Annotated in this window: 44 protein-coding genes, 1 tRNA gene, 2 rRNA genes and 1 pseudogene (1 of these 48 cut by a window edge); 17 read left to right on the top strand and 31 right to left on the bottom strand. The window is 60.8% G+C overall.

Going from position 1 to position 57,671, the window contains the following annotated elements:
* The 11 genes from HMPREF9463_RS03350 to recJ all read right to left on the bottom strand — a co-directional run.
* Window positions 1–1,127 (bottom strand): 23S ribosomal RNA (locus HMPREF9463_RS03350); it reaches 1,848 nt to the left of the window's first position.
* Window positions 1,128–1,525: 398 nt separating this feature from the next.
* A 16S ribosomal RNA gene (locus HMPREF9463_RS03345) occupies window positions 1,526–3,031 on the bottom strand.
* The 16S and 23S rRNA genes sit together here, the layout of an rRNA operon.
* A 539-nt stretch (window positions 3,032–3,570) precedes the next feature.
* Window positions 3,571–3,930: a 50S ribosomal protein L20 gene (rplT, locus tag HMPREF9463_RS03335; protein WP_006234421.1), complete on the bottom strand. Its 360-nt coding sequence runs from the start codon at window positions 3,928–3,930 to the stop codon at window positions 3,571–3,573.
* Window positions 3,931–3,976: 46 nt separating this feature from the next.
* Window positions 3,977–4,168, bottom strand: coding sequence for a 50S ribosomal protein L35 (gene rpmI / locus HMPREF9463_RS03330; protein WP_006234422.1), 192 nt, complete (start codon window positions 4,166–4,168; stop codon window positions 3,977–3,979).
* A gap of 32 nt (window positions 4,169–4,200) precedes the next feature.
* Window positions 4,201–4,770, bottom strand: coding sequence for a translation initiation factor IF-3 (gene infC / locus HMPREF9463_RS03325; protein WP_006234423.1), 570 nt, complete (start codon window positions 4,768–4,770; stop codon window positions 4,201–4,203).
* A 431-nt stretch (window positions 4,771–5,201) separates the two neighbouring features.
* A tRNA-Leu gene (locus tag HMPREF9463_RS03320) sits at window positions 5,202–5,288 on the bottom strand.
* Between the two features lie 39 nt (window positions 5,289–5,327).
* The gene (locus HMPREF9463_RS03315; protein WP_035137224.1) at window positions 5,328–6,761 is read right to left on the bottom strand and encodes a transglutaminase-like domain-containing protein; all 1,434 of its coding nucleotides are present in this window, start codon (window positions 6,759–6,761) and stop codon (window positions 5,328–5,330) included.
* A gap of 351 nt (window positions 6,762–7,112) precedes the next feature.
* Window positions 7,113–7,979, bottom strand: a complete 867-nt coding sequence (gene fba, locus HMPREF9463_RS03310) for a class II fructose-1,6-bisphosphate aldolase (RefSeq protein WP_035137086.1) — start codon at window positions 7,977–7,979, stop codon at window positions 7,113–7,115.
* Between the two features lie 194 nt (window positions 7,980–8,173).
* Window positions 8,174–8,863, bottom strand: coding sequence for an MBL fold metallo-hydrolase (locus HMPREF9463_RS03305; RefSeq protein ID WP_084591759.1), 690 nt, complete (start codon window positions 8,861–8,863; stop codon window positions 8,174–8,176).
* A gap of 82 nt (window positions 8,864–8,945) precedes the next feature.
* A complete protein-coding gene (locus tag HMPREF9463_RS03300) occupies window positions 8,946–11,306 on the bottom strand; it encodes a RelA/SpoT family protein (protein WP_035137085.1) in 2,361 nt (786 codons plus the stop codon).
* A 15-nt stretch (window positions 11,307–11,321) separates the two neighbouring features.
* Entirely contained in the window at window positions 11,322–14,609 is a 3,288-nt protein-coding gene (gene recJ / locus HMPREF9463_RS03295; RefSeq protein WP_035137084.1) for a single-stranded-DNA-specific exonuclease RecJ, read from the bottom strand.
* Between the two features lie 274 nt (window positions 14,610–14,883).
* Here recJ and HMPREF9463_RS03290 point away from each other — a divergent pair, with 274 nt between their 5' ends.
* A complete protein-coding gene (locus HMPREF9463_RS03290; protein ID WP_035137082.1) occupies window positions 14,884–15,882 on the top strand; it encodes a bile acid:sodium symporter family protein in 999 nt (332 codons plus the stop codon).
* Window positions 15,883–15,909: 27 nt separating this feature from the next.
* On the opposite strand, the gene HMPREF9463_RS03285 is transcribed toward HMPREF9463_RS03290, so the two are convergent.
* The 7 genes from HMPREF9463_RS03285 to HMPREF9463_RS03255 all read right to left on the bottom strand — a co-directional run bounded on the left by HMPREF9463_RS03285 (window position 15,910) and on the right by HMPREF9463_RS03255 (window position 22,428).
* Entirely contained in the window at window positions 15,910–16,710 is an 801-nt protein-coding gene (locus HMPREF9463_RS03285; RefSeq protein ID WP_035137081.1) for a DUF4931 domain-containing protein, read from the bottom strand.
* A 3-nt stretch (window positions 16,711–16,713) separates the two neighbouring features.
* Window positions 16,714–17,391: a copper homeostasis protein CutC gene (locus HMPREF9463_RS03280; RefSeq protein ID WP_035137078.1), complete on the bottom strand. Its 678-nt coding sequence runs from the start codon at window positions 17,389–17,391 to the stop codon at window positions 16,714–16,716.
* A gap of 175 nt (window positions 17,392–17,566) precedes the next feature.
* The gene (locus tag HMPREF9463_RS03275; protein ID WP_035137222.1) at window positions 17,567–18,268 is read right to left on the bottom strand and encodes an ABC transporter ATP-binding protein; all 702 of its coding nucleotides are present in this window, start codon (window positions 18,266–18,268) and stop codon (window positions 17,567–17,569) included.
* A gap of 12 nt (window positions 18,269–18,280) precedes the next feature.
* Window positions 18,281–19,141 (bottom strand): ABC transporter ATP-binding protein, encoded by an 861-nt coding sequence (locus HMPREF9463_RS03270; protein WP_035137076.1) that lies wholly within the window; start codon window positions 19,139–19,141, stop codon window positions 18,281–18,283.
* Window positions 19,131–20,210 carry a branched-chain amino acid ABC transporter permease gene (locus HMPREF9463_RS03265; RefSeq protein ID WP_035137221.1) on the bottom strand — a complete coding sequence of 360 codons (1,080 nt, stop codon included), beginning with the start codon at window positions 20,208–20,210 and terminating at the stop codon, window positions 19,131–19,133. Before HMPREF9463_RS03265 ends, HMPREF9463_RS03270 begins: the two co-directional genes overlap by 11 nt.
* Window positions 20,211–20,219: 9 nt before the next feature.
* Window positions 20,220–21,101, bottom strand: a complete 882-nt coding sequence (locus HMPREF9463_RS03260; RefSeq protein WP_035137220.1) for a branched-chain amino acid ABC transporter permease — start codon at window positions 21,099–21,101, stop codon at window positions 20,220–20,222.
* A gap of 139 nt (window positions 21,102–21,240) precedes the next feature.
* The gene (locus HMPREF9463_RS03255) at window positions 21,241–22,428 is read right to left on the bottom strand and encodes an ABC transporter substrate-binding protein (RefSeq protein ID WP_035137075.1); all 1,188 of its coding nucleotides are present in this window, start codon (window positions 22,426–22,428) and stop codon (window positions 21,241–21,243) included.
* Between the two features lie 476 nt (window positions 22,429–22,904).
* Between HMPREF9463_RS03255 and HMPREF9463_RS03250 the strand changes: the two genes are divergently transcribed.
* Complete coding sequence (locus HMPREF9463_RS03250) at window positions 22,905–24,248, top strand: homoserine dehydrogenase (protein ID WP_035137072.1); 1,344 nt, start codon at window positions 22,905–22,907, stop codon at window positions 24,246–24,248.
* Between the two features lie 214 nt (window positions 24,249–24,462).
* Window positions 24,463–25,212, top strand: coding sequence for an SDR family NAD(P)-dependent oxidoreductase (locus tag HMPREF9463_RS03245; RefSeq protein WP_035137070.1), 750 nt, complete (start codon window positions 24,463–24,465; stop codon window positions 25,210–25,212).
* Window positions 25,213–25,555: 343 nt separating this feature from the next.
* Here the strand turns inward: HMPREF9463_RS03245 and HMPREF9463_RS03240 are convergent, their stop codons facing one another.
* A complete protein-coding gene (locus HMPREF9463_RS03240; RefSeq protein ID WP_035137068.1) occupies window positions 25,556–27,118 on the bottom strand; it encodes a cation:proton antiporter domain-containing protein in 1,563 nt (520 codons plus the stop codon).
* 184 nt (window positions 27,119–27,302) lie between these two features.
* Between HMPREF9463_RS03240 and HMPREF9463_RS03235 the strand changes: the two genes are divergently transcribed.
* Both HMPREF9463_RS03235 and HMPREF9463_RS03230 read left to right on the top strand, forming a co-directional pair.
* The gene (locus tag HMPREF9463_RS03235) at window positions 27,303–31,049 is read left to right on the top strand and encodes a phosphoribosylformylglycinamidine synthase (protein ID WP_035137067.1); all 3,747 of its coding nucleotides are present in this window, start codon (window positions 27,303–27,305) and stop codon (window positions 31,047–31,049) included.
* 100 nt (window positions 31,050–31,149) lie between these two features.
* Window positions 31,150–32,085: a DMT family transporter gene (locus HMPREF9463_RS03230; RefSeq protein WP_035137066.1), complete on the top strand. Its 936-nt coding sequence runs from the start codon at window positions 31,150–31,152 to the stop codon at window positions 32,083–32,085.
* 190 nt (window positions 32,086–32,275) lie between these two features.
* On the opposite strand, the gene HMPREF9463_RS03225 is transcribed toward HMPREF9463_RS03230, so the two are convergent.
* The 4 genes from HMPREF9463_RS03225 to HMPREF9463_RS03210 form a co-directional block, all read right to left on the bottom strand.
* A complete protein-coding gene (locus HMPREF9463_RS03225; RefSeq protein WP_035137065.1) occupies window positions 32,276–33,418 on the bottom strand; it encodes a GGDEF domain-containing protein in 1,143 nt (380 codons plus the stop codon).
* Window positions 33,419–33,607: 189 nt separating this feature from the next.
* Complete coding sequence (locus HMPREF9463_RS03220; protein WP_035137064.1) at window positions 33,608–34,630, bottom strand: 2-keto-3-deoxygluconate permease; 1,023 nt, start codon at window positions 34,628–34,630, stop codon at window positions 33,608–33,610.
* A 150-nt stretch (window positions 34,631–34,780) separates the two neighbouring features.
* Window positions 34,781–35,104: an AzlD domain-containing protein gene (locus HMPREF9463_RS03215; protein ID WP_035137063.1), complete on the bottom strand. Its 324-nt coding sequence runs from the start codon at window positions 35,102–35,104 to the stop codon at window positions 34,781–34,783.
* Window positions 35,094–35,750, bottom strand: coding sequence for an AzlC family ABC transporter permease (locus tag HMPREF9463_RS03210; RefSeq protein WP_255360337.1), 657 nt, complete (start codon window positions 35,748–35,750; stop codon window positions 35,094–35,096). The genes HMPREF9463_RS03215 and HMPREF9463_RS03210 overlap by 11 nt, the downstream gene beginning before the upstream one ends.
* Window positions 35,751–35,912: 162 nt before the next feature.
* On the opposite strand from HMPREF9463_RS03210, the gene HMPREF9463_RS03205 reads away from it, so the two are divergent.
* Window positions 35,913–36,725 carry an HD domain-containing protein gene (locus tag HMPREF9463_RS03205; RefSeq protein WP_035137060.1) on the top strand — a complete coding sequence of 271 codons (813 nt, stop codon included), beginning with the start codon at window positions 35,913–35,915 and terminating at the stop codon, window positions 36,723–36,725.
* Here HMPREF9463_RS03205 and HMPREF9463_RS03200 read toward each other — a convergent pair.
* The 3 genes from HMPREF9463_RS03200 to HMPREF9463_RS03190 are packed head-to-tail and all read right to left on the bottom strand — an operon-like array spanning window position 36,722 to window position 40,347.
* Window positions 36,722–37,927: an electron transfer flavoprotein subunit alpha gene (locus HMPREF9463_RS03200; protein ID WP_035137059.1), complete on the bottom strand. Its 1,206-nt coding sequence runs from the start codon at window positions 37,925–37,927 to the stop codon at window positions 36,722–36,724. The two genes, HMPREF9463_RS03205 and HMPREF9463_RS03200, sit on opposite strands and share 4 nt — an antisense overlap.
* A complete protein-coding gene (locus HMPREF9463_RS03195; protein ID WP_035137218.1) occupies window positions 37,928–38,743 on the bottom strand; it encodes an electron transfer flavoprotein subunit beta/FixA family protein in 816 nt (271 codons plus the stop codon). It lies immediately after the preceding gene.
* Between the two features lie 2 nt (window positions 38,744–38,745).
* A complete protein-coding gene (locus HMPREF9463_RS03190) occupies window positions 38,746–40,347 on the bottom strand; it encodes an FAD-binding oxidoreductase (protein WP_052044045.1) in 1,602 nt (533 codons plus the stop codon).
* 345 nt (window positions 40,348–40,692) lie between these two features.
* On the opposite strand from HMPREF9463_RS03190, the gene HMPREF9463_RS03185 reads away from it, so the two are divergent.
* The 9 genes from HMPREF9463_RS03185 to HMPREF9463_RS03145 all read left to right on the top strand — a co-directional run bounded on the left by HMPREF9463_RS03185 (window position 40,693) and on the right by HMPREF9463_RS03145 (window position 50,440).
* The gene (locus HMPREF9463_RS03185) at window positions 40,693–40,989 is read left to right on the top strand and encodes a hypothetical protein (RefSeq protein WP_035137058.1); all 297 of its coding nucleotides are present in this window, start codon (window positions 40,693–40,695) and stop codon (window positions 40,987–40,989) included.
* Window positions 40,986–41,495: a hypothetical protein gene (locus tag HMPREF9463_RS03180; protein WP_035137057.1), complete on the top strand. Its 510-nt coding sequence runs from the start codon at window positions 40,986–40,988 to the stop codon at window positions 41,493–41,495. The genes HMPREF9463_RS03185 and HMPREF9463_RS03180 overlap by 4 nt, the downstream gene beginning before the upstream one ends.
* 89 nt (window positions 41,496–41,584) lie before the next feature.
* Window positions 41,585–42,184 (top strand): hypothetical protein, encoded by a 600-nt coding sequence (locus HMPREF9463_RS03175; RefSeq protein WP_035137056.1) that lies wholly within the window; start codon window positions 41,585–41,587, stop codon window positions 42,182–42,184.
* Window positions 42,185–42,233: 49 nt separating this feature from the next.
* Window positions 42,234–42,449 (top strand): hypothetical protein, encoded by a 216-nt coding sequence (locus tag HMPREF9463_RS03170; RefSeq protein WP_006234463.1) that lies wholly within the window; start codon window positions 42,234–42,236, stop codon window positions 42,447–42,449.
* 18 nt (window positions 42,450–42,467) lie between these two features.
* The gene (locus tag HMPREF9463_RS03165; protein WP_035137054.1) at window positions 42,468–43,898 is read left to right on the top strand and encodes a hypothetical protein; all 1,431 of its coding nucleotides are present in this window, start codon (window positions 42,468–42,470) and stop codon (window positions 43,896–43,898) included.
* 118 nt (window positions 43,899–44,016) lie between these two features.
* Entirely contained in the window at window positions 44,017–44,733 is a 717-nt protein-coding gene (locus HMPREF9463_RS03160; protein WP_035137052.1) for a DUF554 domain-containing protein, read from the top strand.
* Window positions 44,734–44,821: 88 nt separating this feature from the next.
* Window positions 44,822–46,582: a TerB N-terminal domain-containing protein gene (locus tag HMPREF9463_RS03155; RefSeq protein ID WP_232219735.1), complete on the top strand. Its 1,761-nt coding sequence runs from the start codon at window positions 44,822–44,824 to the stop codon at window positions 46,580–46,582.
* On the top strand, window positions 46,575–47,879 hold the full coding sequence (locus HMPREF9463_RS03150) for an ATP-binding protein (protein ID WP_052044044.1): 1,305 nt from the start codon (window positions 46,575–46,577) through the stop codon (window positions 47,877–47,879). Before HMPREF9463_RS03155 ends, HMPREF9463_RS03150 begins: the two co-directional genes overlap by 8 nt.
* A gap of 116 nt (window positions 47,880–47,995) precedes the next feature.
* A complete protein-coding gene (locus tag HMPREF9463_RS03145; protein WP_035137051.1) occupies window positions 47,996–50,440 on the top strand; it encodes a DEAD/DEAH box helicase in 2,445 nt (814 codons plus the stop codon).
* A gap of 28 nt (window positions 50,441–50,468) precedes the next feature.
* On the opposite strand, the gene HMPREF9463_RS03140 is transcribed toward HMPREF9463_RS03145, so the two are convergent.
* From HMPREF9463_RS03140 to HMPREF9463_RS10695, 4 genes are all read right to left on the bottom strand, one after another.
* Window positions 50,469–51,347, bottom strand: a complete 879-nt coding sequence (locus HMPREF9463_RS03140; protein WP_052044043.1) for a spermidine synthase — start codon at window positions 51,345–51,347, stop codon at window positions 50,469–50,471.
* Complete coding sequence (locus HMPREF9463_RS03135) at window positions 51,348–53,255, bottom strand: elongator complex protein 3 (protein WP_035137050.1); 1,908 nt, start codon at window positions 53,253–53,255, stop codon at window positions 51,348–51,350. It lies immediately after the preceding gene.
* Between the two features lie 97 nt (window positions 53,256–53,352).
* Window positions 53,353–54,252 (bottom strand): DUF4097 family beta strand repeat-containing protein, encoded by a 900-nt coding sequence (locus HMPREF9463_RS03130; RefSeq protein ID WP_035137048.1) that lies wholly within the window; start codon window positions 54,250–54,252, stop codon window positions 53,353–53,355.
* Window positions 54,249–54,971, bottom strand: coding sequence for a helix-turn-helix domain-containing protein (locus HMPREF9463_RS10695; protein WP_084591757.1), 723 nt, complete (start codon window positions 54,969–54,971; stop codon window positions 54,249–54,251). The genes HMPREF9463_RS03130 and HMPREF9463_RS10695 overlap by 4 nt, the downstream gene beginning before the upstream one ends.
* 267 nt (window positions 54,972–55,238) lie before the next feature.
* On the opposite strand from HMPREF9463_RS10695, the gene HMPREF9463_RS03120 reads away from it, so the two are divergent.
* Both HMPREF9463_RS03120 and HMPREF9463_RS03115 read left to right on the top strand, forming a co-directional pair.
* The gene (locus HMPREF9463_RS03120) at window positions 55,239–56,111 is read left to right on the top strand and encodes a methyltransferase domain-containing protein (RefSeq protein WP_022094355.1); all 873 of its coding nucleotides are present in this window, start codon (window positions 55,239–55,241) and stop codon (window positions 56,109–56,111) included.
* A 118-nt stretch (window positions 56,112–56,229) separates the two neighbouring features.
* Window positions 56,230–57,069: a tRNA (guanine(46)-N(7))-methyltransferase TrmB gene (locus HMPREF9463_RS03115; RefSeq protein ID WP_035137047.1), complete on the top strand. Its 840-nt coding sequence runs from the start codon at window positions 56,230–56,232 to the stop codon at window positions 57,067–57,069.
* Between the two features lie 364 nt (window positions 57,070–57,433).
* On the opposite strand, the pseudogene HMPREF9463_RS11310 reads toward HMPREF9463_RS03115, so the two are convergent.
* A pseudogene (locus tag HMPREF9463_RS11310) lies at window positions 57,434–57,671 on the bottom strand (transposase); the annotation flags it as partial.

Genomic DNA, 57,671 nt, shown 5'->3' with positions numbered 1-57,671 from the left:
GGCGGACGCACATCCTTTGCCACTCGGCTGGAACTTGGGGACCTTAGCGGGCGGTCCGGGCTGTTTCCCTCTCGAGCACACAGCTTAGCCCACATGCTCTGACTGCCGCGCTCTGGGCCGCCGGCATTCGGAGTTCGGTTGGATTCGGTAGGCGGCGAAGCCCCCTCGTCCATCCGGTGCTCTACCTCCGGCGGTGAACGCGCGACGCTAGCCCTAAAGCTATTTCGGGGAGAACGAGATATCTCCGGGTTTGATTGGCCTTTCACCCCTATCCGCAGGTCATCGCCGCCGTTTTCAACCGACGTGCGTTCGGCCCTCCACGGGGTCTTACCCCCGCTTCAGCCTGCCCACGGATAGCTCACCCGGCTTCGCGTCCGCGGCGCGGGACTCAAGTCGCCCTGTTAAGGCTCGCTTTCGCTCCGGCTCCCTTTCGGTTAACCTCGCCCCGCGCCAGCGACTCGCTGGCTCATTCTACAAAAGGCACGCCGTCACAACTGAAAGTTGCTCCGACTGCTCGTGGGCGCACGGTTTCAGGTACTGTTTCACTCCCCTCCCGGGGTGCTTTTCACCTTTCCCTCACGGTACTGGTGCGCTATCGGTCACAGGGTAGTACTCAGGCTTGGATGGTGGTCCACCCAGGTTCGGACCGGGTTTCACGTGCCCGGCCCTACTCAGGGACCGCGTCGCGCCGTCCGGTCTGGGTTCGCGTACGGGGCTGTCACCCGCTGCGGCCGGCCCTCCCATGCCGTTCCGCTCCCCAGCCGGACCTGCGCCCGGGGGCGGCAGCCCCCGGATGCGCGGCCCTGCAACCCCGTCGGCGGAACCCCTGCCGGGTATGCCCGCTCGACGGTTTGGCCATCGGTCCCCTTTCGCTCGCCGCTACTCGGGGAGTCTCGAGATTGATTTCCTCTCCTCCGGGTACTTAGATGTTTCAGTTCCCCGGGTTGTCCTCCCCGGCCCTATGTGTTCGGGCCGGGGATATCCACACTGCTGTGGATGGGTTCGCCCATTCGGAGACCCCCGGGTCGAAGGATGTGTGCTCCTCGCCGGGGATTATCGCAGCTTGCCGCGTCCTTCATCGGCTCCCTGTGCCAAGGCATCCGCCGTGCGCCCGTGGTATCTTGCGGGACCGCATCGGGCCCGCGGGATATCCACGTGTCGCTAAAATTAATTAATCGATATCATGAATAGCGCTCGTATGTCGCAATTCGGGTATCTCATACCGCGGCACAGTGTATCCACTGTGCTCGCGATCAGATGCTCCTCACTCATTAATAAGTGAATTCTTCTTGTTTGGATCGGATGAATGATTGCTATCATTCTTACGTTTAATCGCAGAAAAGAATCGAGTCTGGAAGAAATTGATCTTCCATCTCTCTCCTATCGCTATGCGGCTCTCAAGGTACGCGGGTGCGACCCCGGGGACCGGGTGCTGCGGGGAATCATCCGTGGCGGACATCTACCGGACGGGCTCCTGCCCTCTATTCGAGTTAAGTTGATCTCTCTAGAAGATTTATCTCCCTAGAAAGGAGGTGATCCAGCCGCACCTTCCGGTACGGCTACCTTGTTACGACTTCACCCCCCTCACCCTCCACACCTTCGGCGCCTCCCCCCTCTCGGTTGGGCCGGCGACTTCGGGTGCAGACGACTCGGGTGGTGTGACGGGCGGTGTGTACAAGGCCCGGGAACGCATTCACCGCGGCATGCTGATCCGCGATTACTAGCAACTCCGACTTCATGGGGGCGGGTTGCAGCCCCCAATCCGAACTGGGGCCGGCTTTCCGGGATCCGCTCCCCCTCGCGGGGTGGCATCCCTCTGTACCGGCCATTGTAGCACGTGTGCAGCCCAGGGCATAAGGGGCATGATGACTTGACGTCGTCCCCGCCCTCCTCCGCCTTGACGGCGGCGGTCCCGCGTGGGTTCCCGGCATCACCCGATGGCAACACGCGGCGGGGGTTGCGCTCGTTGCGGGACTTAACCCAACATCTCACGACACGAGCTGACGACAGCCATGCACCACCTGTATGGGCTCCTCTCGGCCACGGGGTCTCCCCCGCTTCACCCATATGTCAAGCCCTGGTAAGGTTCTTCGCGTTGCTTCGAATTAAGCCACATGCTCCGCTGCTTGTGCGGGCCCCCGTCAATTCCTTTGAGTTTTAGCCTTGCGGCCGTACTCCCCAGGCGGGACGCTTAATGCGTTGGCTGCGGCACGGGGGGATCGTCCCCCCACACCTAGCGTCCATCGTTTACGGCTGGGACTACCAGGGTATCTAATCCTGTTCGCTCCCCCAGCTTTCGCGCCTCAGCGTCGGTCTCGGCCCAGAGGGCCGCCTTCGCCACCGGTGTTCCACCCGATATCTGCGCATTCCACCGCTACACCGGGTGTTCCACCCTCCCCTACCGGACCCAAGCCGCGGAGGTTCCGGGGGCTTCGGGGGGTTGAGCCCCCCGCTTCGACCCCCGGCCTGCCGGGCCGCCTACGCGCGCTTTACGCCCAATGAATCCGGATAACGCTCGCCCCCTACGTATTACCGCGGCTGCTGGCACGTAGTTAGCCGGGGCTTCTTCTGCAGGTACAGTCTTGACTCTTCCCTGCTGAAAGCGGTTTACGACCCGAAGGCCTCCGTCCCGCACGCGGCGTCGCTGCGTCAGGGTTCCCCCCATTGCGCAAGATTCCCCACTGCTGCCTCCCGTAGGAGTCTGGGCCGTGTCTCAGTCCCAATCTGGCCGGTCGGTCTCTCAACCCGGCTACCCGTTGTCGGCACGGTGGGCCGTCACCCCGCCGTCTACCTGATGGGCCGCGGAGCCATCCCCTCCCGTCGGGGCTTTAGCCGGGGTGCCATGCGGCACCCCGGGGTATCCGGTATTACCCGTCCTTTCGGGCGGCTATCCCGGGGGAGGGGGCAGGTTCTCCACGTGTTACTCAGCCGTTCGCCACTCGCTTCCCTCCGGAGAGGGGTGCCGTTCGACTTGCATGTGTTAGGCGCGCCGCCAGCGTTCATCCTGAGCCAGGATCGAACTCTCCGTCCAAAATATATGGGCTTCGAGCCCGTCCGGTCCTCTCAGTCATTCGCTGATCGGTTCCGTTCGATTCATATGGTTTTATTAGATAGGAAAAGGAATTTCTCGGGGCCGCCTCTCGGCGGCCTTGCGAAAAACAAATCCAAGTTAGACCATTTCAAATGGTTCGATGTCTGCCCGGATGCGACACATCTGGTGTGTCCATCCTCGCAGTATCCGGTTCTCAAGGTGCACGCTTTGCGGTCCATCCGGTTCGACCGGGCCGCGCGGCAAGGAGATATATTGCCAGACTGCGAAGCGATGTGGGACGTCAATTCCACTCTTCACAAGTCCTACACAATATATCGCTTCCTATATAAGTAATAGAAAGGCTGATGCAGAAATACTGCACGTATCAGATGATGACCCTTCGGTTAAGAGATATATAAAGATCGGTCACCTTTAAGTGTCTATCTACCCGCGCTTTTGCTATATAAACCAGCGCTTCAGATAAAAAGAGGGAGCGCCGCGCACAACGCGACACTCCCCTAGCGATTCAAGAGAATCTATTAGGCCTCGAGAGCCTTCTTGGCGATGGTAGCCAGCTCGTTGAAGGACTCGATGTCCTCGTAAGCCATCTGAGCCAGGACCTTGCGGTCGAGCTCGATGCCGGCAACCTTCAGACCGTGCATGAACTGAGAGTAAGAGATGTCGTTCAGGCGAGCAGCAGCGTTGATACGGGTGATCCAGAGAGAACGGATCTCGCGCTTCTTGTTGCGGCGATCACGATACTGATACTGCAGGGAGTGCTGGACCTGCTCTTTAGCATGCTTGTAAGTACGCGAAGCGGCACCGTAGTAACCCTTCGCACGGTGCATAACGGTACGGCGCTTCTTCTTGGCGGCAACAGCGCGCTTAATACGTGCCATGTTCTATCAACTCCTAGACGGTAAAACGAAAAACGGGAACGCGAACTTAGGCGAGACGCGACTTGATGACCTTGCGGTCGGCAGCGGCGATCTCGGTCTCCTGACGGAAGCCACGCTTACGCTTGGTGGACTTCTTGCTCAGGATGTGGCTCTTGAAAGCCTTGGCGCGCATAAGCTTGCCGGTACCAGTCTTGCGGAAACGCTTCTTGGTGCCGCTGTGGGACTTCATCTTAGGCATGAAATACTCCTTAATCGGTTACAGAACACTAGTTACTTGGTATCGCTTGCCGCTTTATCCTCATCGAAGGCGCCCTTAATCGGGGCGAGCAGCATAAGCATGTTACGGCCTTCCATCTTAGGCTTGGACTCGACCGTAGCGTAAGGCTTGAGATCCTCGGCGAGGCGCTCGAGAACGTTAAGGCCCTGCTCCGGGTGAGCCATCTCACGGCCGCGGAACATGATGGTGATCTTAACGCGTGCGCCCTTCTTGAGGAAACGCAGAACGTGGCCCTTCTTGGTCTCGTAGTCGCCAACGTCGATCTTGGGTCGGAACTTCATTTCCTTGACCTCGACCTTGGACTGGTTCTTACGAGCAGCCTTGGCCTTCATGGCCTGCTGGTACTTGAACTTACCGTAGTCCATGACCTTGCAGACCGGCGGCTCCGCGTTGGGAGCGATCTCGACCAGGTCGAGACCCTGATCGTCGGCGACGCGCTGGGCATCGCGGATGGCGAACAGGCCGAGCTGAGAGCCATCGACGCCAATCAAACGGCACGAAGATGCAGTGATCTCGTCGTTGATGCGGGTGTCATCAGACTTAGCTATTTTCCCTACCTCCATTCATAAAAAAATAACCCGGCGCTTCTCAACAACCAGGTCGTACACATAGACTTCCTCGATTTGAGGAAGGGAATCTAAGTTGTATGACCAGTCAGCTGCTCATTGGCGCCAAAAGGTGGGAACCCTCGGGTTCCTCTTTAGGGCATTGCGGGAACAACGCCTTGCGAATAATAACACGTACAGCGCGTTATCACATTACGTACACGAAAAAGAGGCCTTGACCCCCTTGAACGCTCGCTTGCATGTATGGTGCCCGAGGCGAGACTCGAAGGGCCTTCGCTTCGCGAAGCCCCGGGCTTCGGGCGCGTGGCGCCCTCGCCACGCTCCGCTACAAACAGGCCACAGGCCTTTTTGCTTAACGCTTCGCGCGCTCACGCGAGTTCGGCACGAAAAAGGGGGCCGCAACCCCCTTGAACGCTCACTTGCATGTATGGTGCCCGAGGCGAGACTCGAACTCGCACGTTGTTGCCAACGGTGGATTTTGAGTCCACTGCGTCTGCCAATTCCGCCACTCGGGCACGTAATGCGTGAGTTAGTTTATCACAGCTTTCTACCGATTAGTCCGAAAATGGAACTTCGAGCATTTCGATGAGTTCGACCGTGCGTAGCATCTCGCGCTGACGGCATCCGCGACCGTCGACCGAAGCCTCACCCATCTGGTTATCGTAAGGGTCCTCGCGCATGCCGTCGAAAGAGGGCTCAAACTCTGCCTGGAATCGATTGTTGGCCACCATACGCCATGGGTCGAGATTGCCAAAGTAGTGACGGCGGCGCCACTCCTCCCCCATCCTGCGAGCAGAAGATCCAAATGACACGTCGGCGTTGAGCCAACCGGTCTGCGGCGTATAGAACTCTGCCCAGTCGTGCGACCCCACCGAATCGGGCGCAACGTAGAGGCCGCTCTGCCAACGGGCAGGCACGCCCGCGATACGGCACATGGTGATAAACGTGAGCGCCATAACGCCGCAATCGCCGCGGAGCGAATGCGCGCAGTCATCGGCAATAGATCCCAAAAGCAAGTACGGCGGCTGATAGCGATAGTCGATATACTGCGTCAGGTAATCATAGATAGCACGGGCGCGATCGAGCGGATCCTCGAGTCCGCCAACAACGCTGGCCGTCAGCTGCTGCAGATACGGCGTAAATGCAATGTGCGGACGGTCCTCGGAAATATCCTCGGGCAGAGGCGCGTCCATACGCGGATGAACCGGAAGTGTGCCACCGTAGACATCACAATAAGCAGCATCGATGTGATAACGATAAGTCACCGAGAATGAGCGCTCACTCGAAGAAGACCACGAGGCGGTACGCGCCGAAGCGTTCGCGGGAGCAACAGCACCCTCCGGCGTCATGTCGAGAATCTCGACCTGAGACTGTTGGCGGCAGGTGGCGGCAACGGGTAGCCAAGCGCGAACGGTCTCCCCCTCTAGAGCGCCGGGGACAGACAAGGACGCCTTAAGCGTAATAACGCGAGTCAATCCGTTTTGTGACTCCATCTCCTTGAGCATCTCGTTGCGCAGCGCAATTCCGTCCGTAGGATCGGGACGCATGCCGGGAACCTCTTTGGGATATACGCGAAGCGAATCGAGGAAGTTGTCGAGAACGAACAGCTCGCCATCGATAAAGCGCCAGTCAATACGCTTACGGTCAATCAGATCGTCAAACTGCTCCTCGGTAAACTCAGGCCACTCCTCGCGAATCATCGCAATAGCCCGATCGCGCGACACCGAAAAATGAAGCGGCGTCTCAAGCATGCGATACCGCTCGGCACGAACGCAGGCAGCAAGCGAGGGATCGGGATTCTGCCCCAAAAGACGATCACAAGCCGCAACAGCCTGCGTCAAATATCCAGCATCCTTGAGACGAAGAATCTCGGGCGGCAGTCCAATATCGAGATGGCGAAAGTCATCGCAGCAAACATCAACAGAGCAACCAACAGGACCCTCGTCAATAACCTTCCCATCCGAAGGCAGCACATTAATAACAGCCATACCAAACTCCAAGTCATTAGAACTCTTGAAGCCCATTGTAGCGAGATAAAAAAGAAAGCCCCAATAAAGGAACCCTCAACACCGATAAACGGTACCTCTAAAAATGAATTCAGCCCAGTAACCCTGTAGCGAGTTAACAAAGGAGGCCCCGTTTCCCCGGAGCTGATTCCGTCGCGCGACTTCTGGCAAAGCCAGTAGCCATCTTAATTCAGACTCGTAACCCTGCGGCGTTAAACGAAGGAAGCCCCGTCCCCCGGAACTGTTTCCTTGGCGCGACTTCTGGCGAAGCCAGGTGAGCGCAAAGGAAACAGTGTAGGGGGACGGGGCTTCCGACGGGAAGTTTAGCGACGCTTACGCCTTGTTGACGGAGCCAAACTCCTCCATGAGCTCCTTGGTGCGGGCAACGATGTTGTCGCGACCAGGCTTGAGGAGCTTGCGGGGGTCAAAGCCCTTGCCCTGCTGATCCTTGCCAGCCTCGATGTACTCGCGAACGCCCTTGGCAAAGACGAGCTGCAGATCGGTGTTGACGTTGATCTTGGAGATACCCAGGGAGATGGCCTTCTTGATCTGATCCTCGGGGATGCCGGTGCCACCGTGCAGGACGAGGGGCAGGTCGCCGGTCTGAGCCTTGATCTCGCCCAGGCGCTCGAAGGAAAGGCCAGCCCAGTCGGCAGGGTACACGCCGTGGATGTTGCCGATACCGCAGGCGAGGAAGTCGACGCCCAGGTCAGCAATCTGCTTGCACTCAGCAGGATCAGCGAGCTCGCCGCTGGAGGTCACGCCGTCCTCGGTGCCGCCGATGCCGCCGACCTCGGCCTCGATGGACATGCCCTTGGAGTGGGCAAGCTCAACGAGCTCCTTGGTGCGGTCGAGGTTAAGCTGGAAGGTCTCCTCGTGAGAGCCGTCATACATGATGGACGTGAAGCCGGCCTCGATGCACTTGAAGCAGTCCTCGTAAGAACCGTGATCGAGGTGAAGGGCGACGGGAACGGTAACGCCCGTGGCCTCGACGGCAGCCTTGACCATGTCGGCGCAGACCTTGAAACCGCCCATCCACTTAGCGGCACCAGCGGTGCACTGAAGGATCAGCGGAGACTTGGCCTCCTCGGCGGCCTGGAGAATAGCCAGGGTCCACTCGAGGTTGTTGGTGTTGAAGGCACCGAGACCGTACTTGCCGGCCTCGGCCTTCTTGAGCATGTCTGCTGCGTTGACGAGCATAAAAGAAACCTCCTGTAAGGTTGCTCCGATAACGCCTGAGATTTTACCACGACATACCCGAGCATAAACGTTCGTTTGTTCACGAATACCATCCGATTGGACAAATTTTGACCGTTTGCCCCACAGAATCGACCCACTGGGGAAAATATCTTGACGATTGAGCGGTCTTCGTGGTTCGACAGACGGCTTCGAGCCTACATCTGCATAAACGGGTTCTGCATAAGTTCGCGCGCCATCGTGGTCGAATCGCCATGGCCCGTCAAGCAAACGGTATCGGGCGGAAGCATCTTGGCAAGTTTGGAGAGCGAGCGCATAATCGCCGCCTCGTCACCGCCGGAAAGATCGGTGCGACCGTGGCTGCCCGGGAAAAGCGTGTCGCCCACAAAGGCGATGTTCCCCTGCTCGGTCGCGGCGAACAGGACGATGCCGCCCGGCGTATGCCCCGGTGCCTCGATCACCTGCAGGCAGACGTCGCCCACCTCGATTGTATCGCCCTCGGCAAGCAAACGCGTCGGCTCACCCGGATCGGGCGTCTCGATACCCCACATGGCGCGCTGCTCCTCGATATTTGCGCGAGGTACCGTCACGTCCTTAGCGCACAACTCATATAGTGCGCTGTCGCCAACGACAGCTCGAACCCCGGCAACCCCGCCAACATGGTCGGCATGACCGTGCGTGCAGACAGAGCCGAGTACGCGCACCTCGGGATGCGCGGTGCGGATATGCTCCACAAGACGCTCGCCCTCCCACGCCGGATCGACGATTAAGCACTCGTCATTCGAAATCACGGCGTAGCTGTTGGTCTGAATCGGGCCGTTGACGAGCGCCTCAATCGAAGCCGCGCCTCGGGGTGTCAGGTCCAAAGTCATATCGTCCACGCGCATACCCTCCTTCTAAAATACGCTCGAGGCACCAAACGATGCCTCGAACGTAACCAATATCTATGATGCTGAGAGGCTCTCGCACCTACACACGGCGCTTGAGTTGCGCTCCGCCCTCGCCGGGCATAAGACGGCGAGCGTCGTAGACCGAATCGACGCTGCTGATGGAAGCCAGCAGCGGATCCAGACCACTCGCGTCCGAGATCTCGACCATAAAGCGCAGAGTTGCAATACCCTCGCGGTTGGTCGAGGTGGCGGCGGAAAGGATATTGCCGCCTGCATCGCCAATGGCAATGGTGACGTCCTTGAGCAGGCCCATGCGGTCCAGGCACTCGACCACGATCTCGACCTGGAAAAGTGTATCGGCAGCACCATCCCACTCTACGTCAATCATGCGCTCGGGGTGCTCCATGAGGCCCTTGACGTTGGGGCAATTGGCGCGATGTACCGAAACGCCACGACCGCGCGTGATGAAGCCGACGATGTCGTCGCCCGTCACGGGGTTGCAGCAATGAGCCAGACGGACCAGCAGGCCGCTGTTGCTCTCGCCCTTGACGATAATGCCGTTACTTGCGCTCTTGCCGCGCTTTTGCGGCTTGCGGTTGGAGCCGCGAGCAGGCTGTTTCACGACCTCGGCGATAGCCTCGGCCTTGGTGAGCTGTTCCTCGGGCTTGGGGTCCAAGATTTGCTCGACCTTATTGCCCACAGCGCGCGGGGCAACCTTGCCGGCACCGACGGCGGCAAACAGGTCCTCGAGCTGCTTGAAGTTAAACTGCTCCGCCACGGCATTGAGCGCACGCGTGGAGCGCGGCGTGGAGATGCCATACCCGCGCTTGCGCAGGTCCTTGGCCAGCATATCGCGGCCGGCGGCAGCGTCGTCGTCCTTAGTCGCGGCGGCAAAGTAGCGACGGATCTTTGACTTGGCGGAAGGCGTCTTGACGATCTTGAGCCAATCACGCGACGGCTTGGAACTCTTGTTAGTCAGGATTTCAACGCGGTCGCCCGTCTTGATCTCGTGCGTGAGCGGAGCCACCGCACCGTTGATTTTGGCGCCGACGCAATGGTTTCCCACCTCGGTGTGAACGGCATAGGCAAAGTCGAGCGGCGTGGAGCCGGCACGAAGCGCCATGACCTCGCCTTTGGGCGTGAAGACGAAGATCTCCTGATCGAAGAGGTCGACCTTCAGCGAATGCAGGTATTCCTTGGCGTCGGTAATCTCATCAGACGCAGCCCAATCGAGTGAGTGCTTAAGCCAGTTAATCTGGTCGTCCAAACGTTGAGCGTCATTGGTCTTGGAAGCAGACGATCCGCCCGACTTCTTATAGAGCCAGTGGGCGGCAATGCCGTACTCGGCCTGCTCATGCATCTCGTAGGTTCGAATCTGAATCTCGAGCGGACGAGCCGTGGGGCCGATGACCGTCGTGTGGAGCGACTGGTAGTTATTGACCTTGGGCATGGCGATATAGTCTTTAAAGCGACCAGGCATAGGGTGCCACAGCGTATGCACCGCACCGAGCGTGGAGTAGCAATCGCGCACCGAATGGGTAACAACGCGCAGCGCCACCAGGTCGTAGATCTCGGAGAACTCCTTGCCCTTGCGCTTCATCTTTTGGTAGATGGACCAATAGTGCTTGGAGCGGCCGTTGATCTGGAAGTCCTCCAGACCAATGCGGTTGAGCTCATCGGTAAGCGTCTTGATGGTCTCGGCAAGGTAGCGCTCGCGGACCTCGCGCGACTCCGCCACCATGCGCGCGATGCGCTGGTAGGCATCGGGCTCCAGGTAGAAGAAGGACAGGTCCTCGAGCTCCCACTTAATAGAGCTCATGCCCAGGCGGTCGGCCAAGGGCGCGTACACGTCCATGGTCTCGCGAGCCTTAAACAGGCGACGATCCTCGCGCAGGGCCGCCAGCGTACGCATGTTGTGCAGACGGTCGGCAAGTTTAACGATGATGACGCGAATGTCCTTGGACATGGCAAGGAACATCTTGCGCAGCGTGAGCGCCTGCTTCTCGTCCATGCTGTCGACTTCGATGTTGGTGAGCTTGGTCACGCCATCGACGAGCTCGGCCACCGTATCGCCAAACAGGCCGGAAACATCGGCGAGCGAGGTCTCAGTATCCTCGACGGTATCGTGCAGCAGCGCGGCGCACACCACATCGCAGTCCATCTTGAGATCGGCCAGAATGATGGCCACCTCGACGGGATGGTTGATGTACATCTCACCCGAGCGCCGCTTTTGGTTGCAATGCTTCTCGGCGGCAAAGCAGTAGGCCTGCTCCACCTTGGAGAAGTCGTCCTCATTCATATATTTGAGGCACAGGCGCTCCAGCTTGTCGTAGCTGTCCGCCATAATCTCGGGCGGCAGCTCATCGGCATGCTTATAGTGCTCCATCTCCGAAAACGGCTGGAGGGTGGAATCATGGGCGGTACGGGCTGCGGCATCCATCGAGGTCCCCTTCCCCTAGGCCCGCGGTACGATCGGGCGGTTAACTTTGGCTAGCATATCAGAAGCGCACGAATCGAGCGCCCAGCTCCGGAAAGCCGAGAACTCCATGCGCGAGCGCAAGCCCTCCAAATAGCGAATTGACCTGCTCAATTGCACGCGGCCGGGGTTTTCGGCCATCGCGATACGACGAGTGTCGTCAAACCCCGAAACGCGACAGAAACCAAGCTCTTCGAAGATTCCCAGGCCGCTTTCCACCGAACGCTCGTCGACCGGCGTGCGAGCATCGATGGCAAGGCACATCTGCGCGATGTCGATATCGCTTGCGCAGAATGAATCATCCCCGGTCTTGCCGCGGTTGGAGCGCCACATGGTCTGCAGCGCGCGATAGAGTGTGACGAGCTCGTCGCGCTCGGGTGCGTAGCAGTCGAGCAGGCGCTCGTTAATGCGGGCATCGCGCGACGAATAGAGCAGGTGGATCACGGCGGGCTGGCCATCGCGACCGGCGCGGCCGCTCATCTGGTTAAACTCAATGCCGCCAAACGGCATGTGATAGAGCACGACATGGCGGATATCGGGCAGGTTGACGCCCTCGCCAAAGGCAGATGTCGAGACGATGCAGCTGAGGCTGCCGTCTCGGAATGCTTCCTCCACGCGACGGCGATCGGAACGCGCAAGCCCCGCGTTATAGAACGCGATATGGGTTGCGCAATCGGGCACACGCTTGCGCAGTGTCTTGGCAAGCGCCACGGACTGGTCGCGCGAATTGACGTAAATGACGGTCTTCTCCCCCGTCGCCACGATCGACACCAAACGGTTCTCGCGGCTCGCAAGGTCGCGGTCGTCCTCGAGCTGCAGGTTCTCGCGCACCGTCTCGTCGACCACCGTGCGAGTGATCGGCAACATGCGGGCAAGCTCGGCCACGACCGGAGCCGTCGCGGTGGCCGTCGCAGCCATAACGACCGGGTCGCCCAGGGCTTTGAGGATATCGGGCATGTCAAGATAGGCGCTGCGGTCGCCGCCCTTGGCAAGGCCGGCGTGGTGCGCCTCATCGATAACGACAAAACCGATGCGTCCCGAACGCGCAAAGCGGTCGCGGTGAATGGACAGGAACTCGGGCGTCGTGAGCACGATGCCGGTGCGGCCCGAAGCCAAGCCGGCAAACACGTCATCGCGCGCCGCCTCCACGGTCTCGCCGGTCAGCACGCCGACGCCAATGCCGAGCGCGGCCATCGTCGACGAGAGGTGATAGGCCTGGTCGGCAACGAGCGCGCGCAGCGGATAGACAAAGATGCTCGCACGCCCGCGAAGGACCGCCTCGCGCGCGGCATGCACATGGAAGATAAGAGACTTGCCACGCCCCGTCCCCATAACGGCCAAAACGCTCTGGTGGTCTGCGAGCGCGTCGAGCGCCTCAACTTGCGCGCGGTGCGGCCGGTTCGAGCCGATAAAGCTATGGATAAGCGAGCGCGTCAGCTCGGTATAGGAAAGCTGGGCGAGCGTTTGGCGCTTGCGGGACTCCAGGCGCAGGCCAGAATCCGCCGGCTGTACGCCACGACGAAGCTCGCATGCCGGATCGTCGACGCCGGGCAGCGTGGTATCGCGGACCAGAATATCCTTGATCATGAGCTTGGGCTTCACACGCCCCTGCCAATGCTCGGCAACGGCCTCGAACACCAAGTCGACAGCGCTATCGCAGTTGATGAGCTTATCGATTTGCGGCACGCGGAACATGATGGCCGGCACGCTCGCGGCGCCATCGGTCGCCACAAAGCGCATGTGCTCGCCGGTTTTGCCCACCACGGCGCGATCGCACATCGTCACGCCCTCGGCGGCCAGCAGCGGCACCTTGTTGCCCTGGCCAAACGGCTCAAGACGGGAAATCTGCTCTATAGTCTCGATATTCAGCTCGGAAAGGTCGACCGTGGCGGCAACCTCGTCGATGTCTTCAAAGTCCTCAGCGGGAATCTCCGATAGCACGGCGGAAAGGCGACGACGGAATTCATCGAGCTTGGATGCCTCGATGGTCACACCCACCGCACCGGCATGTCCGCCGCGACGAATCAGCAGGTCGGAACAGCGCTCGACGGCGTCAAACAGGTTAACTTTGCCCACCGAGCGACCAGAGCCGCGCGCGATACCGTCCTCGATCGAGAACAGCAGCGCCGGCACGTGATAGCGGTTGGTCAGACGGCTTGCCACGATACCCTTGACGCCCTCGTGCCAGCCTTCGCCGCCCACAACGATCGCGCGCCCGCCGTCATAGGTCTCCTCGACCTTTGCCATGGCATCGCGCGTGAGCTCCGCCTCGATCTCACGGCGCTGGCGGTTGATTTCCTCGAGCTCAGCCGCCAGCGCGCTTGCTTCGATGGGATTGCGGGCAAGCAGCAGGTCGAGCGCCAGCTTGGGATCGGCCATGCGGCCGGCAGCGTTTAAGCGGGGAATGAGCGAGAATGACAGGCCATCCGCCGTAATGCTCGAAAGGTCCGCCTTGGCAAGCGCGGCAAGCGCGATATAGCCGGGGCGAGCGGTTACGCGCATCTGCTGGATGCCCTCGGCAACCAGCGCGCGGTTCTCGGGCGTGAGCGGCATCATGTCGGACACGGTGCCCAGCGCCGCGACCTCGATTAGCGAACGCCAATACGACGGCTTGCCCAGGCGCTCACCCAGGACTTGCACCAGCTTGAGCGCCACACCAGCACCGGCAAGCTCGCGCGAGGGGCCCTCGTCCTCGAGCTTGGGGTCGGTCAGGGGCACACCCTGCGGCACCTGGTCGGAGGGCTCGTGATGGTCCGTGACCACCAAATCGATCCCCAGGTCCTCCAAATAGGAAACCTCTTCCTTGGCGGCAATGCCGTTATCGACGGTCACGATCAGCTGGGGGCGAGCGAGCTCGTTAACGCGATCGAGTGCCGCGCGCGAAAGACCGTAGCCCTCATCAAAGCGATGCGGAATAAACGGCGTGACATCGGCGCCAAACGTGCGCAGCGCCTCGGTCAACAGGCAGGTCGACGTAATACCGTCAACGTCAAAATCGCCAAAGACCGCAATGTGCTCGTGGTTGCGAATAGCACGCTCGACGCGGTCGGCAACGACCGACATGCCCGGGATAATGAGTGGGTCGGCCCAGTCGCGATCGAGCGAAGGTGTCAAAAACAATTGGCCCTCTTTGATGGAGTCAATGCCGTGCGCGACCATAATGCGCGCCACCAGCCCGGGAATGCCCAGACCAGCCGAAAGCTCCTTTTCGAGCTCAGGGTTTTGCTGAGCGACCGCCCAGCGATGCGTCGTCTTAAGCGATGACATAGGCACCCACCCCTGATAGGGGCAGGTCGCCGCGATACCTCTCACGGTTCATAGCGATGAGTCCTCTGTGTATGCCCGCTTCGGCAGGCAGATCTGTTGAACGGATTTATTATACCGTGCAGCGCGGACGCAAAACGCCGCGGTGCGCCGCGGTTTCGGCAAACGATGGCGGTAATGGCCTCGAAATAATCGAGCGTTTCAGCCGCACGGACGCATACGAGCGTCTAGCATATCCATACAAACGAGTTCGCGGATAAAGGGAGTCACGGGACATATGAAGCAATGGGCTGGACTGGGAAAGTTCCTCGCGGGGCATATGCAGATCATCGTTCCGATTTGCGTGGCGCTCGGCGTGCTCTTTCCCCAGCAGATCGGCGTGCTCAAGCCCATTGTTCCCGCCCTCTTCGCCTTTATGACGTTTCAGGGCGCGCTCAGCAACACTTTTCACCAGGTAGCCGAGGTGTTCCACCGTCCGCTGCACCTGATTCTGGCGCTGCTGGTCTCGGCAGTGCTTATTCCCATCGCGGCGTATGCCATAGGGTCACTCTTCTTTGGCTCCAACCCCAACCTTGTCTGCGGCATCGTGCTCGAGTACAGCGTGCCCGTGGCCGTCACCGCTTTTATGTGGATCAGCATGTTCGGCGGCAACGGCCCGCTCGCGCTCACCATCATCCTGACGTCCTCGGTTATCTCCCCTGTGACGATTCCGCTCACGCTTAAGCTCTTGCTGGGTGCCACCGTCTCGATCGATGTGCCGAGTATGATGCAAGACATGGCCTTTATGATCGCCATCCCCGCCGTGCTCGGCATCGTGATCAACGAGCTCACGCGTGGATGGGGACACGAGAAGCTCTCCCCCGTGCTCTCGCCCGCCTGCAAATTCATGATGATGGGCGTTATCGCCTCCAACTCCACCGCCATGAGCGAGTACGTGCTGCACATGAACGCGGTGCGCTTGGAAGTCGCCCTCTTTATTTTGGTCTTCGCCATCAGTGGCTTTGTCGTCGGTTTTCTGGTCGCCCATGCGCTGCATCTGCCATATAGCGAGACGACCACCATGTGCTTTACCTGCGGCATGCGTAACATCTCTTCGGGCGCCGTCATCGCCACGCAGTACTTTCCGGGCGAAGTCGTGTTTCCCGTCATGTGCGGAACGCTGTTTCAGCAGGTACTCGCCTCGCTTATCGGGCATCTCTTTGAGCGTCTGACCGGCGAGGAGCGCGCCGCCCAGTGCAAGCGGGTCGAGGCCGGCCGCAACGCCATGGCACGCTAGACTGCCCGCAGTGTGCGGGCGCTCACTTTACGATGTGAGCGCCTCCAGATGTGCACGGAGTCGCTCTGCATCGACATCGAGCGTGGTCTCAGCATTGACCTGAGCCAGCCGATACCCGACAAAGTAGGGCGAAACCACCCAACGCGGCAGCGCCTTGGCAATGGTCCGACCGCCCAGGTGATAGAAGAACAGGTTGTACGACTCTGCGCGACCGCCGTGGTGCTCGTTCAGGATATAGCGCAGAGCCACCTGGATCGCATCGGCGAAGAGATCCGCCTCGGCTTGGTCTCTAGTGTCATCGCTGGCAGCGATTCCCTGCGGGGCTGAAACGTTGACCTCAAAGAACCCCATGATGGGTTCGGTTGAGATGTTGACCGAAATCCTCCCCTGTTGCCAGACATTGATGCCTTCGAAATTGGCAGAAGTCAGCGAAGTGTAGCCGTCTTCCTGCTCCAAACCCACAATCTGCATGTGCGGATGAACGAGACTGCCGCCCGAAAGCGGACCCTTGTTCTTGTACATGAGCACGCTTCGATACTGCTGCGAGTCGATCATCCGCTGCCAGCAACCCAGAGCAAACCGCATCACATGGTGGAGTTCATCCGGCTCATAGGTCACCAGGTCGGCATCGTGATCGGCCGACTCGATCAGCACGGTTTGATGGGTGGCGCGCAGGGTTTTGAACTTATTCTCGAGCCAGATGCAGTCACCGTCGCGCTGGATGATGTTGGTGAGCCCCTCCGTGTTGCAAAAGGGGCACGCGGTACCGGGGCGACGGTTGTCGTCGGGCTTGCCGCTCGCCTGCTGAACATCGAATACAAGCGCCACGGGCTACACCCCCAGCGGTACGATCCTTGTGCCATGGAGCTCGGAGACGCCCAGTGCCGCCGCCACGGTATCGCGGTTGGCCGTGGAAATGCCGCCGCCGGGAAGGATGGTCAAGCGGTCGCCCGCATACTCGATCAAGCGGGCCAGGTTTTCGAAGTTGTCCTCGATCGGCGTACCGGCAGCGCCACCATGCGTCAGGATGCGTGTGATGCCGCAGTCGGCGAGTGTGTCAATCGCGTCGAGCTGAGCCTCGGGCGAGAGCTGATCAAACGCCATGTGGAAGGTGATGTCGATGGGCTCACGCTTGCATTCCTCGGTCGCGCAGCCCGCGGCCATCACGAGAGCGCCCAACGTAAGCTCGTCGAGCGCCCATCCGCCAGCGCAGGGCTTGCAGCTGCCAAAGACCAAGCCGTCAACGCCGGCGCTTACGGCAAGGCCCAGGTCCATCTCCATCATGCGCAGCTCGTCTTGGTTGTAATGAAAGTCACCGCCACGCGGGCGAATCATGCACATCACTCGCGCGTCATGCTCGTGAGCATAGCTGACTGTAGCGCTGATAACACCGGCCGAGGGTGTAGTGCCACCGACGGCAAGGTTGTCGCACAGTTCAATACGCCTTGCACCGGCATCGATAGCCGCCGGCACCCGCTCAAAGTTCTCGGCACAAAACTCGTACAGCATAGATAGACCCCCAAAGACAGCAGATGTTTTCCGACGGGCATTGTCACACATCCCCATGAAGTTGCGGTGGAATAGGGACTCATTTGGCCTCTGGAGCCCGTATTCAGTCCCTATTTCACCGCAACTTAAAAAGGGGCGCTGACTGAGACAGTCAGCGCCCCTTTTGTTAGGTGGGTTAGCCTCCGAGGTAGGCTTTGCGGACGTTGTCGTCATGCAGGAGCTCTTGGCCGGTGCCGGTCATGGTGATCTTGCCGGTCTCGAGCACGTAACCGCGTGTGGCGATAGAAAGCGCCATCTGCGCGTTTTGCTCGACCAGAAGCACCGTGGTGCCGGCCTTGTGCAGGTCCTCGACAATCTGGAAGATCTGTTCGATCAGAATCGGTGCCAGACCCATGGAAGGTTCGTCGAGCATAAGCAGTTTGGGGTTACTCATAAGGGCGCGCCCCATAACGAGCATCTGCTGCTCGCCACCTGAAAGGGTGCCGGCGACCTGGCGACGACGTTCCTTCAGGCGCGGGAACTGCTCGTAGACGCGCTCCAGGCCCGGAGCCACCGTGGACTTGGGCTGCGTATAGGCACCCATCTCCAGGTTCTCCTCAACCGTCATCTGCAAAAAGGCGCGACGGCCCTCGGGAACCTGAGCCAGGCCCTTGCCCACCAGCTTGTCGGCAGGCGTATGGGTAATGTCCTCGCCCATAAACTTGATGGAGCCGGTCTTGGAACGCAGCAGGCCCGAGACGGTCTTAAGCGTCGTGGACTTGCCGGCGCCGTTGGCACCAATCAAGGCCACGATCTCGCCCTCGTTGACGTTAAAGGAGATGTCCTTGATGGCGTGGATGGCGCCGTACCAGACGTTGATGTTGTAGACGGAAAGCATCGGCTCTGCCATTTAGTTCTCCCCCTTATCCTGCTTGCCCAGATATGCCTCGATAACGGCGTCGTTGTTCTGGATCTCCTCGGCCGTACCCTTGGCAATGACCTTGCCAAAGTTGAGCACGCAGATGCCCTCGCAGATGTTCATAACGAGCGACATATCATGCTCGATAAGCATGATGGCGATGCCGAAGGTGTCACGAATCTTGACGATGTTCTCCATAAGCTCCGCGGTCTCGGACGGGTTCATGCCGGCGGCAGGCTCATCGAGCAGCAGCAGCTTGGGGTTGGTGGCAAGCGCGCGGACGATCTCCAGACGACGCTGTGCGCCGTAAGGCAGCGATCCGGCCTGCTCATTTGCCAGGTGTTCCATATCAAAAATGGACAGCAGCTCCATGGCGCGCTCGTGGACGGCCTTCTCGTGCTTCCAATACGTCGGCAGGCGCAGCACGCCCTCAAAGCCGGAGTAGCGCTCCTGGTTGTGCAGGCCGACCTTAACGTTGTCCTCCACCGTCATGGTGTTGAACAGGCGAATGTTCTGGAACGTACGGGCAATACCCATGCGGTTGACCTGGTAGACCGACTTGCCCGAAGTGTCCTCACCGTCGAGCAGGATGGTGCCGTGCGTGGGCTGGTACACCTTGGTGAGCAGGTTGAAGACCGTGGTCTTGCCGGCACCGTTGGGGCCGATGAGACCGGCGATCTCGGTCTTGCCGATAGTCAGGCTAAAGTCGTCGACCGCCTTAAGGCCACCGAACTCAATGCCCAGGTGGATGCACTCGAGTGCCGGGCGCTCGCCCAGGTCGCGGTCGGGAACGATGGCGCCAGAAGGATACGGGACCATCTTGCCCTTGTTGAACTCAAATTTACTGGGCATCGGCTGCCACCTCCTTCTTGGAAGCAAAGCGGTCCTTGACGCGACCGAAGAACGCCTTGAGCTGCGGGTTGTTGGTAAAGATCATGACCAGAATCAGCACGATGGCGTAGATGAGCATGCGGTAGTCCGAGAACTGACGGAGCAGCTCGGGAAGCACCGTGAGCAATGCCGCCGCGATGACGGAGCCGCGCATATTGCCCAGACCGCCCAGGACCACGAACACCAGGATGAGGATGGACGTGTTGAAGTCGAACTTGGTGGCGGAGAGCTGCGAGAAGTTACCGCCGAAGAGAGCTCCGGCAGCACCGGCGAGGGCAGCGGAAACCACGAAGGCGATCATGCGGTACTGGGTGACGGAGATGCCCACGGACTCGGCTGCAATCTTGTTATCGCGCACGGCCATAATGGCACGGCCGGTACGGCTGCGAACCAGGTTGAGCACGATCACGAGTGCGACCATGACCAGGATGGCACCGGCGAGGAAGGTCGAGTACGTCGACACGCCCGAGGCGCCCTGGGCGCCCTTGATGATGGCGGTGCCGTCCTCGAGCAGGTGCAGGTCGTCGATCGTAGAGTTGCCCGTGATGTTAAAGATCACGTGCAGGCCGCGGGAGTCGACGCCCACAATGAGGCAGGTGACGATCTCTTTGATGATCTCGCCAAAGGCCAGCGTCACGATAGCCAGGTAATCGCCGCTCAGGCGCAGGACCGGGATACCAATCAAGAAGCCCAAGATGGCAGCGGCGATAGCGCCGACCACGATGCTGATGATAAGGCGCACCGGATCGGAGGGAACGGCGCTCTCCAGCGCGACGGCGGTGACGATGCCCGTGTAGGCGCCGACACTCATAAAGCCCGCGTGGCCCAGCGACAAGTCGCCCGCGATGCCGACGACGAGGTTGAGGGAAATGGCCATGACGATATAGGCCGTGATGGGAACCAGCTGACCGGCGATCATGCGCGGAATCATGTGTTTAGACTGCATAAAGAACACGATGGCGAAGGCCACGATGCACATGGCGTACGTGACAAAGTCGTGACGCGTCTGCTTGTCTTTAAGAAACTTCATAACGCTCACCTACACCTTCTCGGGGACGTACTTGCCCAAGAGGCCGGCAGGCTTGACGAGCAGGACGATGATCAAAACACCAAAGACGATGGAGTTGGCAAGGCTCGTGGAAATGTAAGCCTGCGCCATCGCCTCGATGATGCCGATGAGAATGCCACCGACAAAGGCACCGGGGATGGAGCCGATGCCGCCGAAGACGGCGGCGTCGAAGGCCTTGATGCCAGGCATGGCACCCGTCGTGGGCTGCAGCACCGGCGAGTAGGAGCACAGGAGCACGCCGGCGATGGCGGCAAGCGCCGAGCCGATGGCAAACGTCATCGAGATGGTGCGGTTGACGTTGATGCCCATGAGCTGAGCGGCGGCCTTGTCCTCGGACACGGCGCGCATGGCCTTGCCCATCTTGGTCTTACCTGTAAAGAACATCAGGCCGGCCATGATAACCAGGCAGGCGACGATGGTGACGAGCGAGACGGCGCTTACGTTGAACTTGGCCAAGAACTCCGGCACCTGGAAGGTGACGAGCGAAGTGAAGTTCTTGGGCGTGGCGCCCCACAGAAGCTGCGCGGCGTTCTGCAGGAAGTAAGACACGCCGATAGCCGTGATCAGAACGGCCAGCGGGCCTGCTTGGCGCAGCGGCTTATAGGCCAGACCCTCGATGAGAACGCCGAGAACCGTGCAGACCACACAAGAAAGAATTACAGATACCCAGCCCGGGAGGCCGAGATACGACGTGGCGCAGAACGAGACATAGGCACCGACCATGATGACGTCGCCGTGAGCGAAGTTCAGCATCTTGGCGATACCGTAGACCATGGTGTAGCCCAACGCGATGATGGCGTAGACGCTGCCCATGGACAGGCCGTTGACCAGGTATTGGATAAAGACCGTCATGTTCCACATCCCCCTTTCGAATAGGTTTCCAGTTGATGTATGAAACAGGGACGTTACATCGTCCCTAGATACCAAGCAAGCAGGGAAGGCCAAAACCTCCCCTGCTTGGGATCAAAACCGCTCTATGTAAGGCGGCCAATTAAGCCTGTACGTACTTGCCGTCGGTGATGACGTACGCCGTGGGCTCCTTCTGAACCTGGCCCTTATCGTTCCAGGTGAGCTTGCCGGTCAGACCGTCAACGGTAATCTTGAGCATAGCCTTGGACAGCTTCTCGGCGACCTCGGTCGGGTCGGCGTCGACACCAAGACCGGCCTCCTTGACGGCCTCGGCCACAGCGTGCACGCCGTCGTAGGCGTCGGCGGCAAACTGGTCGGGGGTATCGCCGTACTTATCCTTGTAAGCGTTAACGAAGTCGGCGTTCTTCTCGTCGTCGGCGGAGAACGGGGTCATGAGCAGCAGACCCTCAGCAAGAGAGGTATCGAAGCCCTCAACGCCCAGGATACCGTCCATGCCGTCGCAGCCCATCATCTTGACATCGTAGCCCATGTCCTTGGCGTTCTTGAGCAGGACGGACGCCGGCGTATAGTAGATCGGCGCAAAAATCATGGTGGCGCCAGCCTGCTTGGCCTTGGTCAGCTGGTTGGTAAAGCTCGTGGCGGAGTCGTCCTTAAAGGTCTCCTCGTCAACAATCTCGAGCTTGGACTCAGCGGCCTGGGCCTTAAAGGAATCTGCGATGCCCGAAGAATAGGCGTCGCCGGAGTTATAGAACAGCACGAACTTCTCGTCCGCATACTTCTGCGCCAGGAACTTGGCAGCGTTGACACCCTGGTTGGGGTCGGTGAAGCAAACCTGGAAGACGCAATCCTTGCCGTCGGTGACGTCCTCGGAGGACGCGGACGGGGTGATCATGAACGTCTTGGGGTCGTTACCGCACTCGGCGGCAACGGCAACCGACGCACCCGTGGTGGTCGGGCCGACGAGGGCCTGCATGCCCCAGTCGAGCAGGGTATTGAAGGCGTTGACGGCCTTCTCGCCGTCGGCCTGGTCATCCTCGGCCTTGCTGGCAAGCGGCAGCTCCTTGGTCGAGAAATCCTTGCAGCCAAGCTCGACACCCTGGGTAACGGACTTGCCGTAGGACGCGTTGGCGCCGGTCAGCGGGCCGATGGTGCCGATCTTAAACGAAGCGTCGCCCGAAGCGGAACCGCTATCGCCGCCGTTGGAGGAGCAGCCGGCTAGAATGGACATCGCCCCCAGACCTGCTGCGCTCGCGATAACGCTCCTGCGATTCATAACAGGGTTCAATGACTTACCGGTGAGGCTCGACATGCGGCTCTCCTCTCAAATCTCGTCGGGTTTCGGTTACCCGACAGGCCATCCTTCGCCGTGTTCGGCGTTCGCAAAATAGTAGACGCTTTAGTTGAGAAAAGTGGCGATTATTTCAACTTTTCTTTTGTTTTGTCCATTTATCCAAAATCATGCGTATTTCTGTCGGTTTATGCAGTTTAGCCACTTTATTACGTGAAAGTAATGTTTCCATTCTGTTACAAGCGTCCTTGCCCTGATTAAAACGGCCTCACCACTCGCGTTTTGTGCGCACCTAGGCGGCGATGTACTTGCCGTCCTGAATCACATAGGCTGTAGGTCGTATGTAGTGAGCATGTTTCCAATGTTTCCGCAGCGTTTCGGGGGTGCCGTTTTGTGCGACTCCTGTTGCCTGGCGAGCGCGCGCTCTCGGTTCACGCTAGAATGCACTCAACCTTTAAGCGGTTAATCCATCCATAAGATGCACGAAGGAGCTATCTATGAGCGAACCCCTGCGCACCGTGAACGTCGGTCTGATCGGTCTGGGAACCGTAGGCGGCGGCGTGGCTCGTCTGATCAAGAGCCACCACGATGAGTACCTTGCAGCCTACGGCATCGACCTTAAGCTGACCCGCGCCTGCGCGCTTGCTTGGGAGCAGGCCGAGGCGGCAGGCATTGAGCGCGAGGCCTTTACGAGTGACTGGCATGACGTCGTCACCGACCCCGCCGTCGATATCGTCGTCGAGCTCATCGGCGGCGAGCACCCCGCGACCGAGATCTTCACCACCGCCTTCGAGCACGGCAAGCACGTCGTCTCTGCCAACAAGGCCCTGCTGGGCCGCCATGTCGAGACGCTCGCCGAGAAGGCGCGTGAGTGCGGCGTGCAGATTAAGTGCGAGGCCAGCTGCGGCGGCGGCATCCCCATTGTGAGCACGCTCGAGCACGACCTGGTGGGCAACAAAATCCTGACCATCGCCGGCATCCTCAACGGTACCACCAACTATATCCTGTCGCGTATGGACGCCGAGGGCGCCGATTACGCTGACGTGCTTGCCGACGCGCAGACCAAGGGCTATGCCGAGGCCGACCCGTCCGCCGATGTCGACGGCTTCGACGCCGCCAGCAAGACGGCCATCCTTGCCTCCATCGGCTTTGGCACCCGCGTGACCACCGATGATGTGTACCAGCAGGGTATCCGTACCATCGGCGCCGAGGACATCGCCCAAGCCCGCGAGCTCGGCTACACCATTAAGCTGCTCGGCATCGCCCGCAACACCGACGCCGGCGTCGACGTCCGCGTGCACCCCACGCTGATCCCCGCCGATCACATGCTCGCCAAGGTCAACGGCGCCATGAACGCCGTCTACGTGGTAGGCGACGCCGTGGGCGAGACCATGTTCTACGGTGCCGGCGCAGGCTCCTTCCCCACCGCGAGCGCCGTCGTGGGCGATATCCTGTCGCTCTCCGAGCAGATCAGCCGCGGTGTGGCTCCGCTGCCCGAGATTGAGCCCTATGGTCACAACCTCGCCTTTAAGCCCATGGACGAGCTCCAGACTAAGTACTATGTGCGCCTGAAGGTCGCCGACCGCGTGGGCGCCCTGTCCGAGACGGTCGACATCTTTGCCAAGCACAACATCTCGATCTCGCTCATCAACCAGGTCGAGGACGGCAAGTCGGGTGTCAGCGATGCCTGCTCGGTCATCTTCCTGACGCACCGCGCGCTCGAGAAGGACGTCCAGGCTGCCGCCGCCGAGCTTGCCAGCGTCGACTGCGTGGCCGAAGTCGCCAACGTCCTGCGCATCGAGGACGTTGAGGCTTGGACCGAAGGCGTCATGGCGAACTAGTCCATCAATCGCCTAGCAATACGCGCTTTGAGGGCTCCCGTCCGATGTGGGACGGGAGCCCTTTTGTCTCCTGCCCTAAGCACAACGGCAGGGCGCATTTGCGCAAGCCGCTCATCGGTAACGCGGGCTACCGTTCACCGATATGCAAACGCGGCCGATTCCGGCTACCGCTACGCTGTGCTGCGTACGTCCACCCCCGAAGAATGGAGGCACCATGTTGCTCGAGGGCAAGAAAGCAATCGTCACCGGAGGCACGCGCGGTATCGGCTATGCCATCGCCTGCCGCTTTATCGAGGAGGGTGCCGCCGTCACCGTCTTTGGCTCGCGCCAGGAGACTGCCGATGCAGCCGTTGAGAAGCTGACAGCTGTCTATCCCGACGCCAAGGTCTGGGGCCGTTCCTGCGATCTCACTTCGCTCGAGGCCGTGACCGAGGCCTTTACCCAGGCTGCAGCCGACATGGGCGGTCTCGATACGGTCGTCAACAACGCCGGCATCTCCCAGCGCTCGCCCCTTTTGGACTACACGGCCGAGGAGTTCGCAAAGGTCATGGACCTTAACGTCGTCGCTGTCTTTAATGGCCACCAGGCTGCCGCCAAGATCATGACCGAGGCCGGCCACGGCGGCACCATCACTACCACAAGCTCGATGGTCGCCAAGTACGGCCAGCCCTCCGGCGTCGGTTACCCCACGTCCAAGTTTGCCGTCAATGGCATGGTCCAGTCGCTCTCGCGCGAGCTCGCCCCCATGGGTATTCGCGTCAACGCCGTCGCCCCAGGCGTAACCAAGACCGATATGGTCGCCAACCTGCCCGAAGAGGTCATCAAGCCCATCATCGCCACCATTCCGCTGGGTCGCATGGGCGAGCCCGAGGATGTCGCCAACGCCTTTGTCTTCTTGGCAAGCGACATGTCCTCCTATGTCACGGGCGCCATCCTCCCCGTCGACGGAGCCGCCCGCTCCTAAAGGTCGCAAGCCACGACTCCTAGCCTCAACATTGCTCAACGCAAAAGGCGCGCTGCCTGCATCAACCGCAGGCAGCGCGCCTTCTTCTGTTTGAAGCGGAAGCCTGTCCCAGAATTTCGGATCAGAACGGGGCACGGTTTCCCCCAGGACCTCCTTGCGGAAACTGCGTCCCGTTTTGAACGCAGATTCTGGGAAGTGGTTTCCGCAACGGGTCTCTCGCGGAAAGCGCGTCCCACTCTGGACGCCCATTCCGGGACACCGTTTCCCAACGGCCCCTGTTTCGGAAACCACATCCCATTTCGAGCCTTCAAAGCGTGACGCGACTCCCTTGAGAGACTATCGACTACTTACCGTCGTCGTCCTGGGCTTCATCGCGCGCGTAGAGCTCCAGCATGCGGCGGCGGTATTCGTGCACGGCGAGCTTGGCGCGCTCCAGGCGGCGGCGCTCACGCGGAGTCAGCTTGGACGGGTCGATCTCGTCGCCATAGGTCTTCTCGGCCAGCAAATGAGCGGCGTCCACGATACGGGCATCGATGTGCCCGCTTGCCGCCTCGGCGGAAAGACGCTCGGCAATCGTATCGAGCGTAGGCAGGCCCTCGAATACGCGACCATGGCCATGCGAGGTCAGCAGCTCGTGCTCGCGTGCGAGCAGGCTCGCCAAATCGTGATGGGCGCGCAGGATGTCGAGCGCATCGGATGGATGCTCGGCAACCTCTGCCACGGCAGCGACCGGTGCGGCGTCGACCACGCGGTAGAAGAGTTGTGCGAGCAGCGGCATCAAGAACACCGTGATGGCGCCGGCGGCAACCATGACCGACGCAATATCTTGCGACAGCGCGCCCGCGTTGACAGCAACGCTCGTCACGGCAACGATAATCGGCAGCGCCGTGGTGCAGTACAGGGCCACGGTAATGCGACCATACGCCGAAACGTCGCGCGTCGCAGGACAAATGCTCATAGAGATGAGAATAGGCACGGCACGAATAATCAGCAACGCCACGATAAAGCCCGCGAGCAGCCCGGGGCGCGACGCTACGGCCGTCAGGTCGATCTTTGCGCCCGATACGGTAAAGAACACCGGAATCAAAAAGCCGTAGGCCAGGCCGTCGAGCTTGGTCTCGAGCGTATGGTTGCCCTCGGGGATGATATAGCGCAGGACAAAGCCGGCGGCAAAAGAACCCAACACGATGTCGAGATCAAAGACGGCCGAGAACGCCACGAGCGTGACCAGGATGAGCACCGTCAGGCGCACGAAGGTCTGCGACGTGGTATCGGCGCGCTCCTCGACAAACGCAAAGAAGCGGCTGCCGACGCGCTTGGAGCGGCTTGGGACCACGGCCAGCAACACGCAAACCACCGCAAACAAGCCAAGGATTACGAGCGTTTGGATGCCGGTGCGAGCAGACAGCAGCACCGACATGGCGAGCACGGGACCGAGCTCGCCCCAAGTGCCATACGCGAGAATCGAGTCGCCCACACGCGTGCCGGTGAGCGAGCGCTCGCGCATGATGGGCACGAGCGTGCCGAGGGCCGTAGAAGTGAGGGCAAGCGTCACGGCGATACCGTCGAAATGACTGACCGAGAACCACGGGGTAAAGCGCACGGCAAGCCAGGCAATACCAAACGTAACGACCCACGTCGCCAAGCCGTAGCGCCCCTCCACACCCGTGATGCTCTTGGGGTCGATCTCAAAGCCGGCAAGCAAGAACAAGAAGGCCAGGCCGAGCTCTGACACCAGCGAGACCTCGGCATCTACATGGATGACGCCGAGCATATGAGGTCCCAGCACCGCGCCGAGCACGAGCAAAAAGACCGTCTCGGGAACGGGTTTTCCGGGAATCGCCGAGGCGATGAAGGGGCTTGCAAAGGCCACGAGCGCGATGATGGCGAGTGAAACGAATGCCATGTGATGCCTTTCTCTTGTTTGCGCTTCACTGTAGCACCCTCGCCGTCCTCAACGCGCCGCGAGCTGTCGTATCATAGTGAGGTTTACAAACATGTGGCTCAAGGCGACCGCAGGGCAGACCCCGCAAACCGACCGCTGCCGCATACCGTACCGTACGCCCAACCGATCAGGAAGGCAGGAACCAATGGTCTCTCGTATCTACGTGGAGAAGAAACCCGGGTTCGACGTCGAGGCTCAGCAGCTCAAGGGCGAGCTGACCGAAATTCTCGGCATCAAGGGCATCGAGGCCCTGAGGATCATCAACCGCTACGACGTCGAGGGCATCGACGAGGAGCTTTTCCGCTCCTGCGTGCCGACCGTCTTTAGCGAGCCCCAGGTCGATGTGACCTACGACGAGCTCCCCGCAAGCGATGGCGCCGTCTTTGCCGTCGAATTCCTGCCTGGCCAGTTTGACCAGCGCGCCGACTCCGCCAGCGAGTGCGTGCAGCTCATCAGCCAGGGCGAGCGCCCCGCCGTGCGCTCCGCCAAGGTCTATATGATCTCGGGCGCTCTGGACGAAGCCGCCATCGAGGCCATCAAGCACTACGTGGTGAACCCCGTCGAGGCGCGCATCGCCTCGCTCGACCTGCCCGAGACGCTGTACATGGAGACCCCCGAACCCCAGCCCGTCGAGGTGCTCGACGGCTTCCGCGAGCTCGATGAGGCCGGCCTTGCCGCCTTTATTTCCGAGCGCGGTCTTGCCATGGACGAAGCGGATATCGCCTTCTGCCAGCAGTACTTCCGCGATGAGGACCGCGACCCCACCATCACCGAGATCCGCGTGATCGACACCTATTGGTCCGATCACTGCCGCCACACCACCTTCGGCACCGTCCTGGACGACGTGACGATCGACGACGCCGTGGTGCAGCAGGCCTTCGACCGCTACATGGAGATGCGCCACGAGCTCGGTCGCGACGCCAAGCCCGTCTGCCTCATGGACATGGGCACCATCGGCGCCAAGTACCTTAAGAAGACCGGCGTCATGACCGATGTCGACGAGTCCGAGGAGATCAACGCCTGCACCGTCAAGGTGAAGGTCGATGTCGACGGCGAGGACCAGGACTGGCTGTTCCTGTTTAAGAACGAGACCCACAACCACCCGACCGAGATCGAGCCCTTCGGCGGTGCCGCCACTTGCGTGGGCGGCGCCATCCGCGACCCGCTCTCGGGCCGCAGCTATGTGTACCAGGCTATGCGCGTCACCGGTGCCGGCGACCCCACCGTCCCGGTTTCCGAGACGCTCGAAGGCAAGCTGCCGCAGCGCAAGCTCGTGACCACCGCTGCCGCCGGCTACTCCAGCTACGGCAACCAGATCGGCCTTGCCACCGGCCAGGTCAACGAGCTCTATCACCCCGGCTACGTGGCCAAGCGCATGGAGGTTGGCGCCGTCGTGGGCGCTACCCCGGCAAACCACGTGCGCCGCGAGTGCCCCGCCCCCACCGACAAGATCATCCTGCTGGGCGGCCGCACCGGCCGTGACGGCATCGGCGGTGCCACCGGCTCCTCCAAGACCCAGAACACCGAGTCCATCGAGACCTCGGGCGCCGAGGTCCAGAAGGGCAACGCCCCGGTCGAGCGTAAGCTGCAGCGTCTGTTCCGCCGCGGCGACGCCTGCCGCCTGATCAAGCGCTGCAACGACTTTGGCGCCGGCGGCGTCTCGGTCGCCGTAGGCGAGCTTGCCGACGGCCTGTATGTCGACCTTGATACCGTGACCAAGAAGTACGACGGCCTGGACGGCACCGAGCTCGCCATCTCCGAGTCCCAGGAGCGTATGGCCTGCGCCGTCGCCGACAGTGACGTCGAGGAGTTCATGGGCTACGCCGCCGAGGAGAACCTGGAGGCGACCGTTATCGCCGAGGTTACCGCCGAGCCGCGCATGCGCATGGCTTGGAACGGCGTCGCCATTGTCGACCTGTCCCGCGAGTTCCTCAACTCCAACGGCGCACCCAAGCACCAGGTCGCCCACGTGTGCGCCCGCAGCGTGTGGCAGCCCAGCTGGGCCGGCACCACGCTTGCCGAGCGCATGACCTCGCTTGTCACCGACCTCAACGTTGCCTCCAACAAGGGCCTTTCCGAGCGCTTCGACTCCACCATCGGTGCCGCAACCGTGCTTATGCCTTTTGGCGGCAAGACGCAGCTCACCCCGAGCTCGGCCATGGTCGCCAAATTCCCCGTGGACGGCGAGACCACCACGGCGAGCGCTATGGCATGGGGCTTCAACCCCTACCTGATGGAAGCCGACCAGTTTGCGGGCGCCTACCTGTCCGTGGTCGAGTCCATCGCCAAACTCGTGGCTGCCGGCTTTGAGCACAAGCGCGCCTATCTCTCCTTCCAGGAGTACTTCGAGCGCCTGCGCACCGAGGCCGAGCGCTGGGGCAAGCCCACGGCAGCCGTCCTGGGCGCCCTCATGGCCCAAGTCGACCTGGGTGCCGGCGCCATCGGTGGCAAGGATTCCATGAGCGGCTCGTTTGAGGACGAGGCCGGCGAGCTCAACGTTCCGCCGACTCTAATCAGCTTCGCTGTGGCCGTGGGCCGCGCGGCGCGCGCCGTCTCCCCTGAGTTCAAGGGCCTGACGCACCGCGTCGTCCGCATCGCCCCCGCCACCTACGGCGAGGACTACCGCCCCGATGCCCAGCAGCTGCTCGCCGCGTTTGACGCCGTCGAGGCGCTCACTGCTACCGGCGACGCCCTGGCCGTCTCCACGCCCGGCTACGGCTGCGGCGCCGAAAGCCTCTTTAAGATGTGCGTCGGCAACCAGATCGGTATTGAGCTTGCCGAGGACGTGGACGTGGAGAGCCTCTTCACCCCGCTCTATGGCAGCTTTATCGTCGAGCTCGCCGAGGACGCCGAGCTGCCCAAGGTCGCCGACGGCGTTGTCGTCGAGCCCCTGGGTACCACCGTCGAGGGCTATGTCATCGACACCGGCTCCGAGGTCATCGAGCTCGCCGAGCTCCAGGAGGCCTGGGAGAGCGGCATCGAGGGTGTCTTCGCCTACCGCAGCGCCGACAAGACCCCCGAGGTCGAGACCGTCGACTTCCGCGCCAAGGACATCCACGTGTACGGCGGCGCCAAGATCGCCCGCCCGCGCGTGATCATCCCCGTGTTCCCCGGCAACAACTGCGAGTACGACAGCGCCCGCGCCTTCCGTGCCGCCGGTGCCGAGGCCGACACCTTCGTGATCAACAACCTCACGCCCGAGGCCGTCGCCGAGAGCACCCACGAGCTTGCCCGCCGCATCCGCGCAAGCCAGATCGTCATGATCCCCGGCGGCTTCTCGGGCGGTGACGAGCCCGACGGCTCTGCCAAGTTCATCACGGCGTTCTTCCGCGCTCCCGAGGTCACCGAGGCAGTCCGCGACCTGCTCAAGGCCCGCGACGGCCTGATGCTGGGCATCTGCAACGGCTTCCAGGCCCTGGTCAAGCTCGGCCTGGTGCCCTACGGTGACATCGTCGACGCTACGCCCGATGCGCCCACGCTGACGTTCAACACCATCGGTCGCCATCAGAGCCGCCTGGTGCGCACCCACATCTCGTCCAACCTATCTCCGTGGCTGTCGCAGTGCAGCCTCGACGACCCCTACACCGTCGCCATCAGCCACGGCGAGGGCCGTTTTGTCGCCAATGACGAGGTACTCGCCCAGCTGATCGCCAACGGCCAGGTCGCCACGCAGTACGTGGGCGAGGACGGCAAGCCCAGCATGGATCTCTCCGTCAACCCCAACGGCTCCGCACTCGCCATCGAGGGCATCACGAGCCCCGACGGCCGTGTCCTGGGCAAGATGGGCCATGCCGAGCGTCGCGGCGACAACCTGTACCGCAACGTGCCCGAGCATGTCCCCGGCGACAAGTTCATGCCGATCTTTGAGAGCGGCGTAGCCTACTTCGCCTAAAGCTTTCCCATCGGGTACAATCCCCTCGGGTAACAACACCCGCCACCGGCACCCCCGGTGGCGGGTTCTTTTTTTGCTTCGCGCATACAGGAAGGACATCATGCAAAGCCGCAAGCCATATCTCGCCACCCTGCCCGGACTCATCCTGGGCTGCCTTGTTTGCTGTGCACTCTGGGGGTCGGCCTTCCCCTGTATCAAAATCGGCTACGCGCTCTTTGGTATCCCAACGCACGACGGCGCCTCGCAGCTGCTCTTTGCGGGCTTGCGCTTCACGCTTGCCGGCGCCTTGGTTATCGTTGGGATGAGTGCGGCCCAACGCCGCCCCCTCATTCCGCAGGCTCGCGACATCAAGCCCATCTTTGTCTTGTCGCTCTTTCAGACCATCGGTCAGTACTTCTTTTTCTATCTGGGCCTCTCGCGCGCCAGCGCCATGTCGAGCTCCATCATCGAGGCCAGCGCCAACTTCCTCGCAATCCTCTTTGCCGCCCTGGCATTTCACACCGAGAAGCTCAATACGGTCAAGGTGCTTGGCTGTGCGCTGGGCTTTGCCGGCGTCGCGCTCGTCAACCTCTCGGGCGCAGATGGCACCTTTGGCTTTACGCTCGACGGCGAGGGCTTTATCCTAGCCTCCACTGTTGCGGGTGCTCTTTCGACCTGCCTGATCGGCATCTTCTCGCGCAAGCACGACGGTGTTTTGCTTGCCGGCTGGCAGTTTTTAGTCGGCGGCCTGGTCCTCACCGCCATCGGCTTTTTGATGGGCGGTGCGCTCTACCCTACTGCGATCGTCCCTGCCATCGCGCTCATCATCTACATGGCGCTTATCTCCGCGGTCGCCTACTCGCTGTGGTCGCGCCTGCTTGCCGTCAACCCCGTCAGCCGCGTCTCGGTCTTTGGGTTTATGAACCCCGTCTTTGGCGTGCTGCTGAGCGCGCTGCTGCTCGGCGAGGGCGCTGGCACGAGCCCCGTTACCGTACTTGTTGCCCTGCTGTTGGTCTGCGGCGGCATAATCATCGTCAACAAACCCAAAAAAGCCTAGCGAGCTCACCTTTTTAGAGAGAGCCTTCACACACTTTAGCTTAATGGAGCACACTGGTTCTCGTTGATTTCGTACCGAGTCGCGGCGGCAGACGCCCGTCTTGCCGCACCGCGCCTGGGCATTATGGCCGGTGGCCCCCACAAACGCAAAAGGGACGCACGACCATCGCAACGGTCGTGTGCCCCTTTTCCTAGCGTATCTGAACGCCAGCTTTCTTTTTCTCGGCCTTGACGCGGTAAAGCTCCGCATCGGCAGCGCGAAGTAAGTCTTGCCAGGTATCAACACTATCGCCGACCCGCGCGTAACCGATGGACATCCGCAATGCATACGGCACCTCGGCATGCGCGAGCTCGTCGTTGATTGTCGCGCACAGATGCATGATATCCTGTTCCGCCACTGCCTTTTGGAGCACCACGAACTCATCGCCACCGTAGCGTGCGATAAAGCCACCAGACGCCGAGCAGACCTCTTTGAGCGCAGCGGATATAACCTGAAGAGCATGGTCGCCCTCCACATGTCCATAGCGATCGTTAATCTGCTTAAAGCCGTCGGCGTCCATCATGAGCAGATACACATCTTCGGCCTGATCCACATTTGAGAAGAGCGACAGGATATAGGTCTCAAAACGGTTGCGATTGTTGAGGCCAGTCAACGGGTCGGTCGAGATGAGCTGCTCCTGGCAGATAATGTAGAGCAGCAACATGCTAATCATTATGCCGACACAAAGGCCAGGCACCGAGTATACGATCTGAAAGGTACCGCCCACCAGGGCCGGAATGGCGAAAAATGCCAAGGTTCGATAGATAGCCTTCGTCTGCAGGCTCTCGACCCTGCGAGATTGCACAAACGCATGCAGGGACGTATGTATAACGTAACAGTAGCTGACAATGGGCTGGATCATATAGGCAAAGCCGCGACGATACACGCCCTGCGAATCGATATAGAACAAGGCGTGCGTCCAGTAACTGGTAAAAGCCAGCACGACCACCAGAGCCGTAGGCAACGTTACAAGCACCACCCTATAGCGCGAGGTCACAAGGCGAGAGCCCTGCATCGTCTCGGAATAGATAAACCAAATGAGACACGCGATGGCAAAGAGCGAAAACGAAACCGCGTTGGAAATCCAGTTGGCAGCAATACCCAACGTGCCGTCCGCACCATCCGAAAGCGTCCAGATCATATCGAATAATATGTACGCGGCAGAGGTGTAGCCAAGCATGCTAAACAATAGCTGCAGGGTGCTCGAGAACAAGGAGCGACGACTTCGCGCGGCAAGCCCGATAAGAACAATCATGCATAGCAGGAATATCTCAATCTTGAGTGCCTTAACCACTAGACGCCATCCCTTCAATATCCGAATGGTCAGAATCGCCCAATTCGAATCAGGGCAATAAACACCCCTTTACTCCGCAGGGGTAAAGGGAATCATAGCAAAGCGCCCGAACATCACTGCAAAACAGTTTCTGTTCGGGCGCTCGGACGGCGCGAATTGCACGCCGGCATTATTGATTGATAGCGATTGCTACTCGCCATCGATGTCGGTCGCGACGGCCTCCTCGATGGCCTCGACACCGGCAGGCGACAGGTCCTCCTTGCCCTGGCAGAACTTCTTGTCGACCCAGCCGGTCAGAATCGGAGCCATGATTGCCGTGATGATAACGGCAGTGGCGATCTGGGCGTACGCGGTGGGCGCAAGCTCGGTGTAGCGCGGCGCGACCTCGGCGAGAGCAACCGGCGTGGTCATAGCCGTGCCGGCGATGGTGGAACAAGCCACGGCAGCCTTGCCGTTACCACCGCACAGGCGCTCGAACGCAAAGGTGATGGGACCGACGACAAACAGCGTGACAAGGCCCAGCAAGATGCCGGAAATACCGCCGGTGATAAAGCTCGACAGGCTCATGGACGCACCGAGCTGAAATCCGATGACGGCAATCGCAGGGTTGGCACCGGGAACTAGCAGGTTCTTAATAAACGGGAACAGGTTGCCCAGAACCATGCCGATAACAAGCGGCAGGATGGATCCGATGATGGTGCCGACGGGGATGTTGGCGAGACCCGAGACACCGAGGATGATCATGGTGACGGCGGGGCCGGCCGTAAAGAACAGGATACCGACGGCGCCCTGCTCGGACTCGTCGCCGAACTCGCCCATGATGCCCGTGTAGAGCGCCATGTTGCAAAACGTGATGCCGCCGATGATAGACACGGAGCTCAGGCCCAGGAAGTTATCGTTAAAGAAATATGCCACACCCAAGCCAAGGGCGGCCGCAACAACAAGCTTGGGAATCAGCACGACGATGCCGGTCTTGATGGCGCCCGGCGTGGACTTAAAGCTGATGCCGGCGCCCACAAACAGCAGGATCGCGGCGACGATGGTATTGGAGCCACCGCGGCAGGCAGCCGTAAAGAAGCCGCCGATCTCAAAAACCTGCGGGCAGAAGGTGTTGAGCAAAAGACCGACGATCATCGGGTAAATCATGATGTCGCCCGGGATGCGTGGGACCCTGAATTTCTTTTGCTCGTTGGCGGTTGCTTCCTGTGCCATGAAACCCCCATTTCCGCTGACGGGGTACAAAAGACCACGTCACGCTTTGCTACAGTAAAGTTTGACCATGGTACCAGAAGAAATAGACCAGCTCGGTGAAAAATTCGACAAGTTGGGATGGAACGAGATTCGGCGCCCGCGACGCCACCCCTATATAAGACTCAAGACGATATAGAGTACGATGCCCGAGACGCAGCACCACAGCATCGATTTTGTCTTGACCGCCACGACCACGACGCCGGCGGCCGCAATCCAGGGAACCAAGGCAGGCCAGAGTCCCGCGTCGAACGCGCCGGGGCTCACCAAGTCGTTGGCGACCAGCGCGGCAAAGGCAGCGGGCGGGATATAGCCCAGGGCCTCGGTAATGCGGGGCGACAGGGTCCGCCCGCGCAAGGCGAACGCCGGCGCGATGCGAAAGAACGCGATGGCAGCCCACGACGACAGCCACAGAACCAAGAACTCGTTAACGGGCATCGCGGGCACCTCTTCCGTCAAATACAGCATCGCACGCCAGCGCAATGGTAATGCCGACCACGACGCTTGCCGGCACGGCAATATTCACGAGGCCCAAGAACTTGCATACGGCGACGGACACCGCGCCCGAAACCGCCGCGACAACGTTGCCGCGTGACAGCCGCTGCGAAAAGAGCAGGCAGATAAAGAGTGAGGTGCAGACAAAGGCTGCAATGGCGGTGGGAACATCGACAACGGCGCCGACGATGGCGCCCGTCGTACACGAAACGCCCCATGTTGCGATAAGGATCACGTTGAGCACGAAGGACTCACGCGGGCCCCAATCCTCCCCTTCAACCAACTTGGCAAGCGAGATGCCGTATGCCTCCTCGGTAAGTGTCGCGGCAACAGCCAGCATCTGACGCTTCGAAGCACCCCTCAGATGCGGTGCGATCGATGCCGAGTAAAGCGCAAAGCGCGAGGAGATTGCGGCGACGCTCGCGACGATCGATGCTGCAGGCACACCCGCCAGCCACAGGTTGCAGATCATAAACTGCCCGCTGCCCGTCACAAACGTGCTGCTCAGAGCAAAGACCATCCAGGGCTCCATTCCCGTCTGCGCCATAATCATTCCGCACGGCGCGCCTATTGCAACATAGGTAAGCATCACCGGCCAGACGGTTCTAACGATTTTGAGCACCATACGCTTCTCATCCTGACAAGGTCTCCGAGCCGCATGTAGCGATACGGCAGAATCATCATCCGACAGCAACCGAGTTCACCTACAATTGCCACCGGATCGAAAGACACAACTTTTTAGGAAGTCATTATGACAGCTATCGATCGAGACCGGGCGCGCGCGGCCTTCAAAAGCTACACCGATGCCTACGACGCCACCAACCCACGCATCGCGCTCAAAATCGAGCATACGTACCACGTGGCCGAGGCATGCGATGCCGTGGCGCGCGAGCAGGGCTGGTCGTCAGAAGATATTGACCTGGCATGGCTTTGCGGCCTGCTGCACGATATGGGCCGCTTTGAGCAGCTGCGACGCTGGGACACCTTTAAGGACGCCGAGAGCATGAGCCATGCGGCGCTGGGCATCGAGGTCCTCTTTGGCGAAAATCCCGCCGATGCACCCGCTGTAACGAGCATCCGCGACTTTATCGATGACCCGGCAGAAGATGAACTCATCCGAGCGAGCATTGCCTATCACAGCGATTTCCGTCTACCCGCGCAGCTCGACGAGCGCACGCAGAGCTTCTGCGATATCGTGCGCGATGGCGACAAGATCGACATTATGCGTACCATCGCCGACAGCACCGTCGACACCATCCTCAAGGTGGACGAGAAGACGTTTCTCGGCAGCCGTTTCTCGTCGCCGACACTTGCCGCCTTTGACGAGCACCGCTGCGTCGCGCGCGACGAGCGCAACGAGCCGGCGGACTACCTGGTGGGGCTCATCTGCTTTATGTTTGAGCTCGTCTATCCAGCGAGCCGCGCGCTGACGCGCGAGCAGGGCGATATCTACCGCCTGCTCGACGCGCCTTTTGGCATCACGCGGCCCTTTACCGACCCCGCCACGCAGGCAACTTGGAGCCGCCTTAAGGACGAGATGCGCGACTGGCTGGCGCGCGCCTAGCGCTCAAGCTGAGCCAGCAGCTCCTCGACGACCTCGACGGCATCGCCGACAACCTTGTACTGGGCAGTACCAAAAATGGGGGCATCCGGGTCCTCGTTGATGGCGATAATGCACTCAGCCCCACCGATGCCGGCAAGATGCTGGATGGCGCCCGAAACACCGATACTCACGAGAAGCTTGGGCGAAACCGATACGCCCGTCTGGCCAATCTGGTGGCGATACTCCAACCAGCCGGCCTCCACGACAGGTCGCGTGCAGCCAAGCTCGGCTCCCAGAGCCTCGGCGAGCCTTCGCATCAGGGGCAGATTCTTCTTGGAGCCAATGCCGCGACCCACAACGACCAGGCGCTCGGCATCGGCGATCGAAGCCTGCTGTTCCCACTCCTCGGCGGGAATCGAGATCTCGACACGAGCCTTAGCATCATCCGCAAGTGATATCTGGGTGATCGTGCCGGAGCGGCCGTAGTCGAAGTCGGGAGCCTTAAAGATGCCGGGACGAACCGTTGCCATCTGCGGACGGTGGTTGGGGCAAATGATGGTGGCCATCAGGTTGCCGCCAAACGCCGGGCGCGTCTGCTGCAGTAGGCCCGACTCCGCATCCATCGAAAGCACGGTGCAGTCGGCCGTAAGACCCGTCTGCAAACGCACGGCAACGCCGGGTGCCAGTTCGCGACCAAAAGCGGTCGCACCATATAGGATGGCCTCGGGTTTGCGTTCGGCTACCAAATCGCAGATCAAGCGGGCGTAGACCTCCGCATCGTTTTGGCGCAGGCGCTCGTCGCGACAGGCCAGGACTTCGTCGGCGCCCGCGCAAACCAGATGCTCCAGGTCCCCAAGCGAGCCCTCGGGGCTTATGCCGACCAGTGCCACCAGACGGCAGCCGCGAGCATCGGCAAGCTCGCGCCCCTTGCCCATAAGCTCATAGGCAACGGGAGCCACCGTATCGCGCTCGTCGGTCTGAGCGAATACCCAAATGTCTCGATATGCATCGAGGTCCACCGTACCAGCGGCCTCGTCACGCTCGATCGAGATAGCGTTGACGGGGCAGGCGTCGACGCACCCACCGCATAGGATGCAGCCGTCGGTTACGCGGGCGCATCGGCTGGATCGCTCGCCTTCCACTACGATGCCGCCCGAGGCACAGGCGCGAACGCAGCGACCGCAGCCGATACAGGCTTCGCTATCGATAATCAGTCCGCTCATCTATGCCATCCCCTCGATAATCTTGGCAAGCTTTGCCGCCTGCTCGGACGCCGTCCCCTCAACGGTCTCGCACGTTTGGTCACGGTCGGGCACAAACGAGCGCACGACCTGTGTCGGCGACCCGGCAAGGCCGCAACGCGCGGGGTTGGCGTTCACGTCGGCGGCACTGACCACGCGCACGTCCGCCTCCTCCGCCGCACGAATACCGGCAATACTTGGCATACGCAACTGGCCAATCTCCTTGGCAGTCGTCATCGCGCACGGCATCTCAAGATACACCGTCTCCTCGCCGGCATCGCATCCGTGAACGAGCGCCAGCGAGCCACACGTCGTAAAGCCCGCGCTTTGCACGCAGCTCACGTCGGTCACGCAGGGAATCTCAAAGGCACCGGCAAGCTCGGGACCGATCTGGGCCGTATCGCCATCCACCGCCATCTTGCCGCAGATGAGCAGGTCGAAGTCCTCGTCGAGCGCTTCGATGCCGCACTTGAGGGCGTAGGTGGTTGCCAGGGTATCGGCACCTGCAAAGGCGCGATCGGTCAGCAGCAGCGCGTCGTCGGCACCGCGGGCGATGCAGTCGCGCAGCAGTGACTCGGTCGCGGGGATGCCCATCGACACCACCGTCACGCGCACATCCATGCCAAAGCCGATAAAGTCGTCCTTCAGCGCCAGCGCGCATTCCAAAGCACTCGCGTCAAAGGGATTAATGACCGCCTGCTTGCCATCGCGCACGATGGTATTGGTCTTGGGGTCCATCTTGACCTCGGTGCTGCCCGGCACGGCCTTGACGCACACCACCATATGGAAATCGCTCATCTTCACGCGCCCCCTTTCTGGACGAGCTCATCCAAGAGCTTCTCCGAAAACAGGTTACCGCGACCCAGCTGCCCGTCAGGATCGAGCTGGAGCTTGAGCCGCGCCGACTCGACCATGGCCTCGTGACCGTACATCGTCTCCAAGAAGCCCGCCTTGATCTTGCCGACGCCGTGTTCTGCGGAGACGGCGCCGCCCATGACCGTGACCTCGGAAGCCCACTGGGCAAAGAGTTCTCCGCCGCGGCGATAATCCTGCGCATCGCGCGGCAGAATGTTCACATGCAGATGGTTGTTACCGATGTGCCCCCAGGCGGCAGATTCAAGCCCACTTTCCGCCAGCGTGCGGCGATAGAGGGCGATAACATCGGCCAAGTGCGCGTTGGGCACCGACATGTCCGAACCCAGTTTGGTGATGGTGGGATCCATGCGGCGGCGCTCGTCGATGAGCATGTTGACGCTCTCGGGCACCGCATGGCGGAAGAATCTCTGACACTCGCGATCGACCTCGGTGCGCGCGACCCATGTCGCATCGTCACTGCCGCCCGCAAGCTCCAGTACCCACCCCAAGTGATACAGCTCCTCAGTCGCCTGGGCTTCGTCGTCGCAGTCGAGCTCCACGTAGACACAGACCTTGGCGTCTTTGTCGAGCGCAGGCAGCGAGGCAAACGCCGTCGACTGCTCGCGCTGGCGACGTAGAATATCCAGGGCGCCAGCATCGAAGTACTCGATGGCAGCCGCATGGGACAGGACGGGACGCACAGAATCGGTGAAGGACACGGCCTTGTCTTCGCTGTCGAAGAAGCAGCTCACGCCCCAAACGACCGCGGGTGCCACCTGCAGGGCAATCTCGAGTTCGGTGATGACACCGATTGTGCCACACGCACCGATAAACAGATCGATGGCATCCATATCGTCAGCAACGAAATAGCCCGAAGCATTTTTTGTCTTGGGCATGGTATAGCCGGGAAGATCGAGCTCGAGTGTACGGCCCGCTGCCGTCACGAGCGACAGGTGGCGGCCCTGGGCAAAAGCCTCGCCGCGCCGAAGCTCAAGCAAATCGCCATCAGCCAGCACGACGTGGAGTCCCGTGATATGTGGGCGCATGGGGCCGTAGGCGTAGCTGCGGGCACCGGAGGCGTTACATGCCGCCATGCCGCCCAGACAGGCAGACGCCTCGGTGGGATCGGTGGGAAAAAACTGCTCGGGAGCCTCTTGGAACTCCTCGTAGGCCTCAAGCGATGCCTGGTCCCAACCAGCGGTCGGCAGCACCTTCTTGCTCAGCTGCTTGCGCAGCTCCGAGAGCACAACGCCCGGCTCCACGCGCAGCAGAAATTGGCCTTGTTCATCGCGGCGAAGGCCCAAATAGCGATTCATACGGGAAGTATTGAGGATATGCCCGCCGTGGGGCACGGCGCCGGCGGCAAGGCCGGTTCGGGCGCCCTGAACCGTTACCGGAACACGCTCGGCATGGAGCTTTTCCAAAATGGCACGGACCTCGTTTTCCGTTGTCGGAAACGAGATGCTCGAGGCCTCGCCCGATGCGCGAGATTCATCGCGGCCATACTCTTCGAACTCGTCGGTGAAGGGTTTGATGGTTGCAGACACGCGAACTCCCCCTTTAGCTAACTACAGTGTTTGCAGGGAGATGTTACCGCATCGTTTCGTCGACGTGTTCGAGACCGTCTCCATAATTGGCGTTTTTTACGTTCGTGCAATTCGGCGAGCGGCTTGATTTCCTCGGCAGACGATGCTTTTGACACATATGGCCCCGCCGTCGCCGACCGCGCGATTGTCGCTCGAAAAAAGTTGGAGTATTTTTTGCCGCCTTTTACCTGCGGAGACGCCAATCCGTCAAGCATTTGGTCAGAAATTGGTCAAGTAGCGGCTGATAAGGTCGGCGTCGACAGCCAAAACCGATAGAAGTTTTGGCCCAGAAGCAGGGAGGTTCCCATGGCATATTACTGGCCCCAGTACGGCATCGCCATCGAAGTCGACGACGATCCCCATCTCCTGCCTTTCGACGAAGAGGCATTCCCCGATACGACGGTCTACCACGTTACCACCGATGTGATCTGCGACCCCGAGTCGTTCTCGGCGCTCGCCCACCACATCGCGCATATCCACGACATCGAGCTCCCTCCCGACTTCGACGAGCTCGTCTACTCGCGCCGTCTGATGCTTCACATGCTCTTTGGAGCGGACCCGTCCACCTTTGCGCGCGTCTATACCGCCAAGGATGCCGCATGAGCGCGAAGAAGCCACCCCACTTTGCAGGCCTGGGTCGTCGCAAGAAGCTCATCGTTGCCTGCTTGGCCATCGTCTGTGCCCTTGTCGCCGTAGGACTATACGTTTGGCAGTCGCAGCCCGTACCCGAGGCGGGCGCTTCGGTTACGACGGCCGAGGGCAAAACGCGCCAGGAAATCCAAGATGAGCTCGACGCCATCGTCCGCGACAACATGATGACGATTTCGGTCGCGCCGGTCGCTCAGCTGCAGGAGGACGGCAAACTGCGCGTCAACGTGCAAAACGTCCAAGACAATAAATTTCCCCAGCGATTCCGCGTCATCCAAAACGACGAGACCATGTACGAATCCGGTGTGGTCGAGACCGGCAAGACAATCGAGACGTGCCCCGCCGGCGACATCAAAGAAGGCGAGGCGTACATCGAGATCCAGGCACTCGATGCAAAGACCCTCGACAGCCACGGCAATCCGACACGTGTCAAGGTACGGGTTGAGCAAACCGAGAACTAGCCTTCCGGCCGACACGGCACCGCATGCAATTCACCAGCATTCGTCCAATCATCGCGGGGACGGCCCGCGGCGAATAGAAAGGAACGACCATGGACATCACCAGGAACATGAACGGAGTCAGAGCGCTCGTCGTGGGCACAGGGCTCGCGCTCGCGCTCGCAATGGGCGCCGCCCCGACGCCAGCTATGGCAGCCGGGCGCGTTGGAACCACGAAGGTAATGGTCAGGACCGAGATCGACAACGTTGAGTTCAAAGTTCCGACGGTTATTCCCTTCGTCGCCAAGGCCGACGGCACGCTTCAGGGCCCCTCAGAAGACGCGACCACCATCGACAATCATTCGGCCTACGGCATCCATGTCACCAACATGAAGATCGACGCCATGAACACCTGGACCATTGCCGCCGACGCCAAGGCCGGAACCGCGCAGAACTCCATCGACTTTAAGGTCGGCCCCGACGGCGCGCTCCAGAACGCCAGCGCCGCCGCGCAAGGGACGGGCCTCGATCTTTCCAAGAATGCAGCCTTCGACATGGGCTACCAGGGCATTGCCGGCGGCACGGACAAAATCAAGCTCAAGACAAGCGGAAACGTCGCCCGCGTCACGCGCGACATCTTCCGCGTAACCGGCGAAGGCGATCAGGTTGCGACGATCACCTGGACGGTCGAGCCCGGTGCGCACACGGCATAAGGCCGTCGCCCTGGCCGCCGCCGTCAGCATCCTAGCGTTTGGGCCAGCCATGGCCTTTGCCCAGCAAGAACAGGCGCAGGCCGCCACGCAAGTGACGGTCGACCTCTCGGAGCTCGACCGCGGCGACCGCGAGGAACCGTTGGCGCAGACAGGCGACAGACGATGGCTCTTGGCAGCAGGCGCCACAGCAGCAGGCGCGGGAACCGCCGGCCTCGGTCTGCACATCAAACGCAGCCAGAAACAAAACACGGACAGGCCGCACTAAATTAGCTAAGGAGACCCCATGGCATCGAAGAACCTTTTGCCCGTCGTCGCACTCTGCGGCGCGCTCGCAACCGGAACGCCTGTCGCCGCTTGGGCGACTCCCGTCATGGCAGACTCCTTACCAGTAGCCCTAAGTTCCGCACCAAATCCGTCGAGCGCCATTGCGTGCGAGCGTTTTTCGATCGCACAGGCCGTGATCTCAACCTCGGGATGCCTTCGTCGTAATACGGACGGCTCGATAGTCGTGGATATCAAGCGTTCGAACAAGGCAAACGGCTCCCAGGCGGGGTGCGCCGTCTGCACGTGGCGCTCGGTTGTGCTCGATGCAGATGGCGATCCATGCAATTTAGAGCTGCGCATCGACATCGCTTCGGTCGATGACTCGGCGAACGGAGCGAAGGTCGCCTTCGACGGTGCGTTTTTCGAGAAAGGAGGCGGTATATGTCTGGGCTGCGCCGCCGCGAATGCAGACGATGCGCAGCCCACCCTCTCATTCACGGCATCGTTGCGGCTGACCAAAGCCGGTACCGATGCTATCGCGGCGGGAGAAGCGTCCCTGCTGTTCTACGCCGTCAGCACCAAAGACACAGACGCTCATTTCGAGAAGCCAGCCGGATCACTCAGCCTTACACGAGGGATAGAGGCAGGCCCTATTGAAATCGATGCCCACGCGCAAAGCAGGCAACGCATTCTTGCCGACCCGGCGCTTCTCGAAATGGAGTGGAACGGATCCGGAGCCATCGGAATTCTCCCCTCCGCGTTTGACGCCAAGACGCTCCCCCCAAACGACGAACCCATCAACGCAACCATACAAGAAGAGAGCGCGGACAAAGAAGCAGGTGCGGGCGACACGCCGTCGCCGACAAACAGCGTCCCAGCTTCTCTCGAAGCGCCGAATGAGCCCGCTGCCGATCCAAACGATCCCGAGCTCGCGGACAGTCTGGGGCTTGCTGATCCTCAAGAGATCGATGAAGGTAACTGCTGCGTGCTTGCCGCGCTCGACCACACAGAGGTCATCGACGCTGCGAACATCGAAGTTGCCGCCGCCAATCAGCCCGTCCGCAAGTCGGCTATCATCGCATTTCCTGAATCCATCGAAGTCGTCTTTTTGCCATCGGGCGAGGTCGTGGCCCCAACACTGCTCACCTTGTTGGGCGCCAAGAATACTCGAAACGAAATTAAAAAGGTCACAGTTGTCGACCCTGCAACCACCGCCAAGCTGCGTCTATACGCCGTTGCTCCAGACGGAGGCAAGACCTTGGAATTCGATGGCGACACACTCCTGGCCTGGCGACGTCTGGACATTATGCAAGACGTCTCGTATCAGATCGAACTCGAAGGGTTTGATCGTGCCCGCGATGCCAATATCATCGCCGCGGCTATTGAATCCCCACAGCGGCTTATGACACTGCGCTTTGAATACTATCCCTATGTCCCGACAACCACCTGAGGCTTAAATGCCGCGCATCATTCCTAATACCACTTATATAACGTATTAGATGAGTCGCGATGTACCTCGCATTTCGTTCTGCTACGATTGCCACGTTGGCATCAATACAGGAGGGCTCATGCCGGGCTTGGGAACAATCATCAACGTTGTGCTTTTAGTTGCGGGCGGTCTTTTGGGATTAGCGGGCGGCCGCTTCATTACACCGCGCATCCAAGACACGCTCATGAAAGCATCGGGGCTGTGCGTCCTGTTTATCGGCCTTGGCGGCACCATGCAAAAGATGCTCCTTATCGATGGGAAGGCGCTAGCGACCACCGGCACCACCATGCTCATCGTCTCGTTCGCCCTCGGCTCGCTCATCGGCGAGGCCATCAACTTGGAGGCCGCCATCGAGAACCTTGGCGAATGGCTCAAGCGCAAAACCGGCAGCGAGGGCGATAACGAGTTCACCAACGCTTTTGTCTCGACTTCACTCACCGTGTGTATCGGCGCCATGGCCATTGTGGGATCGATCCAGGACGGTCTGCTCGGTGACTGGTCAACGCTTGCCCTGAAAGGCGCATTGGACTGCATCATCGTCTGCACCATGACGGCGTCGCTTGGCCGCGGCTGCATTTTCTCCGCCCTGCCCGTCGCCGTGTTCCAGGGGACGATCACGCTGTTTGCCGGCGCACTCTCCCCCATCATGACTACGGCAGCCCTCGACAGCCTTTCGCTCGTAGGCTCCATGCTCATCTTCTGCGTCGGCGTCAACCTCATCCGTCCTCAGACCTTCCGCACGGCCAATATGCTCCCCTCCGTCGTCATCGCCGTCATCTACGCCCTCCTGTTCTAAATCTATCTACGCAGCAGTATCTCGAACACCTGTTTGATGCTGTGCTATGATATGAGGTCACCGAAGCTGCGTTAGGAGAGGAGAAGCGGTGGCCGACCAGGACATCAAGATGCTCATCGAGCGCATTATGGCCGAGGCCCGGACCCATCAGTCCGCCCGCTTCTCAAACGAAATCTACGCAGACGAGCCGATTCTCAAAACCGGCCGACAGATGCAGAATTTCCTCCCCGACCAATACCGCAAGATGCGCGAGATATCGCGCTGGCAGGATGACCCCAAGGGCGGCGCGGGCCGCTGGCTATCGGAGGCCGAGCTTTTCTACCGCCAAGGCTTGCTGATGGCCGACTTTGAGGACGACTGTCCCTACAACGGCACCTTTAAGTCGTACTTTCCCACCTACAATGCCATGAGCGACCGGCAGTTGCGCGGCTACTTTACCTGGCGTGCCCAAGTGCGCCGCGGAACCGTCGAGGAAACGTCTACATCCTTTGCCTTTCTGTATCTCTATGAGCTGATTTGCGGCATTGGCATAGATGATCCGCTCGAAGGTTTTAACAAGATCAAGGCCTTTTGGGATGTCTATCGCGCCTTCGAGCCCGGCATCGACCGGTTTGCGCGCGTGTGGCTGCAGGATTACGCCGTTTTCCACGGACTCGACCCCAAGCTACTTCGCGACTCTAAAACCGTCATGTTCGATAACGCCCTTATCGAGCTACGCCGCGCAGCGCGAGACCTTGTACCAGCACCGGCACCGTCCGGCCAGACCCCTAAGCGTCGCAAAACCTCCGAGCCCACGCTCCCCCTTCCGCCCGATGAGGTGCGCGAGGAGCGACTCATGGCCGCCATCAACGCCCTCTCCACGTACAACCTAAGTAACTCGCGGCTCGACCGCAGCCACCACCGCGATCTGCGCCACGTGGCGTGCGCCGTGTATGTCCGTATGGCGCGCTACTATGACACGCACCGAAAGACCGACATCGTGGCGAGCTTATTTGGGGAGGAGACGGCCATGCCCTACACCATGTTTGCCTCGGCCGTATTCTTTGCGTCCGAGCGCCACGAGGACTGCGAATATCGCCTGGACCCCATTCACATCTACCGCTGCCAAAACGGCTTTTGGGAATGCATGCGAATTCACGGCAGCAGGCAAAAAAGCAGCAAGCTTGGTGAGATGATGCGCGCCTGCGACCAACGCCTACGCCTGGCCCTAGACCCCACCCACCCCCTGAAGGAGGAGAAGGTCCCCAAATATCTGGCCAAGATCATCGATGACGAGATCATGGCATGGCTTTCGTGGGACGCCGCACACCAGCCCATCAAGATCGATATCGATTTGAGCCAGCTGGGGCACATTCGGAGCGCCGCCGCGCAAACGCGCGAAGCGCTTTTGATCGATGAGGAACGCGAGGACGACGCATCCGCAGAAGCCGAGGCAGCGGACTCAGGGCAACCGGAAGCCGAGCCCGTAACCGACGCGATTGTCGAACCGGTCGTGGCACCCATTCGGCAGGACTTGACCGACGAGCCGACCATATCCACCGAACAGTTTGGTGTCGTGGCACCGCTTCTCGCGCCGACGCCCGCGTTCGCAGCTGCTGCGCCCGCTGACGCCACAAACGAACTCGCGCCCGCCGCAGATGCCTTCCTTCGCGCACTGCTCGAGCAAAACGCAGCGCAAGCGACATCGGCAGTGGCGCACTCGGGACAGAGCGAGGACATGCTCGTCGATACCATCAACGAGGCGCTCTTTGACCTGGTGGGTGACACCGTAATTGAATTTGGCGCGGCAGGACCGCAAATTATCGAGGACTACGAAGCAGACGTGAGAGGATACCTAGACTATGAGTGATACCGCATCCGCAGCACCCCGCGTGCCCAAGCGCGTCGCCGCCGTCATTCTCAACTCGCTCAAGGGCGGCGTGGTCCCGCGCATCGGCCTTCCCTACATCACCGTAGGGCGCGAGGTCGAAATCCGCGCCCTGCTCACCGACCTGAGTCTCATCGCCGACGGCGGCGCGAGCTTCCGCTTTCTGGTCGGTCGCTACGGAGCCGGCAAGAGCTTTTTGCTCCAGACCATCCGCACGCACGCCATGGGCGAGGGATTCGTCGTCGCCGATGCCGACCTGTCACCCGAGCGCCGCCTACAGGGCGGCCAGGGGCAGGGCCTTGCCACCTACCGCGAGCTCATCCGCAACATATCGACTAAAACGCGCCCCGAGGGCGGTGCGCTCAACCTAATCCTCGATCGCTGGGTCGCCTCGTGTGCCGATGCCGATGAGTCTGCCGTCAATGCCCAACTGGCCCCGCTCGAGGAAATGGTCCACGGCTTCGACTTCGCCCGTATGCTCCGCCGCTACCGCGCGGCCGTATCCGAGGGCGACGAAGAAGCTATGAGCCGCGTGACCAAATGGATTCGCGGCGAGTACCGCACCAAGAGTGAGGCACGCGCCGAGCTGGGCTCCTCGACCATCATCAGCGATGACGACTGGTACGACTACGTTAAGCTCATTGCGCGCTTTTTGGTCTGCGGCGGCTACAAGGGCATGCTGGTGCTCATCGACGAGCTCGTGAATCTGTATAAGATTCCCAACGCCATCACGCGCCAATACAACTACGAGAAGATCCTAACCATGTACAACGACACGCTCCAGGGCAAGGCGCAGTACCTGGGCATGATCATGGGCGGCACGCCAACCTCCATCGAAGACCGGCGCCGCGGTGTGTTCTCCTACGAGGCCCTGCGCAGCCGACTCGCTCAGGGCCGCTTTGCGCGCGAGGACCTTAAGGACATGCTCGCGCCCATCATCCGTCTGCAGCCACTCACCTACGAGGAGCTGCTGGTGCTCATCGAAAAACTCATGCAGATCCATGCCGGCTACTTTGGCTGGACGCCCACGCTTACCGAGAACGACTTGGTGGACTTCCTCAAGATTGAGTTTGGCCGCGTGGGAGCCGACACGCATCTGACGCCGCGTGAGGTCATTCGTGACTTTATCGAGCTGCTCGACATCCTATGCCAAAACCCCGACGCCAACGTGGCCGAGCTACTGCAAAGCGTCGGCGGCGACGCGCTGGCGCCGGCAACAGCAACAGGCGACACCGGCACCGCAAGCGGCGACCGCAATTTCGCCGAATTCACCATCTAACCTGCCAAAAAGGGACAGGTTTATTTTGGCAGGCTTTATCTGGGCAAACGTCGAGGCAGTAATGCAGCAAGCCACTGCCCACCGCGTTGAGAGATTCGTTTTTGAAAGGAGGCCCCGTGAACGCCTTTGACCGCTACGCCCCGTTTATCCAAGACTTCATCTACTCCCACGATTGGGAGAGTCTACGCTCCATCCAGGTTGCAGCAGCTGATGCCATCTTTAACACTCAGGACAATGTGCTCCTGACGGCATCCACGGCTTCCGGCAAAACCGAGGCAGCCTTCTTTCCCATCCTGACCGAGTTTTGGGAGAACCCGCCCGCGAGCGTTGGCGCCCTCTACATCGGCCCCCTCAAGGCACTCATCAATGATCAGTTCGTCCGCCTCAACGACCTGTGCGAAGAGGCCGATATCCCCGTCTGGCACTGGCATGGCGATGTTTCGCAGTCGCACAAGGCTAAGCTCATCAAAAAACCGAGCGGTATCTTGCAGATTACGCCCGAGTCGCTCGAGGCGCTCCTGATCCATAAGCACATGGCAATCCCTCGTATGTTCTGCGACCTGCGCTATGTGGTTATCGACGAGGTCCACTCGCTCATGCGCGGCGACCGTGGCGGGCAGACGCTCTGCCTTATCGAGCGACTCTCGCGCATGGCCGGCGTGCAACCTCGACGCATTGGCCTTTCGGCCACCATCGGCGACCCCGAGCGCACGGGTGCCTTTCTCTCACAGGGAACGGGGCGCGACTGCGTTATCCCACGCTTTGAAGAGCCGCGCCGCGTGTGGCGCATCTCCATGGAGCACTTCTACAACTCGGGCCCCCAGGCACAGCAACGGGGATTCATGGGCACAGGTCCTCAAGAGGCCGAAGTGCTTGCGTGCGAGCGCATCGAGGCGGCGGCATCCGCGGCACTGCCCGCCGGCGCCCAAGACATGCGTCACAGCGGACAGCTCACACAAGAGGAGCGCCGTCAACGTCGTGAGCGGGCACGGGGCAAGGCCACTCCCAAGGACCGCCAAACTTCCTCGGCCCCCGAGGGCGAAGTCGACATCCCGCGAGCGACCGAGCAGGCGCTTCTCAGCCCCACCGACACAGCACCAGACAACGCCGACCCCGGCATGGGCTATATCTTCGAACACACCCGCGGCCGCAAGTGCCTGGTCTTTGCCAACTCGCGCGAAGAGGCAGAGGCCGTATGCTCCATGCTGCGTTGCTACTGTGAGAGCCGGCACGAGCCCGACCGCTTTCTCATCCACCACGGCAATCTTTCGGCATCGCTGCGCGAGACGGCAGAAGAGCTCATGCGCGACGAGGAACAGGCACAAACGACCGTCACCACCTCTACGCTGGAGCTCGGTATCGATATCGGCCGTCTGGAGCGTGCGTTTCAGATCGACGCGCCGTTTACCGTCAGCTCTTTTTTGCAGCGAATGGGCCGCACGGGGCGCCGCGATCTTCCGCCCGAGATGTGGTTCGTCATGCGCGAGGAAGAGCCCGAGCCGCGCACGATGATGCCCGAGACCATCCCGTGGAAGCTCCTGCAAGGCATCGCGCTCGTACAACTCTATCGCGAGGAAAAGTGGGTCGAGCCGCCTGAGCTCGATCGACTCCCCTACAGTCTGCTCTATCACCAGACCATGTCGACGCTTGCCAGCACCGGAGAGCTCACGCCGGCCGAACTTGCCCAGCGCGTGCTCACGCTCAGCTATTTCCATCGCGTCTCGGCCGATGATTATCGCGTGCTGCTGCGTCACCTCATCAAGATCGACCATATCCAGGTCACTGAGGGCGGTGGGCTCATCGTGGGCCTCGCGGGCGAGCGCATCATCAACAACTTTAAGTTCTACGCTGTATTCCAGGAAAACGAGGAGTTCACCGTTCGCAGCGAATCGGCCGAGCTGGGCACGATCGTCAATCCGCCACCGCCCGGTGAGCGCATCGCCATCGCCGGACACTGCTGGATTGTCGAGGAAGTGGACTGGAAGCGTCATACCGTCTTTGCCACGCAGGTCAAGGGCCGGGTGCCGGCCTACTTTGGCGACTGTCCCGGTGACATCAATACACACGTACTCGAGCGCATGCGCAAGGCGCTCAACGAGCACACGGCATATCCGTACCTTATGGGCAACGCACGGGCACGTCTTGCACAGGCTCGCCATACGGCCGAGATTTCGGGCGCGGGGACCAAGCCACTCATCAACCTAGGCGGCGACACCTGGGTGCTCTTCCCCTGGCTGGGCAGCTACGCCTTTTTGGCACTCGAGCGCATGCTCAAGATTAAGTGCGCCGCGGAGCTTGGCCTTCGCGGGCTCGATCCGTCGCGTCCATACTTTATGCAGTTCAAGATGAAGGCCGACGAGGAGACGTTCTTTGAGGTGCTCGCCGCCGAGGCCGAGAAGGACTTTGATCCCATCGAGCTCGTCTATCCTGGCGAGGTTCCTTACTTTGACCGCTACGACGAGTTTGTTCCCGAAGAGCTCGTGCGCAAGGGCTTTGCCGAAGGCGTGCTCGACATAGAGGGCATGAAGCAGCGCGTCCGCAGCTGGCGCGACCACACATAAAACCAGTCTTTTTTTGGGACGGGGAGACTTACTTGTCGTGAAGGGCAGTGCCGAGGAAGTCGACGTCAAAAGGCACGGCTTCGGCAAAGGCATAGTCGCCGTCGCTGGCGATGAGCAGGTAGTTCTCCTCGCCGCCGAACTCCGCATCGCCACACGGGACCACCCAGGCGTGGGCGAACACCTCGAGTGCCGTGGCAGCGCAGTCGCGTAGGAACGTCACATCGTTCCCCTCGTTCGAGCTCACGATATTAGCCACGTAGATGCCGCCCGAGTTCAAGCTACCCCGCACCAAACGCAACGCCTCAACCGTTGCCAACTCGCGTACGGGCTCGGCACCGCCAAAGCAATCGCTCACGACCACGTCGTAGCGACGATGGCCCACGCTCGTCACGCCCAGATACGAGCGAGCCTCAGCGGTAATCACCCGCAGGCGATCGCCCACCGTGCGCTCCAGCTCGTCCAGGTAGAACCAACGGCGCGCCAGGCGCGTAATCTCGGCATCGTACTCAATGACGTCCATGCGCAAGCTCTCGTGCGACATCAGCGCAAATTTGGGATAGGCAAACCCGCCGCCGCCCAGCATGAGCATACGGTCGATACCATGCCCATAAGCATCACGCATTGCGTCCTTAGCCTCAAACACGTCGTCAAACGCGCGATAGTACGCAAAGACGGGCTCCGCCCAGCGTTCGCCAATGTAACTCGCGCTTTGGTAGACGCCGCCTTGCACCAATACGCGGACTTCGTCGCCGCCCTCATCGTGCACGCGTTTCACACGCGCCAACCCATTGCGGGTTCGCGCAACCTGCAGACAGGCAGCACGAACAGCGACGGCGGCCGCACCAAGCGCCGCGGCTCCCAGAGCAACGCCGGCAACGACGCCGGCAGAAACACTCGGCTTGTCCATCTAGAGCTCCTTTTGCAGATAAAGGCCATGGTCATAAAATCCAAGATGGCGATAGTACTCGCGTGTGCCAATCGCGCTAATCACGTTGATGCGCGCATAGCCCGCATCTCGGGCAATCTCGCACGCACGCTCTACGAGCAAACGCCCCAACCCGTGATGCTGCGCCGCCTGGCCTTGGTCGCCCACGCGCGCCGCCATGCCATACACGTGCACCTCGCGAATCATCGCCTCGTCCGGCGTCGTCGGCAATTCGCCCGCATGCGCGGCAACAAAAGCACGATCGGGAAGCGACAGCCGCAAAAAGCCCGCGATCTTGCCCTGCGGCGTCACCCACTGCAAAAAGCGCTCGTGCGTCACCGGCGTCTCGTACGTCACTTCCTCGTCAAGGGTCAACTCATCCAGGTCGGCACCCGCCGTGCTAATCTCGCGATAGCGGATCTCACGCACTGTCGTACCGTCACCCCGAGCAGCCAGGCGGTTCTCAACGAGCTGACGCAGGTTGGGCTTCTTGTTGCCCACCATGATGTCGTCGGAGCTAAAGTCGCGAATCATGCGACTGATGCGGCAGAACGCCGGCGTCACCACGATGTCATCGGCCAACACATCGAGCAGCTCTTCCTCGGTATAGGGGCGCCACTCGCCACGCTCATAGCAGCCCACCAGACGCGAGCCCTCGATGAGCACACACGGGTAGACCTTGACCTCGTCGGGCATAAAGGCCCCTTCGGTCATAAAGCGCTCGTAGTCGCGCTTGTCCCCCTCGGGCGTGGCGCCCAACAGGTTAAGCATAAAATGCGCGTGGATCTTAAAGCCAAACAGGCGCGCAAGCGAAAACGCCCGCTCGACCTGAGCCACCGAAATGCGGCGCTCGTTGATATCGAGCAGGTGCTGGTTGAGGCTCTGGATACCCATCTGAATCTTGGTGCAGCCCAGGCGGCGGATAAGCGTGAGGGCCTGCGGCGTTACGGCATCGGGGCGCGTCTCGATAACGAGTCCCACCACGCGATGCTTCGCCGTCTCGTTGATGAGCTGCTGACGCTCGAGCTCCTCCATCGTTGCCGTCTGCCACTCGGTGACCTCGCCCCACGGCGTACCGGGGCCGTACAGACGACGCACCGCACGGTTGTAGCCGCCCACGGCAGCATCTACACGCTCCTGCTCGTCGGCAACGCCGGCAGCGAGCTCGGCCTCGTCTGTCGAAATGCCGGCGGCCCGATAGCGCTCGCGGCGCTCTACTATCACCGGCGGCAGGGCATCGGCGGGAGCGTCATCGAGCAGACGCCCCGCCTCGGCACGACTGATGCCCGGACGCGCCAACATGGGGTTGGCCGCCACGCCCGCCACCGCATCATCATTGAGTGCACGGAAGAGCTCCGACACAAACCATGCCTGATACCCTTGCGGATAGTCGCTCCAGGTACCGCCAAGAACGATAAGCTCGATCTTGTCGGTTGCATGCCCCATCTGCGAAAGCGCGGTCAGACGAGCGCTCACCTGCAGATACGGGTCAAAGCAATTTTGTTCCGCACGGGCGCACGCCGGCTCGGCGTGCAGATAGCTTTTGGGCATGCGCAAATCGTTGGGGCAAAACAGGCAATCGCCCGAGCATGGCCAGGGCTTGGTGATGACGGTAATGGTCGCCACGCCCGAAGCCGTTCGGCGCGGCTTCATGCGCAGCGCCTGCAGCAGTTGACGTTCCAGATCGGAATCGACATTCCACGCAGCCCACCGAGCCGGCTCCTCGCGTTTAACCCGCTGGTAGAACGGCAGCAGACGGCGCTTGGCCAAATCGCGTTTGTCGGCGCCCTCACGGCGCGCCTCGGCATGTATCAGTTTGACGAGCGCTTTGTCGTCCACGGTCTCGCCGCGACGCAGAGCCTCGAGTATGTTCAAGATAATCTGTTCCATGCCCCCATTGTAAAGGCAAAGGCGCCGGAGCCGACCACGGCCCCGGCGCCTCCATCAAAGAGCATGCCTATATGTACTGATCTCCCAAAACCGCATGTCACTCCGGGTCAAACGACATGTCGCCCGAACCGACCTCAAAACGATACGTGGCAGACTTATCGCCGTTATCGAATTCAAGATTCAAAATGGTCTCGCCGTCGTAGCCAAGCGGAAGGAAATCGCTCTCGAAGTCGCCACTGCCCAAGGTGAGGATCGCCTTAAAGCCCGTAGAGTTCGGAACCGTCATCTCCACGTCGCCCGAGCCCACACTCACATCCATCGACTTCGCGGGGGCCTGGTAGAGCTCGAACGTCACATCGCCCGAACCGACCTCGGCATTCAGGGTATCGGTCACGGTGCCCGTAAACTCAACGTCTCCCGAGTCCAGAGTCAGGTTGAGGTCATGGCACGCAATGCCCGCGACCGTCAGATCACCCGATCCTACATTCGCTGTAATGCCCACCATGTTATCGGCAACTTCGCGCGGCAGTTCGACGGTAACCGTGCGGTCAATGGCGCGCTCGTCATCGCAATCGAATTGGCGAATCTTGAGCGTAGAGCCCTTGATTTCGGCCAGGTTCTGGGTTGCCGCATCGAAGGCAACGGTCCCCGTTGCCACGCGACCGCTTTCAATTACGCGCACTGGCCCGCCGGAGACGTGTTTGACCTCGACCGTGCCCGACGTCACGTCCAAGTCAAGCGATGTGAACGCGTCGGCATCAAAGGTTTCGCTCGAAAGCTGCTGAGGCTGAGCGGAATAGTTACCGTCATCCAAAAGATCGCCCTCGTCCACCACATCGTCCATACCAGACAGGCCGGATACAACATCGTCGAGATCCCACGGACCATCAAAATGAATCAATGTCCGCGAAATGCCAAAGACAAGTCCGATGATGAGCACGAACGCTCCGATGCCGACGCCCAGGCGCAGCTTGGATTCATGCGAGAGCTTCATCATTCGTCACCCTCTTTGGCACATGGCTCAGCGGTGGCCGCGGTAGCCACGCCAGCATCAGGTTCCGCAGAAGTATCCTTCCCCTGGACCTTGATCGCCACCGACGCCGGGCCAACCTGAATATCCCCGCGCGCCCAATCGCCATCGAGCGCACGCGCCACCCAGTGATAGATGGGAATCGTAAAGAAGATCAGCGCGGCAAAGGGACCGGCACCAAACAGGAACATCAGCAAAAAGAACAGCAGCCAGCACACGGCCCAATACGGGAACGACTGGAACGGGCCCTTCACCGGAGTCGAGCCAACCGCGGTGCCACTCGTCGCCTGCGCCGTAGCGGCATTGGCGGCCTGCGCACTCCAGCTTGCCGCCTGCGCCGCCTTGGCGGCGGCATCACTCGTCTGCGTTGCCGCCTCGGCGGCGCGTGCCGCCGCCTCATGGGTGCGGGCGCGCTCTGCCGCCTCGGCCTCGCGCTGACGAGCGCGGTCCTCGTTCTCAAACTCGATATCGTCCTCGATCTCATCGCTCGGATTGAGGAGCTCGTCCAAACTCACGCCATAGAGCTTGGCGAGCGAGATCAGGTTCTCGGTATCGGGCGAGCTCTCCGCGCGCTCCCATTTACTGACCGCCTGGCGCGACAGTCCCAGCTTTCGTGCCAGCCCTTCTTGGCTAAAGCCCTTGCTGCGACGAAGGTCGGCGAGCCGCTGTGCAGTTTCTACATTCATGGTTCCTCCTATGTGATGCCAGCCGTGCCGCCGGACCGTTTTTGTTCTTAAGGCGCCTTGCACAGTTAAAAATCTATCCGCCACCGCCAAAAGCATGCCACCTATTCTAGTGAGATTTTTGACAACCGGCGGTTGCGGGCACATATGAGCTGCGGAAATGTGTCCAAACAAAGCAATGACCCACGGCTCGGTTGTCCCCGTTGCTGCGTTAACGGTAGTATGGTCGTACTGTTTATTCCGCACCGCCAACGGAGGGAGTTCCGCGCCGTGAACCGCGATTTCGCCTCATCGCTCATCCAGCTCAATAACACGTTCTATCGCGAGCACTCCGCCTCCTTTTCCGATACGCGCCAAGCCCCGTGGCCCGGCTGGGTGCGCACCATGGACATCGCGCTCGAACAGCTCGACGTCGCCACGATCGAGCATCCCGTCCGCGTCTTCGATCTTGCCTGCGGCAATATGCGATTCGAGAACTTTGCCGCCGGCGGCGCACTTGCCGCCAAGGGCGTCGATGGCGCAAACCCCTCGGCAGATGCCAGCTGCCCGTTTGAGTTCTATGGTGTTGACTCGTGTCAGGATTTGGCTATCGATGCGCACGGTCACGCCCTGCGCATTCCCAACCTGCACTTCCAGGAACTCGACGTGCTTGACGCCCTTATGAAGCTCAACCCCGCCGAGACGCCCGACGTGCTTTTCGACGCCCCGCTCGCCGATATCTCGGTCTGCTTTGGCTTTATGCACCACGTGCCGTCGTGCGAGTACCGCGTACGCGTGCTCGACGCCCTGGTGCGGCAAACGCGCCCGGGCGGCATCATCGCCATCAGCTTTTGGGAGTTTATGAACGACGAGCGCATGGCGCGCAAGGCCGTTCGAGCCGAAGCCCGCGCCGAGCTCACCCCGCCGTTTGAGGGTTACGATTCCGCGCAGTTTGAAGCCGGCGACCACCTCATTGGCTGGCAAAACGACCGCCACGCCTACCGCTACTGCCATCACTTTGACGATCAGCAGATCACCGACCTGGTGCGCGGCGTCCGTACGTTCTACAAGAGCGGCGAGGTCCCCGTGCGCGAGCTTGAGCGCTTCCATGCCGACGGTCGCAGCGGCGAGCTCAACCGTTATGTGATCCTCAAGCGCCTGTAGGCACCGACGACTCGCCGTCGAGCCGTACCGCATCTTTCGGGCAAATAATGCCCACCCCTTTTCAACCCATTGACGGAACGCGCAGCTATGCGTTCCATATTTATGACCAAGGAGCCTCATGGGAGCCGTCCACGTTCGCACGCCTAAGAACTTTGTGCTCGAGGAGCGCCTGGAGCGCTACGCCGATGCGATTGAGACGAACCCCGAGGCCTATGCCGGAGATTGGCGTGAAGCCTGTGCGCCAGTTGGCAGCAAGCCATTCGAACACCTTCACCTGGATCTTGGCTGCGGCAAGGGAACGTACCTTGTAGAGCGCGCGGCCCACGAGCCAAACACCCTCTTTATCGGTATGGACCAGGAGCCCATCTGCATCGCCTATGCCGCGCAGAAAATCTGCGAGCAGGAGCTGCCCAATGCGCTTGTGCTGCCCCGAGGCGCGGCATCGCTGCCACAGCTATTTGCCGCAGGCGAGCTCGATGCCATCACCATTAACTTTCCCACGCCGCAGCCCAAGGCCAAGTACGCTAAAAAACGACTCGTCCATGTCGACCATCTGATGCTCTACCGCCCGCTCTTTGCAGTCGGCGCCACCGTCACACTGCGAACCGACAGCAAGCCATTGCGCGACTACGCCCTGGGGCAGTTTGCCGCGGCAGGCTACGACACGCTTTGGGTAAGCGACGACGTTCGTCGCGACCATCCCGAGCATCCCGAGACCGAATATGAATGCCGCACGCGCGAGATGGGTGCCGCCGTCTATGGCATTTGTGCCACGCCCGGTGCGCAGCCCAGCGATGAACAGCTCGCAGCAGGCCGCGCGCAGGAGCAAAGCCTTGCCTGTTACCTGCCCGACAACCTCGATGAGCTCACCTATGTACCTCTGGGCATGGAAGAGGCCGTCGAGAACTTTAGAAACCGCGCCCGCAAAGGCAAGAAGCGCCTGCCGCAAGAGTCCTAGGGACCTCTGATGGTCGCGGTGTCGGCAAACAAGCGCAAATAGGCGTCAGCAAGCAACCCTCAAAACCTAAGTGAGTAGACTTTTTTGCAATAGCCAAGCACAGCCCGAATAACGAAAACTAAACCGACGCTCCTATAAGTTGTCAATAGGCAGTTTGCGGGAGCGCTCCCTTCAATTCGCACAGGAGCTCGTAATACCTCCTCTCCAGTTTCGTCGACCGCCGTCTCCCATGTTCCAGGTGACCGAGTGAGGCCGCGGACATGCCGAGCCCCGCGGCGGCCTGCTTCTGGGTCACCCGCATCGCCTTGCGCATCTTCGCGAGCTCGGGGCCTTCCGGCGCGGCGCCGTCGGGGTTCGGGTCCATGAGCACGCGGTACACCTCCCGCGCTATGTAGCGCTTCAGGCAGCGGATCGCCTCCCTCCGGGACTTCCCCTCGGAGGTTCGCTTCGCCACGTACCTCTTCGTCCTCTCGTCGTATGCCATGCGCTTGATCGCGATCTCGTAGAGCGCCCAGTTCGCCTGCCGGTTGCCGCCGCGGTTGAGCCTGTGCCGCTCCGTCTTCCGCTCGACGCGGGAGTCGGGGAGACCGCCGCACAGCATC

The organism is Collinsella sp. 4_8_47FAA, from assembly GCF_000763055.1.
In the GTDB taxonomy this organism is placed as follows: Bacteria; Actinomycetota; Coriobacteriia; order Coriobacteriales; family Coriobacteriaceae; genus Collinsella.
This window is presented reverse-complemented; position numbering and strand designations above follow the sequence as displayed.

Coding starts and splice junctions, on each gene's coding strand:
- rplT (WP_006234421.1), bottom strand. CDS start 3,930: ATGGCACGTATTAAGCGCGCTGTTGCCGCCAAGAAGAAGCGCCGTACC.
- rpmI (WP_006234422.1), bottom strand. CDS start 4,168: ATGCCTAAGATGAAGTCCCACAGCGGCACCAAGAAGCGTTTCCGCAAG.
- infC (WP_006234423.1), bottom strand. CDS start 4,770: ATGGAGGTAGGGAAAATAGCTAAGTCTGATGACACCCGCATCAACGAC.
- HMPREF9463_RS03315 (WP_035137224.1), bottom strand. CDS start 6,761: ATGGCTGTTATTAATGTGCTGCCTTCGGATGGGAAGGTTATTGACGAG.
- fba (WP_035137086.1), bottom strand. CDS start 7,979: ATGCTCGTCAACGCAGCAGACATGCTCAAGAAGGCCGAGGCCGGCAAG.
- HMPREF9463_RS03305 (WP_084591759.1), bottom strand. CDS start 8,863: ATGCGCGTGGACGATATGACTTTGGACCTGACACCCCGAGGCGCGGCT.
- HMPREF9463_RS03300 (WP_035137085.1), bottom strand. CDS start 11,306: ATGGATGCCGCAGCCCGTACCGCCCATGATTCCACCCTCCAGCCGTTT.
- recJ (WP_035137084.1), bottom strand. CDS start 14,609: ATGTCATCGCTTAAGACGACGCATCGCTGGGCGGTCGCTCAGCAAAAC.
- HMPREF9463_RS03290 (WP_035137082.1), top strand. CDS start 14,884: ATGAAGCAATGGGCTGGACTGGGAAAGTTCCTCGCGGGGCATATGCAG.
- HMPREF9463_RS03280 (WP_035137078.1), bottom strand. CDS start 17,391: ATGCTGTACGAGTTTTGTGCCGAGAACTTTGAGCGGGTGCCGGCGGCT.
- HMPREF9463_RS03275 (WP_035137222.1), bottom strand. CDS start 18,268: ATGCTTTCCGTCTACAACATCAACGTCTGGTACGGCGCCATCCACGCC.
- HMPREF9463_RS03270 (WP_035137076.1), bottom strand. CDS start 19,141: ATGCCCAGTAAATTTGAGTTCAACAAGGGCAAGATGGTCCCGTATCCT.
- HMPREF9463_RS03265 (WP_035137221.1), bottom strand. CDS start 20,210: ATGAAGTTTCTTAAAGACAAGCAGACGCGTCACGACTTTGTCACGTAC.
- HMPREF9463_RS03260 (WP_035137220.1), bottom strand. CDS start 21,101: ATGACGGTCTTTATCCAATACCTGGTCAACGGCCTGTCCATGGGCAGC.
- HMPREF9463_RS03255 (WP_035137075.1), bottom strand. CDS start 22,428: ATGTCGAGCCTCACCGGTAAGTCATTGAACCCTGTTATGAATCGCAGG.
- HMPREF9463_RS03250 (WP_035137072.1), top strand. CDS start 22,905: ATGAGCGAACCCCTGCGCACCGTGAACGTCGGTCTGATCGGTCTGGGA.
- HMPREF9463_RS03245 (WP_035137070.1), top strand. CDS start 24,463: ATGTTGCTCGAGGGCAAGAAAGCAATCGTCACCGGAGGCACGCGCGGT.
- HMPREF9463_RS03240 (WP_035137068.1), bottom strand. CDS start 27,118: ATGGCATTCGTTTCACTCGCCATCATCGCGCTCGTGGCCTTTGCAAGC.
- HMPREF9463_RS03235 (WP_035137067.1), top strand. CDS start 27,303: ATGGTCTCTCGTATCTACGTGGAGAAGAAACCCGGGTTCGACGTCGAG.
- HMPREF9463_RS03230 (WP_035137066.1), top strand. CDS start 31,150: ATGCAAAGCCGCAAGCCATATCTCGCCACCCTGCCCGGACTCATCCTG.
- HMPREF9463_RS03220 (WP_035137064.1), bottom strand. CDS start 34,630: ATGGCACAGGAAGCAACCGCCAACGAGCAAAAGAAATTCAGGGTCCCA.
- HMPREF9463_RS03215 (WP_035137063.1), bottom strand. CDS start 35,104: ATGCCCGTTAACGAGTTCTTGGTTCTGTGGCTGTCGTCGTGGGCTGCC.
- HMPREF9463_RS03210 (WP_255360337.1), bottom strand. CDS start 35,750: ATGCTTACCTATGTTGCAATAGGCGCGCCGTGCGGAATGATTATGGCG.
- HMPREF9463_RS03205 (WP_035137060.1), top strand. CDS start 35,913: ATGACAGCTATCGATCGAGACCGGGCGCGCGCGGCCTTCAAAAGCTAC.
- HMPREF9463_RS03200 (WP_035137059.1), bottom strand. CDS start 37,927: ATGAGCGGACTGATTATCGATAGCGAAGCCTGTATCGGCTGCGGTCGC.
- HMPREF9463_RS03195 (WP_035137218.1), bottom strand. CDS start 38,743: ATGAGCGATTTCCATATGGTGGTGTGCGTCAAGGCCGTGCCGGGCAGC.
- HMPREF9463_RS03185 (WP_035137058.1), top strand. CDS start 40,693: ATGGCATATTACTGGCCCCAGTACGGCATCGCCATCGAAGTCGACGAC.
- HMPREF9463_RS03180 (WP_035137057.1), top strand. CDS start 40,986: ATGAGCGCGAAGAAGCCACCCCACTTTGCAGGCCTGGGTCGTCGCAAG.
- HMPREF9463_RS03175 (WP_035137056.1), top strand. CDS start 41,585: ATGGACATCACCAGGAACATGAACGGAGTCAGAGCGCTCGTCGTGGGC.
- HMPREF9463_RS03170 (WP_006234463.1), top strand. CDS start 42,234: ATGGCCTTTGCCCAGCAAGAACAGGCGCAGGCCGCCACGCAAGTGACG.
- HMPREF9463_RS03165 (WP_035137054.1), top strand. CDS start 42,468: ATGGCATCGAAGAACCTTTTGCCCGTCGTCGCACTCTGCGGCGCGCTC.
- HMPREF9463_RS03160 (WP_035137052.1), top strand. CDS start 44,017: ATGCCGGGCTTGGGAACAATCATCAACGTTGTGCTTTTAGTTGCGGGC.
- HMPREF9463_RS03150 (WP_052044044.1), top strand. CDS start 46,575: ATGAGTGATACCGCATCCGCAGCACCCCGCGTGCCCAAGCGCGTCGCC.
- HMPREF9463_RS03140 (WP_052044043.1), bottom strand. CDS start 51,347: ATGGACAAGCCGAGTGTTTCTGCCGGCGTCGTTGCCGGCGTTGCTCTG.
- HMPREF9463_RS03135 (WP_035137050.1), bottom strand. CDS start 53,255: ATGGAACAGATTATCTTGAACATACTCGAGGCTCTGCGTCGCGGCGAG.
- HMPREF9463_RS03130 (WP_035137048.1), bottom strand. CDS start 54,252: ATGATGAAGCTCTCGCATGAATCCAAGCTGCGCCTGGGCGTCGGCATC.
- HMPREF9463_RS10695 (WP_084591757.1), bottom strand. CDS start 54,971: ATGAATGTAGAAACTGCACAGCGGCTCGCCGACCTTCGTCGCAGCAAG.
- HMPREF9463_RS03115 (WP_035137047.1), top strand. CDS start 56,230: ATGGGAGCCGTCCACGTTCGCACGCCTAAGAACTTTGTGCTCGAGGAG.